Genomic DNA, 56,441 nt, shown 5'->3' on the forward strand with positions numbered 1-56,441 from the left:
GCGTCCGGCCGGGCCCGGCGCCGCCGCGGCGACGGAGCTGGCGCCGGCGCCCCGCAGCCAGGCGGCCTCGCTCGCGCTGATGATCGCGACCGGTATCGGCCTGCACAACTTCGCCGAGGGCCTGGCCATCGGCAACTCCGCCGCCAAGGGCGAACTCTCCCTCGCCGTGCTGCTCATCATCGGCTTCGGCCTGCACAACGCCACCGAGGGCTTCGGCATCGTCGCCCCGCTCGCCGCCGAGGGCGAACGCCCCTCCTGGGCCACGCTCTTCTGGCTCGGCCTGATCGGCGGCGGCCCCACCTTCCTCGGCACGCTCGTGGGCCAGCACCTGGTCAACGACACGCTGTCGATCGCGTTCCTGGGCCTGGCCGCCGGCTCCATCCTCTACGTCGTCATCGAACTGCTGGCGGTTGCCCGCAAGGCCGGTCTGAAGACGCTCACCACCTGGTGCGTCCTCCTCGGCCTGCTCCTCGGCTTCGCCACGGACGCCGTGGTCACCGCCGCCGGAGCCTGAGCCTCCGCGCGAGAGCAGACGCAGGCCGCTGCGGCTGAAGTACGCCGCGGCGGCTGGCCTGCTGCTCGGCGTAGCCCTGGCCCGGATCGTGCACGGGAGCCTGTCGCTGCTGACCGGGTCGGGCCGCGTACGCGGTAGCCTCGCACCGGTATCCCGCCCGTACGCGAAACCGGCCGCAGGCGTCACTCTCCGTCGATGACCGGCTGGATCTCGACCATGAAGGCCGCGTCCGCGGGACCGGCGCCTTCCTCGTCCTCCCAGACGATCACGCGCACGTGCTTCTGGACCGCGCCATGGCGGTCCCACTCGGACACCAGGTCGGTGACGACGAGGGCGGCGACGTACTCGGCGTCCTCTTTCGGATCATCGGTGGTGACGGTTCCCCGCCAACGCTCGGGATGGTCGCCGTAGGGGCGCCAGCCTTCGGAGCCGTGCGGTTCGTCCACCCGGTACACCCAGTCCGTCTCGGTGCTCATGAGCCGATCCTGTCACTTTCCCGGCGCTCGCCAGGCGGGGCGGGCTACGACTGGTCAGGGGGCGTGACCGAACCCGCTCGAGTGGATGACCCGCCCGTGGCGGCGGTGGCTCTCGGGCTCGCGGAGGAGCGCGACGAAGGCCGCGTCGTCGTTGAGGCGTCCGCGGGTATGGGCAAGCAGATCGCGTTGGATGTGGTGGAGCAGCGATTCGGGGCCGGCTTTGCTCCACTGGGCGGCCCGTGCCTCAAAGGGGTAGAAGCGGCCCTCGGCGTCGCGGGCCTCGATGACGCCGTCCGTATAGAGCAGGAGGGTGTCGCCGGGCTCGAAGGAAGCCACGTCGATGGTGTATGCCTCCGGTCCCGTCGCCGCGATCCCGAGTGGCGGCGCGGGGTGCAGGCTGGGGACGGTCAGGGTGTTACCGGGGCTGAGCAGTAGGGGAGGGGGGTGTCCGCAGCTGATCATCCGGATGCTGTGGTCGTCGTCGGGGAGTTCGAGGATCAGGGCGGTGGCAAAGCGTTCGCCGATCTCGGCGGCCGGCTCGAAGTCGGCCAGGTAGCGGGCCACGCTCTGCTCCAGCGTGGCGGCCAGATCGGGGAGAGTGGCGTGCCGATGGGCGGCCTCACGGAAGGCCCCGAGCAGGAGGGCGGCCTCGCCGATGGCGGACAGCCCCTTGCCGCGCACATCCCCGATCATGATGCGGACGCCGCCGGTGACATGGGTGGCCGCGTACAGGTCACCGCCGATCTGCGCCTCGTCCTCGGCGGCCAGATACAGGCAGGCGATCCGCACGGGGCCCATCCGCTCCGGCAGTGGCCACAGCAGGCCGTGCTGCGCCGCCTCCGCGACCGACCGCACCTGGGCCAGCTGGCGCTGGTGTCGCTCGCGCACCAGGCAGAAGAACACGATCAGCGCTGACAGCACAGCCAGGGCGAGGATCTGCACCAGCACGTTGCGCGAGAACAGCACGCCGAAATGCCAGCCGATGTATGCCTGCGCCCCCACGGTCAGGAACCCGATCAGCCCAGTCAGCCAGGGACCGGCGAACGAGGCGGTGATCGCGGGTGCGATGACCAGGAGCGGGCCGAGATGGACGTCCTCCGGGACCAATTGGTCCGCAATCGTGATCACCAGGATGAGCACGATCGGGATCAGCAACAGCGCATGGCTCGACTGCCGTGGCTGCCGCACACCAGCCAAGCCGCGCCCGGCATTCACGTCTTCCACATTGCCACCGTCGGGGACATCTGACGAACAGCAGCGGCTGTGGCCCCCGGCGAGAGGTGACCAAGGACAGCGGGAGGACCGCTGGTCAGCGGACTGTGCTCAAGCCCCTCGCGTGGAAAGCAGCCATCGTGGCCCTTCACAGCGGAACGCGTCTCGGCCCGATGCGCGCGTGGGGTCGGGTCAGGCCGGGCGGCCCAGGTCGTCGTGGATGCGGACGAGGAGTTCACGGGTTCGGGGGCCGTCGTGTTCGGCCAGCATGATCGCCTGCCACTGGCCGAGGTAGAGCGCACCATCGGTGATGGGGACGTGCAGTTCGGGGTGGGTAGCGATTACGGCGCGCAGGTGGGCGTGGCCGTTGTCCCGCTCGCCGTGCAGGGCCCGCTCCGCGGGGGTGCGGTCCTTGTCGTGGTTGTAGGGGTGGCGGCTGCTGTGCGGGAGGAGACGTTCGAGGGCCTGGCCGGTATCGGTCTCCAGGCCGACGTCGAGCTCGTTGACGAGCAGCCCGCAGGTGGTGTGCCCGCAATACACGTGCACTGTCCCCTCGGTCACGTCGGCCTCGGACACGAGCCGGTGCAATAGGCCGGTCAGGTCCACGGTGCTCTCGGGGCCGTTGGTGGTCACCTGTAGCCGGACCGTGAACATGAGGCGGCTGCCCGGAGGCATGTCCCGGCGGGCGGTTACGTTGATGCCGGAATGAGAAACGGTGGTCATGTAATCTCCAAAGCGACGGGTTCCGGTGTCTCCTCTATCCAGGGTGGATGCCGCCACGCGCACCGTCGCGAACAGCGACCCAGACAGGTGAACCACCGGGGGACCGCGGTCGGCCCGTCACCTCTAGTGACTATCCGGCTTTCATGACCCTGCTTGTTTGATCTCCTTGGGGCTGCTGTTCGCCGGGCATGCGGTGGCACCGGCGAGCGTGCGGAACCTCGCTCTGGTGAACGGCGGCGCCTCAGGCGCACTCGTTCGCAGGAGCCGTCTCCAACACCGTCCTGCTGGTCCCGGAGGGGAATGAACCCAGATTCATGACGGTGTCGCCGGTCTCCAGCCCCAGGTGGTCTGCATGCCGGGGGACAGCCCGGCGTACTCGGTCGACTCCAGGCACCGCTTAGCGTCATCGATCCCGGCGTCGTCCACGAGGCCGGTGCCCACCATGGCGGCGCGTGCCCGGTCCCAGGTCCCGGCCCAGAACCGGCTGATGGGGCTGCCGGGCACCAGGGGAGGGACATGGATCTCGGCGGCCACCGCCTCCAGCCCAGCGGCGACCATCAGCCAGGGACAGGTCGGCACCCAGGTGACATCGGTGCCTATCGTCTCCCGCAGACCGCGCCACATCGCCCGCATGGCGGTCGTGTACGGCGTCCGGGGCGCGTTCTCGGTCGTCAGGTCCACCGCATCGCTGAGCACGAGGACGCCTCCGGGTACGACCAGCGCGGCGAGCCGCTCGACCATCCGGGCGGGAGAGGGCAGGTGCATCAGCACGAACCGGGCGTGGACGAGGTCGAAGAGGCCGGGGGAGAAGCCGGGGGAGGTCGCATCGGCCTCGAGCGGGGTCAGTCCGGCGACGGGTTCCGCGGCGAGAAAACGGATGTCCCGATCGACCGCGACGACCTCGGTCACGCCCGCCTCGCGCAGCAGGAGCCGGGCCACCGTGCCCGTGCCCGCACCCACGTCCAGACTGCGCATCCCTGGTCCGGCGCCGAGCTGCCGCAGACGCGCGAACGTTGTGGCGTCGTAGACGAGTGCCCCGAGGTCGATCCGCTCCGCCTCCCCCTCGTCCTCGGGGCGGAACACACGTTCCCCGTAGAGTCCCGGCCCCGCCGATCCTCGCGGGACCCGGCCGCCGTCTTCCCGTGCCACTCCTCCATCTTGGCGGCGGAGAGCGGACCCTACACCTCGGAACCATGGCGCGGCCCGTTTTGGTGCGCGGAGCGGCAGCTCGGGTGGCAGGATCAGGGGGTGTCCGTCATCAGCAAGCTGCAGATCAAGCCCGGTCAGAGTGTCGCGGTACTGGGCAAGCCCAACGACGTCGACCTGGAGATCGAGGCCGCAGGTGACGCGGCTTCGGCCGATGCGGTGCTCGCTTTCGTAAGCACCTCCGGTGATCTTCTCGGTGCGGATGCGCAGGCAGCGCTTGCCGCAGCGCAGCGGGATGCCCTCGCTTGGGTGGCCTACCCGAAGGCCGGGAAACTCGGAACGGACCTGAACCGCGACACCCTGGCCGCCGCGCTTTCCGAGCGGGGCGTGCGGCCCGTGCGACAGGTCGCCATCGACGACACGTGGTCGGCTCTCCGGTTCCGACCCGGTGTCTGACCTCTGGCTGTGCGGCGCGCCGGAGGCGGCGGGACCCCGGCGGATTCGAGCTGGGGTGAGCCGGCCGGGCCCAGCCCGCTTCTCCCGGGGGCGTCGCAGGTCGGCCTGGAGGCGCCCTCGTACTGCCGGGGCCGGATAGGCGAACCAGCCGGCGAAGTGGGACCGTGACACCGACGCGGCGTACACACAGCGGCAGACGGGGTGCGGCGGCACCCTGGGCGCATCGGCCAGCGTCCAGGATCGGCCCAGGCGTAGGCCGCCGTCGGCGGCCGCGGTGGTCATCGCCCAGTCGGGCCGCTCGTATGCGCGCCGTCCTTTCAGCTGCCGTTGGCAATGTTCTCGGCGTCCTTGTCGGCTTTCGCGAGCGCCGCCAGGCAGTCGGCTGCGTCCTTCCGTGTCGTCGCGTCCGGGGCGTCCGGCGAGGTGCCGTCCATGGCGTACTGGGTGATCCGCGAGTTGGCGTCGCCGTTGTCCGACCGCCACTGCTCGATCAGTTCGGTCGGTTCGTTGTCGGCCGTGAAGTACGCGTCCGCCTTGCTGAAGGCGATCTGTTTCATGTCCAGGCCGACGACGGTCTTCCGGTACCAGGCCGTGAACTGCGGCCTACCGACCATGTTCTCGCCCTTGGTGAGGAAGTCGCGGAAGTCCTGGTCCTCCTTCTCCAGGATCGCCGATGCCTTCTTGCGGGCCTCGACCGTGGGCAGCTTCTTCGCCACCGCGCCATCCGCCCCCGGTCTGCGCGGGGATTGGGCGCTGGTGGCCTTCATGGGCCGCCTCAGCTGAGTCCGTCGGCGGCGGTCTTGTAGGCGGCGGCCTGCTTCGGGGTGAGGTCGTGCGAGACCCGAACGAGGACCGTGTCGTGGACGTAGTCGTACTCGGCGAGCGCGGGCATCGACTTCGTAACTGCCTGGATGTACTTCGCGCGGGATTGCGCGTCCGACGAGCTGGCGAACACCTCGACCGCACCTCCGCGTTCGACATCCCCCTGCTTGGTGCCTTCGACGTCGCTCGTCTTGATCCGGCTGTCCGTGAAGGTGACCTTCGACGTGTACTGCCCCGGCCTGCCGAGGAGGCGGTTCGGATCGTTCTCCGCTGTCACGGTGCCGGACAGCCTCGCGGCCTTGACCTGCCCGGAGAGCTTCGTGAACGCGTCGCGGGCGGTGAGCTTGCCGCTGGCCGCCGCCGCAGGCTTGGCCGGTTTCGCGGCGTTGTCCGTGGAGGTTGCCGACTTGCTGTTGCTGCAGGCGCTGAGGAGCAGGAGCGCGGCGGCGGCCGCGGCGGTGGTGATGGTGTGTCGCATGCTGGTGATGGTGGACGGTCGGCGGACGGAGGGAGGGTGATGTGGCGATTTCGTGACGATGTGTTCGAGGAGAATCGCGGTCAGTGGTGAACGTGCGGCGGTGACTTCCTTCGCGCGCCGGGCACGAACGACGTGGGACAGTGATCAAAGTGCGCATGCGGGAGGCCGCGGTCCGGTGAGTTCGGATCGCGGCCTCTCGAGCCCAACCCCCTGCTGATCAGCGCGGACGGCTGAGGAACGGGTACTCAGCGCAGGTCGACAACCGTGCGAAGCTTGCCGCTGGTCGGGGTGCGCTCGAAGGTTTCCCTTCGTACGTTCTGCACGGCGAGGGACAGCAAGCCCTCCTCCACGGCTGAGGCCACCTCCGGGACCTCGGTGGTGACCGCGGTGCGCGTGAGGTCTGGGTCGGGGGCGTACTGCTCGTCGAGCCGGACCGTCAACTCCTCCCGGTCGGTGCCGGGCGCCACCGACAGCTGTACCTCGCCGTGATACGAGAGCCGCTCCTCCAACGCCCTTACGATCCTCCGGTAGTTGACGAAGTACGTGCCCACGCGCACCACGTCGCCGTAGCGCCCGAGCAGTTCCAGGCGAGGCACGGTGCTGCCGCACGCGCATGTGCCCTCCACCGCACGTCCCAGATCACCGATCTCGTAGCGCTCCAGGCGCTGTCCGGCCCGGGCCCGGGAGGTGAACACCAGTCGTCCCGGTTCCCCCAAAGCCACCGGCCGGTCCTCCCGTGGATCCAGGATCTCCAGCGTGTGCAGGTCGGTCAGCACATGGTGGACCGAGCCGGTGGAGGACGCGCACTGGTAGCCAAGAGGTCCGAGGTCGGTGCTGCCGTAGGCCGCGGAACGGATCACCTCCACCCCGAAGTCGTCGGTGAGAACGCGGCGTTGTTCGGAGGTGAAGTGCTCGCCGCCGTAGAACACCTTGCGGATGCCGCCGTAGGCACGCAGCCGGCCGGCCTCGGCGTGCAGCAGCTGCCACAGGTAGGACGGCATGCCGAAGACGGTGTCGGCCCGGTGGGCCACCAGTGCCTCGGCGACCGTGGCGTGGTCGGGGCCTGCCGCGATCGGGAACTGGGTGGCGTTCAGTCGTTCCAGGATGGAGAAGAAGCTGATGAAGCTCCCGTACATGCCCCCGCTGTAGAAGAGGTTGGCCGCCCGGTCCCGTGCCGGGTCGAAGCCGGCCGCGAGCAGCCCGTCCGCCGCGGCGCGCATCTGGTTGTCGTAGTCGTCGCAGGTGAACACCGACAGCGCGGGTGCGCCCGTGGAGCCCCCGCTGCGGAAGTACAGGTGCGCGTGGCGCGGATCCAAGGTCGCGAGCGCGCTCTGCACGCCCTCCTTGCCCAGAAGCGGTGCGTCCGGCGCGGGCGGCAGTACGAGGGGTGCCGTCAGGTCGTCCAGACAGGGCACCGTACGGAGGTCCGTGTCCGCGGCGCGCACGCTCACCCTGCGGCTGTAGCGCTGCAACGCGTAGACGCCGTCGTGCGGTTCGCCTTCGTAGCTCTCCAGCATGGAGCCGACCGGGGTGACGCGGGTGACGCCCGCGGCGAACATCGCGCGGGAGAGCGCGGCCACCTCCGCACGGTCGCCGCCGATCGCGGCGGTCTGCAGGTAGCGGCGCATGGGCCGCAGGGTCGCGGTGATGGCGTGCCGGGGGAGCGGCTTGACCCAGACGCTGCGGTGCAGCGGGGAGGCGTCCAGTGCGGGGCGCGCGTCGGCCAGGACCCGCCAGGAGCCGTCCTCGGCGGCGAACACACGGGTGAGGCCCAGGTGTTGTTCGAGCCGGGCGAGCTGCTGCACCGTGGTGATCTCCGCCTGCTCGGCGGGATCCGGCGAAGGCGCCTCGCGCCCGTCGGACACCTTCGCCAGTCGTTCGGCGAACCGGCCGGCGAACGCGAAGAGTTCCTCGGTGTCCTCGGTGTCGAGGTACACCACCTGCGGGCTGGAACACGCCTGCTGCTCCAGTCGGCAGACGTCTTCGGCGAGCGCGTCGAGCACGCCGTCCTCGGACGCGGCCTGCCGGGTCAGGTAGGCGAAGGAGATCCGGTGGCCCCATTCGACCACCCGGCAACCGGGCTGGGCCAGTTCGCCCGCCGCGCGCACCGCGTCCTCGCCGCCCCACACCGCGATCGCGTCGGCGGGCCCGCAGAGCGCCTGAAGCCACTCGCGGCGCGCGGAGGAGAAACGCAGGGCGACGACGTGCTCGGCGATCAGCCCGGACGGGTCGGCCGCACCGAGCGCGGCGAGCACGTCGAGGGCGAGGGCCGAGTCGGAGCTGCTGGTCTTCAGTACGTTCAGGTTGCCCGCCAGCAGGCCCTCGACGACGCTCAGCGGTGCCACGGCCGCGGCGTTGCCCGGCGCGATGTGCACCAGCAGGCCGACGGGTGCCCAGGCCTCGTACACCGTCTCGCGGGCGTCCGGCCGGGTCAGCCGTTCCGGGCGCAGGCCGCCCAGCTCCCGCCGCAGCTTGCGCTCCAGCGCCTCGCGGGTGAGGGCGGTCGCCAGCTCGGCCAGCACGGCCGCGGCCTCGTCCGCGGGCAGCTGCCCGGCCAGCCGGCCGTACAGGGCGGAGGCGGGATCGGCCAGGTCACGGCTGACCGTGGCACAGGCGCCGAGCACCACGTCGGTGGGCAGGGGACGCGTGAGGACCTGCCCGGCCAGCTCGGGCAGAGCGGCGAGCCGCCGGCCGGCCTCGGCGTCGTCGACGAACTCGCCCTGCCAGAGGTGGAGTACGGGGTGGTCTACGGAGCTGGTCACGACATTCCCTTCATCAGTTCGGCGGCGGCGACCGCGCAGCTGCGGTTGCGGCTCACCCCGGCACGGCCGTGCACGGTGAACCAGTCGGTGGACAGCGGGCAGGGACACTCCTCGCCGGGGTGCAGCGACGCGAGGTCGCCCATCACCACGCTGTGCGCGGGCACCGAGGTGATGTAGGGGCTCACCAGGTGCAGGAAGCCACGCTCGCCGTACGGCAGCGGACGCAGCGTCCCGGTGGCACGGACGGCTGCTCGTGACCACACCGGCACGTGCAGCCGGTGATGGGCACACTCGACGTACGGCACACAGTGCTCGACGGAGCCGAACGTGTCGCGGACACGTTCCGCGGGAATCCCGAGGCGATCGCTGACCTCGCCGTAGAAGGCGTCCTTGCCGATCTGCCGGTCGGCGTGCCCCTTCCAGCCGCCGCCGAGCACCACCAGCGATCCCTCGGGCAGCCGCAGCGGCGGCAGCCCCATCGCCCGCATCCGCTCCAGGGTGAAGTACAAGAACGCGGGGAAGCCCAGGATGCGCACCGGTACGTCGTCCTCGGCGTAGCGCTGGAGCGCCGCGATGCAGCCGTTGACGTCGAACTCGTGGCCGCTGCCGGTGTGCCGCAGGGCGTGCGTGGTGTGCCGGGCCGGGGCGAAGTCGCACAGATAGTTGTCGGTGAACGACGTGCCCAGTTTCAGCGCCGGAGCCGGTTCGTAGCTGTACAGCAGGTAGTTCACCGGCTGTTCGGGGGTGATCCAGCCGTAGTGGTCGAAGATCCGGGCCACCATGCGCTGCGCCGAGCGGATGGTCCACTCGTCGAAGAACATCTGTGACTTCTGGCCCGTGGTGCCCGAGGAGGTCAGGTGCAGGAACACCTCGTCGCGCGGGATCGAGAGCACCTCATGACGCTTGAAGAAGGCGGCGGGCACCAGCGGGGTGCGTACGCCGTCGCCGACCGTGGGAGCCGGTGTCTCGGCCGGGTCCTCGAGCAGGGCGGCGAAGAAGGGGGAGCGGCGGGCGTGCCAGGCGTTGGCCTCCGCCATGGCGGCGGCGAACAGCCCGTCGGTGCCGGGGCCGTCGGCGTACGGCTCCGCCAGGTCGCACAGGCGCTGCACCTGGCCGAGCACCGCCGGGTCGGGAACCTCGACGGGAGCGAGATGGGGTTTCATCGGGACACCTCGTGAAGGGGCAGGTAAGTGGTGGTCCAGGCACTCAGATAGGCACCGAGGTACGGCTGGAGCAGCGGGCTGACGGCGGTCGTACGGAAGTCGATCTGACGGCTGGTGCGCGAGAGCACGACGTAGTCGTGGAGCCGGTCGTGGACGCGGCGCATCGCGGGGTAGACCGCACTCGGTACGAATCCCGAGGCGAGGAACACCTCCAGCGCCTCGGCGTCGGCCAGCGGCAGCAGCGCCTCGACATAGTCGGCGCCGGCCCGCGTGACCGACGCGATCAGCGCCTCCAGGGTGCCCGCCACCGCGGACGGACGGGGATGGACCGCGACCAGCGCGCAGCTGGCCGCGACGGGATCGAGGTCGGCATACGCCTCGAAGCGGCCGTCGGCGGCCACCAGGACCGCGTTGGGCGTGTGCAGCGGGAAGAAACGGTCGTCGGGCGCGGGGAACAGCTCCAGGAAGCGCCGCCGCACGAAGGCCGGGGCCGCGATCAGCTCGATCGGCTCGGCGCCGGCGGCGGCCGCCGTCCCGCGGCAGGGGGCAGGCCGAGTATGGGTGTAGTCGATGCCGACGCCGCGGGAGGCGGCGGACAGCAACGCCGACAGCCGCTCGGGCACGCTCGCCACGGGCTCACGGCGCTCCAGCACACCGTCGGCGTAGCGGGCGAACAGCGCGAGGGTCTCGCAGCCCTCGACCTCGACGGCGTTCGGCAGCAGGCCGAGCGGCCGGAATCCGTTGCGTACGACGACCTGCTGCGGACCTTCGGTGACCAGGCGGACGGTGGCGTACACCGAGTCCAGCAGGCCCGTGGCGAAGGCTTCGTCGCAGACCGCTCCGGTGAGCCGGGAAGCCAGACCGCCGCCGCGGTGGCCGGGGTGCACCGCGAGGCCGACCAGTTTGCCGATGTGGCCGCCCGGTTCGGTCAGCACGACAGCGGAACCCACCAGGTCGCCCGTGTGGGTGCGAGCGGTGAGCCAGTGCGCGGTGCCGTCGGTGATCAGCCGGCGCATGACCACCGGGTCGCTGCCGAGCGGCACCGGGTAGCCGTGCCCGTACACCTCGAAGTACAACTGCCGCAGCTCGGCGATGTCCTGGACGGACGCGGGGGAGAGCACGGCGTTCACGAGGCTTCTCCCGCCGGTACCGGCGTCGCCGTTTCCGGGCTGCGCGGCCCGGCGGTGTTCGCGCGGCTGCCGAGCCACCACAGGGCCACCGCGACCGGCACGAGTCCCGTGCCCTGCGCCAGGCACAGCGTCCGGGCGGTCAGCTGGTCGCCCAGTGCGCCGAACACGAGCGAGGACAGCGGGAACGTGGCGCCCAGCACTGCCTGCATGACCGCGAAAAAGGCCGGTTTGTCGTCGGCGGGCACCATCCGCTGGCACAGCGCCACGAACCGTACGCCGATCACACCGAGGCACCAGCCGGTGACGGCCATCGAGACGACCGCCACCGCGTGGTCGGCGAACAGCCCGGGCAGACCGAAGGCCGTGGCCATCACCATCAGGCACAAGCTGCTGACGGATACCGGACGGCCGGGCAGGCGCCCGCCGGTGAACGACCCCAGCAGGGTGCCCGCACCGAGGGCCGTCTCCAGCGAGGCGACGGTCGAGCCGGTCGCGTGCAGCACCTCCCGGGTGTACAGCGGCATCACGACGTAGACGGCGGTGGTGAAGATGTTGGCGGCGGCGAAGCAGACCAGCACACGGCGGATGAACGGCAGACCGGCCAGTACCCGGCGCAGGGTGCGCCGCTCGGGGTCCGGGCCGTTTCCGGCTCCACGGTGTGGAAAGCGCGTGGAGCCGATCAGCAGGGCGGCGAGCAGGTACGCGGCGCCGCAGGCGGCCGTGACACCGGCCAGTGCGCCCGCATCGACGACGAGGGGGCCGAGCAGTCCGCCGCACAGTCCGGCGACGGACTGGGTGGACAGTTCGAAGCCGGTGGCCGACTCGATGTCGGCGTCCTCGACGAGTTCCGGCACCGAGGTGGTCAGACAGGGGTCGAAGACGGCCTGACAGCCGGCCAGCACCAGCCCCACCGCATAGACGGCGGCCATGGGCAGGGCCCCGGCGCAGGCCAGGACAGCCGCCGTCACGGCCACCACGCCCGCCACCATCGCCGCGCTCGCCAGCACCCTGCGGGGTGCGTGCCGTGCGACGATGCGGGCGATCACCGGGGCGAGAGCCACCGCGGGCACGGTGCTCACCATGAGGAACACGCCGGAGTCGAGCCCGCGGTGCTCGCCGCCCGCGAACCCGACGAGCCACCAGACCGCGCCGACCTGGAACATGCGGCTCGCGGCCTGGGTGAGCAGCTGACCGGCCCAGACCCGGCCGAAGGACGGATTGCGCAGGACGAGCGGCAGGCGCCGTGCGCGCGCCGGCGCCGCGCTCACGTGTGCGGCCGTTCGTCGACGACCCGGATGAGCTTGCCCGAGCGGGAGTTCACCGCGAGATCCTGGTGCCGCACCCATTCGACGCCGATCGGGTTCACAAACCCGGAGGTGGTCGCGCTCGCGTAGAAGGGCCGCTCGGTGAGGACCGCCGCTACGACGGACTCCCCAAGGGCGGCAGGCGCCTTCCCGGGATCTGCGACCGCGAGCCGCAGCACCAGGCCGTCCCGGCCGGCCCGCCGCCGCACCACGAGCTGCACACCGGTCACCTCGCCGTGGGTGTCGGCGGCTGTGACGACGTCATGGACGTCCTCGGTGTAGAGAGAGACGGGGCCGACCCGCACGCCCTCCTCGGCGCGCCCGAGGATACGGAAGACACCCGCGTCCCGGTCCACCCACTCGGCCCGGTCGCCCGCCGGATAGCGCAGCACGGGCATGAGTCGTCTGCGGAGATCGGTGACGACCAGCCGCCCCGGCACGCCATGGCCGCCAACGGGTTCGTCGCTCTCGTCACAGAGGATCTCGACCACCGTCTGCGGTGTGAACGCGCGGTGCACGCGCGGATCCCCGCCGGGTACGGCCTCGCCGAGGAGGCCCGCGTCGACGCTCGCATATCCCAGGGAGCGAGGCTCGCCGTTCGGGAACGCCTGCCGGAGCAGCGGGAGTTGGTCTGCGAAGAGGCATTCCCCGCCGAAGAAGAGAAGCTCCACGTCCGGAAGGGCCCGGCCTGCGTCGGCGAGGCGTTCGGCGAGCGAGCACAGGGTGGTCGGGGTACCGGCGACGACCTGGACCCGGAACTCCTCCAAGGTCGCCGCAGTGGATTCCCAGGGTGTCGCGCCGCCGATGGGCAGACGGACGTTGGCCACGGGGGAGCGGTGCAAGGAGTCGAGGACGAAGCTGAAGCTCGCGTAGAGGTCGCCCGCGTAGAAGAGATCGGCTACCCGGTGACCGGGCCGCAGCCCGGCATGGACGAGCCCGGCGCCGAACGCGGTGGTGAATTCACGCCATTCGGTGCGGGTGTAGTAGGAGAACTTCGGCGAGCCCGTGGTTCCGCCGCTGCGGAATACGACCCCTTCGTTCAGGGGAGCGGTCAACAGCCGGTTGTTCCGGGGCGAGTTGGCCCGCCAGAAATCGGCCTGGGGTACCACCGGGAGATCTGTGAGACGCGTCACGTGATCGGCCAGGTGAGCGTAGAGCTCGCGGTAGAAAGGCGAGTTGTGCCGGGCGAAACGTATGAGTTCCGCAATTGGTTGAACGGGCATCAATTCCTGCTCGAAGGCGTGGACCGCCGGCACGGGAAAGGCCGACGGGGTGCGAAGGGATGGGCCCATGACGTGGACTTTGTTCGCGGAAGGTGTGAGAGAGGGGGGCGCCCGTGAAGGGCGGGTGCCCGGAGGTGAGTTTATCTCACCATTCGGAACGGGATTGCGCCAACTGGCCACCCGTGGCAAGGGCATTGGTGCGCATGGACGAGTCGTGGAGGCCTTTGGTTCCCGGGGGGCCGGAGACGGTGGTCACATCCATCTGTCGCCTATAACCGCTTTTTGAGGGTGGTTCAAGGAAGCCTTATGGAAATCCGGCCACCGGCAATCCGCACCATGGCGTGAATGCGACTCCATCTGATCTAAAGAATGGGAAAAATAAGGGTCCGCCGGCGGCCCGCATGGCGGGTTCGGCGCGGCGGACGCGCCCGGCGCTCGGCTGCCGGGCCACGACGACGTCGTACGCCACCCGTGCAGCGGTCCCCGGGCCGGCCGGGATTGCCTGTCGAAGAAGTGTTATCCGGGGCGCGTCGAGAGGTCTCCCAGGTATCGGACACAATCGTGCGGTCTCGAGGACAGGAAGCATGGGTATGAGCACGCAGGACGCGATGGAGACGGCGGCGCTGGTCACGGCCGCCCGAGAGGGCGACACACAGGCACAGGACGCCTTGGTCGGCGCGCACCTCACCCTGGTCTACAACATCGTGGGCCGGGCTCTGAACGGCTCGGTGGACGTCGACGACGTGGTGCAGGAGACCATGCTGCGGGCCCTGGACGGGCTGGGCGGACTGCGTACTCCCGAGCGTTTCCGGTCGTGGCTGGTGGCCATCGCGATGAATCAGGTCCGGGAGCACCGGCAGAATCGTCTCTCCGCCCCCGGCGGGGTGGAGGAGGCAGAGGATCTGGCCGATCCGGGTGCCGACTTCGTCGATCTGACCGTCGTCCAGCTCCAGCTCACCGGGCAGCGCCTGGAGACCGCCCGGGCGACACGCTGGCTGGAGCCCGACGACCAGGAACTGCTGTCCCTGTGGTGGCTGGAGTGCGCCGGCGAGCTCACGCGGGCGGAGGTGGCCGCGGCTCTGGACCTCTCGCCGCAGCACACAGCGGTCCGGGTCCAGCGGATGAAAGCGCAGCTGGAGGCGGCCCGCGTGGTGGTACGAGCGCTCGACGCACGGCCGCTGTGCGAGGAGCTGCGGACCGTGCTGGCTTCCTGGGACGGCAGGCCCTCGGCTCTGTGGCGCAAGCGAATAGCCCGGCACGCTCGCGGCTGCACGCGCTGCAGTGGGTTGTGGAGCGGACTGATGCCCGCGGAAGGGCTGCTGGCCGGTCTGGCACTGATCGCTGCGTCACCCGCGCTGCTCGCCTTGGTCTCTTCTGGTCCGGCAAGGCTTGCGCCGGCCGGCGCGGTCGCACCGCTCGACAGCCCCGGGGCCGGCACGGGATCGGGCTCGGGAACCGGACGGCGTGGCGCACAGGGCCGGACCGGCTCGCGCAGCCAGTCCCGTCGGCGTCGGCGCATGCGCCGACGGGCCGTCGGTGGCGCTGTCGTCGCGGCCTGCGTGGCGGGCGGCGGCCTGTATTACTTCGGTACCGACTCCGGCACCAGTGCCGACCGCGTGAACGCCGAGCGAAGTGCGGCCATCCCCGTCCTGGACCGCTCCACACCCGGCGCCGCGGACGGATCGCCGTCGTCCTCGCCTTCCGCGTCACCGTCCCCGTCCGCGACCAAGCCGAAAAAGGCGAGCACCGCGAAGCCGGCGAGTCCTACCGCGAAGATCACACCCTCAGCCCCGAAACCCACCCGCAAGACTCCTGCCCCGGCACACACAACGCAGCCTCAGCCGGATCCGAGCGGCGTCGTCGGCCAGGTGGTCGCGCTGGTGAACAAGGAACGGTCGGCCGCCGGCTGCGGTCCGCTCACCGAGGACCCGCAACTGCAGAAGGCGGCCCAGGGCCACTCCGACGACATGGCCGCACGCCACTTCTTCGACCACACCAACCCGGACGGTGCGGATCCCGGGCAGCGCATCACCGCCGCCGGCTACCGCTGGTCCACCTACGGCGAGAACATCGCCCAGGGCCAGCAGACCGCCGCAGCTGTCATGGAGTCCTGGATGAACAGCCCCGGCCACCGGGCGAACATCCTCAACTGCTCCTTCAAGGACATCGGCGTGGGCGTCCACAAGGGCGCGGGCGGTCCGTGGTGGACACAGGACTTCGGCGCCAAGATGTGACACATCGCCGATGCGGCCTCGGCACAGCCGGAGCGGCAGGCTCGGTGGCGGTGGCGGTGGCGGTGGCGGTGGCCGGTGGCGGTGGCGTGGGCCGGTCGTAAGGCGCGTAAGGCGGGGGCGCGTTCGTCCGAGGCCGCCGGCCGAATTCGCGCCGGGGCACGGGTTCCGTCCCAGCCAAAGAGCCCGCCGGGGGTGTGCCACCCTGGGCGGCCTCGGCCAGGTCGCCACTGCCGATGGCGCGTCCCGTACCGCTGCAGGTGATACGGCCACCCGACACGCGACCGCGCCCGGACCGCAGGTCGGCGCCCGTACTGCGCACGTCCCGGTGTCCTGCTGCAGGTGCGGGTCAGCCGGTGCCGAGGGCCGTGAGGAGACGGGCGCAACGGGCTGTCATCTCGGCCGCGGTCTGGTCCGGGTGATCGGACCACCAGCGCATCACGGCTGTCACGGCGTACTGCCAGACGTGGTTGAGGAGTTGATGGTCCAGCGGGTCGTCGTGCCCGGCATGGGTGAGGAGCCCGGTCGCGCCCGCGGCGCCCATGGTGGCGAGCCGCCCGCGGTAGTGGTTCACGGCGTCGCGCAGCTCACCGGCCGGCGGCAGCGCGGGATCGTAGAGGACGGACCATGCGTGCCGGCAACCTTCGACCGCGGTGAAGATCGCCGAGAGGGTGTCCAGTGCGTGACCGGTCGTTCCGCTGCGGGAGCGGGCTGCGGCCACGGCCTCCACCAGGAGCCCGCCCACCCGGTGCACGCAGGCGAGGTACAAGCCGTCCTTGGACTCGAAGTAGCTGTAGATCAGAGGCTTGGAGATGCCCGCGCGCCGTGCGACGGCGGCGACGGAGACACCCGCGTAGCCGTGTTCGCCGAACTCCTCCACGGCCACGTCGATGATCTGCCCCTCCCGGTCGGCACGAGAGACGCCCTTGGTTCCGGCCTTGCCCATGACCGCACTCTAGTCCACCATGTGACCGCTCGGTAATTTACCCATGGGTCAATTCGAGGAGTCGAGGTCGTGACACGGTCCTGGTGGGGATGGGGAAACGTCGAGGACGCCGTGCGCGGCGCCGAACTCGAGACGCTTCTGACGCGTGTGCGGGCGCTGATGCCGGGCGAGCTGACCGATCACGAGCCACCGGACGTCTCCTCGCTCGACCTGCCCAGGCCCCGCGTCACCCCGCCGGCCTCGCTCGCCGGCCTGTGCTCGGCGGAACCGGAGGACCGGGCCGCGCACGCGCACGGCAAGGCGTTCCGGGACGTGGTGCGCAACCTGCACGGGGATCTGCGCCGTGTGCCGGACCTCGTCGCCCGGCCCGCCGAGGAGCGTGACGTGATCGATCTCCTCGACTGGTGCAGCAGCGAGGGCATCGCCATGGTGCCGTACGGCGGTGGCAGTTCGGTCGTCGGTGGCGTCGAGCCGCGGTGCGACGGTCACCCCGCCGTGGTCACCGTCGATCTCGGGCGCATGAACCGGGTCCTGGAGATCGACCGGACGAGTCGTGCCGCGCGGATCCAGGCCGGTGCCCTGGGCCCGCACCTGGAGAACCAGCTTCGCCCCGACCGGCTGACGCTGCGTCATTTCCCGCAGTCCTTCGAGTTCTCCACGCTGGGCGGCTGGCTCGCCACCCGCGCCGGCGGCCACTACGCGACGCTGTACACGCACATCGACGATCTGGTCGAGTCGATGCGGGTGGTGACCGGGGCCGGAGTGAGCGCGTCGCTGCGGCTGCCGGGCTCCGGCGCCGGACCGTCACCGGACCGGCTCTTCCTGGGCAGCGAGGGATCCCTGGGCATCATCACCGAGGCCTGGATGCGCCTTCAGCAGCGCCCCCGTTGGCGCGCCAGGGCATCCGTGCGGTTCGGTCACTTCACGGCGGCGGTGGCAGCGACCCGGGCGATCGCGCAGAGCGGGCTCAACCCGGCGAACTGCCGTCTCCTCGACGCGGCCGAGGCGCTGATGAACGCCGGCGTGAGCGTCGGCGGCGGTCTGCTCGTCCTCGCCTTCGAGTCGGCGGACCATCCCGTCCGTCTCGACCTGGAGCGGGCTGTGGAACTGTGCCGTGACCACGGTGGAGAGCCTGCCGTCGACACCGCCGAGGAGCCTGACGGGGACTTGGCGGGAGCCTCGGAGAGGGCCTCCACCGGTGACACCGCCGCGGAGACCTGGCGCTCGTCGTTTCTGCGGATGCCTTACCAGCGCGACGCCCTGGCCCGGCACTCGATGATCGTCGAGACGTTCGAGACGGCATGCACCTGGGACCGCTTCGAGGTCCTCCACCGGACGGTCACCGAGGCAGCCCGGCAGGCCATCCACGAGGTCACCGGAACAGGAGTGGTGACCTGCCGATTCACCCACGTCTACCCCGACGGGCCGGCGCCGTACTTCGGCGTGTACGCGCCGGGCCGCTGGGGCAGCACCGTGGCCCAGTGGGACCACATCAAGGACGCCGTGTCCGAGGCGATCCACGCCTGCGGCGGTACGATCACCCACCACCACGCGGTCGGGCGCGACCACCGGCCCTGGTACGACCGCCAGCGCCCTGCCCCATTCGCCGTAGCACTGACAGCCGCCAAGGCCGCGCTGGACCCGGCCGGCATTCTCAATCCCGGTGTCCTTCTTCCTGCGTCCTGACCCCGGCCACTCCTCGGAATCCCGGGTCTGCACGGCCAGAGCGACGGCCGGGCGTGGCTCTTGCAGCGGGACGGCGCCGAGGGCAGCTTCCCCATGGGTGACCATGTGGCAGTGACAGGGCGGGTACGGCGTCCTGCGGCGGGGTCCTACGCCCTGCGGCGGGCGTCCTGCGGAGGGCGGCGGGCGCGGCGGCGCCAGGCCGCCGTGCCGCGCGGTCCGGGTCACGTCTCACACAGCGGCGCATAGGCAGCCGCGTCCAGGCCGAACGTCCAGGCGACTCCCTGGCGCGCCGTACGGGTGGCCGGCGGTACACGCAGCCAGTAGGTGCGATGCGAACCGTCCGGCTCGGGTGTGGAGTTGAGCACCTCGACCATCACCACGGGCTCGTCCCCGACGAGGTCGATCCGCCACAGCGTGCCGGTCTCGTCCCGGTGCACCGGGCGGGCACCCGAGTCGGCCAGATAGCGGTCGTAGCCGTAGAACTCCAGCATCACCCGCCGCAGTTCGGCGTTCTCCTGCGACCGGATCCGCTCCGGCGTGAGCGTGCGCAACTCCTCGACGAAGGACGCCTGGACGGGCATGCCGCGCCACGCGTGGAGGGCGAATCCGTCGGGGAAGGCCAGGGCCGGTCCGTCGCCGCGATCGAGCCGGCCGGCCTCGTCCCGGTGAAGCTCCGAAGGCCGCTCGCAGACGACGGCCACCTTCTCGAACGGCCACCACCAGCCCGCGCTGCGGCACACCTCGGCGAGCCCGTCGAGCGGGCCCTCCCGGGCGGGGAACGCCGCGAGCCATGGCGCGTCATGCTGCCCCAGGACGGCATCCAGCAGGACGAGCCGCACCTCCGCGCCCCCGCCGAGCTCGTCCAGCACGCCTGTCCTGATCCGGTCGACGAGCGCCTGGGTGAGATCCCACAGCCGCCCACCGGTGGCCGCCCAGCGCGCGGCCCATCCCGCGGCACCCAGTTCCCCGTGCAGCCGTCGTCGCTCAGCCGCCCACGGCGCACTGCGCACCACCTCGCGCACACTTCTGCCCTTGTCCTGCAGGGCCCGCACCAGCCCGACGCCCTCGCGAGGGGACCTCGCCCACACCACACGCTCCGGCTCGGGCAGCCCCGCCAGCCGGTAGGCCAGACGGACCCCGGCCTCGGCCCTGTACCGGTCGGCCGGAGCCGTCGAGGCGGCCCGCGCCCGCCACTCGGCCACCGCGTCCCTCTCCGTGCCCGCACGCGTCATCGCCGGCGTCTCCAGCTCGGTCACCGTCCGCTCCCCCTGCCTCAGTCCGCCACGATCCGCACCGACCCCGGCACGTACTCCCGTTGCCGGATCACGCGGTACCACCCCGCGGGCAGCGCTATCGCCGCATGCTCCTCATGAACGACCCTGCCGCCCTTGGGAAGATGGAGCAGCATCGGCCCGAACGGCCCCGTCTCACGCACCAGATCGCCCGGTCCCACGACGGCGTGCGCGTGGCCCGTGACCTCGCCCAGCGCCAGAACCAGCCGGCCCCGCCCGTCCCTCCGCTCGCGCGGCGCGAGCGCCACATGCACCGGGATCGCTTCCCCGGCCACTGGCACGAGCAGGACGTCTCCCTGCCGATACATGACTGCTCCCTTCCCCCACGGTGCGAGCCGCACCGCCTCCGTGACAACGACAGTAGGGCCCGCCACTGACAACACCCCCGAAGCCGCCCCCAGGCCCGCGCTGTCAGTGCCTGTTGGTAGAACTGCCGACATCAGCACACGTTCGATTCCAGCTCCGGGAGCAGCCGCATGACCATCGGTGACCACCTGCAGTCCTTCCACGGGCTGCCCGTGTATCCCTTTCCCGGTCCGGGCGCGAAGCAGGACCTGCCCGAACCGGAGGGGTTCGCCTGGCGCATCACCGCCGATGTCTACGACGCCGAGGAGGAGTGGACGGCTGCGTTCGCCCGTTTCCTGGACGTCGTCGACACCTCGCGTGTGCGCGCTGTGATCGTCGGCGCCTGGGGAGAGGCGTACGAATCCGACTCGGCCCCCGTCATCGAGGCGCTGCTGGCCGCACGGGACCGCCTCCCCGCCCTGCGCGCGGTCTTCCTGGGCGACATGGTCATGGAGGAGAGCGAGATCTCCTGGATCCAGCAGACCGACGTCACCCCGCTCCTGGCAGGATTCCCCGAGCTGGTGGAGTTCGGCGTGCGCGGCGGATCGGAGCTGGAGTTCCCCGCCGTACGCCACACGGGTCTGCGCCGCCTGACGATGGAGGCCGGCGGACTGCCCGCACAGGTGGTACGCGGCGTGGGAGCGAGCGACCTGCCCGCGCTGGAGCACCTCGACCTGTGGCTGGGCACGCCCGACTACGGCGGCGACTGCGAGGTGACGGACCTCGAACCCCTCCTGTCCGGGGCCCGTCTGCCCCGCCTGCGCCATCTCGCCCTGCGCAACAGCGAGATGCAGGACGCCGTCGCCGCGGCCCTCGCCTCCGCTCCGGTGGTGGCCCGCCTGGAGACGCTGGACCTCTCCATGGGAGTCCTGACCGACGAGGGCGCGGCAGCCCTTCTCGGCGGCCAGCCCCTCACCCACCTCAAGAAGCTCGACCTGCACCACCACTACATCAGCGAGCCCTTCCTGGACCGCATCCGCCAGACCTTGGAACCGGCCGGCGTCGAGCTGGACCTCGACCGCGACGACGCCGAGGAGGACACGGACGGCGACGGAAGCGTGTGGCGCTATGTGGCCGTGGGTGAGTGAGTGACCCCGCACCAGGCAGAACCCAGCGCGCTGCGGACCGGCGCCGCGCGCTTCGCGGTGGTCGGAAATCCCGAGAACCGGCGCGTCGCGTTCTTCGACCGCGCCGTGCGCGCGGCCGGGCTGCCCGCCCCGCGCGTCCTCCCCTGGGCGGACGTACTGCGCGGGGACGGCGGCGAGTTCGAGCCGGACGAGATCGTCCGGCTCGACTCCCCGGGCGAGAACGCGGAGGTCGACCGGATGCTGCGCGGCTCCCAGGACCCGACCCGGGTGGAGGGTTCGGCCCGCTGGTACGCGACGCTGATGTCGGTGGTGCGGACCCTGCGCGGCGGCATCCGTCTGGACGACCCGGACGAGCTCGCCGTGCTGTTCGACAAGCGTCGATGCCACGCCGTGCTGTCCGCGGCGGGGGTGCCGGTTCCGGCCTCACCCACCTCCGGCGCCGACGCGCCGCCGGTCCACGGCTGGGACGACGTCCGGGGCCTGATGAGGGAGCACCGGATGCCGCGACTGTTCGTGAAGCTCGCCCACGGCTCGTCCGCTTCCGGCGTGCTCGCCGTCGAGTCGGCCGGCGGCGGCCGGATCCGGGCCACCACCTCCGTCGAACTCTCCCCGGACGGGCGCCTGTTCAACTCCCTCCGCGTCCGCCGCTACGACGACGAACGCCAGATCGCGACCGTCGTCGACGCCTTGGCGCCCGACGGCCTGCACCTGGAGCGCTGGCTGCCCAAGGCCTCGCAACACGGGCGCGCCGCCGACCTGCGGGTCGTCGTCGTGGCCGGGAGAGCCACCCACGCCGTGGTGCGCACGAGCACCTTTCCGCTGACCAACCTTCACCTCGGGGGCCGCCGCGGAGACCTCGAGGCCGTCCGCGCGGCCGTGGAGACAGCGGGAGCCCGCTGGTCGGACGTCCTCGACGTGTGCGAACGGGCCGCGGCCTGCTTCCCGCGCACCCTGTGCGTCGGCGTGGACCTGCTGCCCGCGATCGGCTGGCGCCGCGTGGCCGTCGGCGAGGTCAACGCCTTCGGTGACCTGCTGCCCCGCCTCACCGGTCTGCCCGGCAGCGGCGCCGAGCGCCAAGACACCTACGCGGCGCAGGTCGCGGCCGTCCTGGCCCGGCATGCCCCCACGCACCACCCGCAAGAGAACGGAACGGGAACCACCCATGCCATCGCCTGACCCGACGCGTCCCCACCCGCCTGCGGGCCCGGCCGGGGAGCCGGACATGAACCGGATCGTCGGCAGCCACGACCTCCTGCTCGTCACCCTGGACACCCTGCGTCACGACGTGGCCGCCGAACTCGCGGCGGAGGGCCGCATCCCCCAGCTGGCCCGCCACCTGCCCGGCGGCCGCTGGGAGGAGCGGCACGCCCCGGGCAGCTTCACCTACGCCTCGCACCAGGCCATCTTCGCCGGATTCCTGCCGACGCCGGCGGCTCCCGGCCCGCACCCGCGTCTGTTCGCCGCGCGCTTCGCCGGCAGCGAGACCACCGCGAACGGCACCTATGTGTACGACACCCCCGACCTCGTCTCCGGCCTCGCCAAAGCCGGGTACCACACCGTGTGCATCGGGGGAGTGGGCTTCTTCAACAAGCAGGGTCCCCTCGGCTCGGTCCTGCCGGGGATGTTCCACGAGTCCCACTGGCGGCCGGAGTTCGGCGTGACGTCCCCCACCTCCTTCGAGTCACAGGTGACGTGCGCCGAGCAGGTCGTACGCCGGCTCCCCGCCGACCAGCGTCTCTTCCTCTTCGTCAACGTGTCGGCGCTGCACCAGCCGAACTGGTTCCACCTGGCCGGCGCGACCCGCGAGGCCGGCGACACCCGCGCGAGCCACGCCGCGGCGCTCGCATACGTGGACCGGCACATCGGCCGACTGTTCGCCGCCGTGAGCAGCCGCCGCCGCTGCTTCGCCATCGTCTGTTCCGACCACGGCACCGCCTACGGCGACGGCGGATACACCGGACACCGCCTCGGTCACGAGTCCGTGTGGACCGTGCCCTACGCGCACTTCTTCCTCGACCCCGGCCCTGCTCCCCGCACCGGCCCGGACGATGAGGGCACGACCGCCGGGGCCGCCCGATGACGCTCGCATCCCCACGCCCCGACATCCGCAGCCCGTACCAGAGCTACGTCTACGCCTATCCCCACAAAACGGCCTACCGTCGCCTGCCCGACCGCCCCCTGCTCAGCGCGTTGTGGGCACGGGAGCCCAAGGACGCGCTCTCCCTCTACCTGCACATACCCTTCTGCGAGGTGCGCTGCGGCTTCTGCAACCTGTTCACCCGGATCGGCGCGCCGGACGGCCTGACCACCGCCTACCTGGACGCCCTGGAACGCCAGGCGACGACCGTCCGCGCGGCCCTCGGCGAGGCGGCCGGCCTCCGTTTCGCGACGGCCGCGTTCGGCGGCGGCACCCCCACCTTCCTGACCGCCCTTGAACTCGAGCGCCTCTGCGACATAGCCGAGCACCGCATGGGTGCCGACCTGGGCGCGATCCCGCTCTCCGTCGAGGCGTCACCCGCCACGGCCACCACCGACCGCCTCGCGGTCCTCGTCGAGCGCGGCACCACCCGGCTCAGCCTCGGCATCCAGAGCTTCGTCGACACCGAAGCCCGCGCCGCCGTACGACCGCAACGCCGCGCGGACGTGGAGGCCGCCCTCGCCCGGATCCGGGACACGGCCCTGCCGGTACTCAACATCGACCTGATCTACGGCATCGACGGCCAGACGGACGCCACCTGGCTCCACTCGCTGGACGCCGCCCTCTCATGGCGCCCCGAGGAGCTCTACCTCTACCCCCTCTACGTGCGCCCTCTCACCGGCCTCGACCGTCACCGCAGCGGACCGGACCCCGCCTGGGACGAACAGCGGCTGCGCCTGTACCGGCTGGGCCGCGACCACCTTCTCGCCCACGGCTACGTGCAGCACTCGATGCGCATGTTCCGCCGCGCCGACGCCCCGCCCCAGGGCGCGGACGACTACGCCTGCCAGACCGACGGCATGATCGGCCTCGGCTGTGGTGCCCGCTCGTACACCGCCGACCTGCACTACTCCTTCGACTACGCCGTGGGCATGCACGAGATCCGCGCCATCATCGACGACTATGTGTCCCGCCCCGCCGCCGACTTCGCCCACGCCGAATACGGCCGGCGCATGACGGCCGACGAGGCGCGCCGCCGTCATCTCCTGCAGTCCCTGCTGCAGGCGGGGGGCCTGGCCATCGGCGACTACCGGACGCGCTTCGGCAGCGACCCCCGCGACGACTTCGGGACCGAGCTGGGTCGCCTCGCCGACCGGGGCTGGCTGGAGCGGGAAAGCGGCGCGCAGCGGCTCCTGCTGACACCCGAAGGGCTCGCGCACTCCGACGCGATAGGCCCAGAGCTGTTCTCCCCGGCCGTGCGGGCCGCGATGGCCGCGTACGCACGCAAGTAGGCGGCCCGCATGGACCTGACCATCCTCTACCGCGGACCGCTCGCCTCCTGCGACTACGACTGCCCGTACTGCCCGTTCGCCAAGCGACGTGACAGCACGGCCCAACTCCGCGCCGACCGTGCGGCCTTGCACCGCTTCACGGAGTGGGCCGCCGCGCAGACCGGCGATCGGCTGTCGGTGCTGTTCACCCCCTGGGGCGAGGGGCTGGTTCGCTCCTGGTACCGGCGGACCCTGGTGGACCTGTCGCGGCTGCCGCACGTCCGCCGCGTCGCGATCCAGACCAACCTCAGCTGCCGCACGGACTGGCTGGCCGACGCCGACCTGGACACCCTGGCCCTGTGGTGCACGTACCACCCGGGGCAGACCCCGTACGACCGTTTCCTCGCGAAGTGCCGTGACCTCGCGGAACGGGGCGCCCGGTACAGCGTCGGTATCGTCGGTCTGCCCGAACACCTGGACCTGGCCCGCAGGCTGCGCACCGACCTGCCCGAACAGGTCTACCTCTGGGTGAACGCGGCCGAGGGCCATACCTACGACGATGCGGACGCGGCCCTGTGGACGGACCTGGACCCGCTGTTCGCCTACAGCCGTCATCCGCACTCCAGCGCCGGACTGCCCTGCCGCACTGGCGAGTCGGTCATCTCGGTCGACGGCGAAGGCACCGTCCGGCGCTGCCACTTCGTACGCACCGAGCTCGGCAACCTCTACGACGGCTCCTACCGGACGGCGCTCCGCCCGCGCCCGTGCCCCCTGGCCGCGTGCGACTGCCACATCGGCTACGTCCACCTCGAAACCCTCCCGCTGTACGACGTGTTCGCGGGCGGTGTCCTGGAACGCATCCCTGCGGGGCAAGGCGCCGCCCTCCTCGGACCGACTGGAAGCACCAGAGGTGAGGGACGGTCGCCTTGGCTTCGGACCTGACGGGTCAGAAGCTGAGGAGGCTGCTCTGCGAGATCGCGTTGTTCATTTCGCAGGAGTTCGCAAAGGTGTGTTTCCAGGAGGTGCGAATTCCCTGCCAGACGCCGTCGGCCGTGAGCGTCACCGGGGACCAGAGCCTCATGCAGGCCTGGCCGGGCGTCTGGGACAGCAGGGAGTCGAGCCGGCCGTCGGCACCGCGCAGCTCCGCGCAGGCCGCGGCGGGAGCGGGGTGCGTGCCGCTGGCACCGGGCGCACAGCTCAGCGTGACGGCGCGAGCTGCGGTGTCGGCCGAGCCGCCGGGGTAGGACACGGTAAGGACGAGCGCCGAGGGCGCGTAGAGGCTGGCGGGCGCCGCGGTGGCCGTGACCGAGGCCGTGGCGAGCGTCGCGCCGGTCAGGCTGACGGCGGCCGCGGCGATGGTGGCGAAGCGCAGGATGCGCATGTGAGCTCCTTCATGAGGGTTGGTGGCCGTGTGGGCCGGGAGCAGCTTCGCCTGAGCAACGGGGCAAGGCCAGTTGGCGGAACGTGTTTGAGACGTGCCCGACATGTGTGCGTAATGTGAACGGCATGTGTGCAGGTTGACGGTGTGATGGGGCGGCTGAAATCCCTCATTCACTCAATGCCGGGGTGAATCTCGCTAGTCCTGGGTGGGGGAACGGCCTGGTCAGGGTGATCGCGGCACCGCACAGAATGGCCGGAAGTCAGAGCCTCCCCCTGCTATACCGGCCACACCAACTGATCTTGACCTGTTACCTCGTCCGAGTGACTGCGGGCTGTTCCGATCCAGACTTGTCCGTAGTGCGCAAGTCTTGTACCGGTTCGACTATGCGAGTACCGGCGCCGAAGAGCGAGGAGGAGCTGGCCGAGTGCGAGACCGGCCGCCCGCTGAGCCGGGCAGCGCCTCGCTGTACGCCGCGGTGACCGACACAGGCGGCTGCGCGAGTCGCCCAGGGAGCTTACGGCGCCAGGTGACCGTGGCCCGGCCCGGCATTTCACGTGCCGGGCCGGGCCACCGTTCAGAAGTCCCAGCTCTGGCTGGGCGCTCCGTTGCAGCTCCAACTCACCAGGAGCTGGCCCGCCTCAGGCCGGCCGCCCAGGATGTCGAGGCACTTTCCGTTCATCCGGCTGCGGATCTCGCTGCCGTTGCGGAACCACCTCTGGTTGATGCCGCCGTCGCAGTCCCACATGCTCACCGAGCCCAGGTCACCCGGATTGAAGGCGTAGATCTCCAGGCACTTTCCGTTCATGTTGGAACGGATCTGCTCACCGTCCCAGAACCACTGCTGGTTGGTGTTACCGGTACAGTCCCACGTCACGGTGGAGGCGCCGTTCTCCTGGTGGAACGCGAAGATGTCGGCGCACCGTCCGTTCAGGTTGGACCTCAGCAGGGGTGCCGCGGCGTATGCCGGCGGCCCCGTCAGGGCACCGCCGACAGTGAGCCCGATGGCCGCCAGCAGCGGCATCAATCGCTTCACGGTTTTCATGTTTTCTCTCCCTCGAGCCAGTGCGCGGTTGCGCTGGCCCATGCCTACCTGCCGAGGGTTGTCCGGCGCCGGGACGTGCACGCCGGACATCAACAACCGGACAACGACCACGCATTGCGGCTGCGGAGAGGCTCCGGAAAGGAAGGCCATGCCACGCACCGAACGCCCGCTTGACCTGGACACCGGTCCGCTGACACGGTTCGCCGCCGACCTTCGGAAGCTGCGCGAGGCGGCGGGACGACCGCCCTATCGGGCACTGGCCCAAAGGGCACACTATTCGTCCACGACGCTGTCGGACGCCGCAGCCGGGCGCACGTTTCCGAGCCTGAACGTCACGCTCGCGTATGTCGAGGCGTGCCAGGGTGACCGCCGCGCATGGGAAGCCCGGTGGCACGCGGTCGCCGCCGAGATCGCCGCGAGCGGGCAGGGCGACGAGCCCGGGGAAACCAGCCGGCAGAACACACCGTACGCCGGGCTGTCGGCGTTCCAACCGGAAGACGCCGACCGCTTCTTCGGGCGCGAGCGGCTGACCGGCGAGGTGCTCGCGAGGGTGCGTGACCGCCGGTTCCTGGCGGTCTTCGGGCCGTCCGGATCGGGGAAATCCTCGCTGCTACGGGCCGGGCTCGTCGCCCGCGTGCGGGCATCGGGGTGGCCGGTGATGCTCTTCACGCCGGGCCCCCACCCCGTGGAGGAGTGCGCGATCCGCCTGGCCGCGGTGACGGGAGAGGCCCCCGGCGCGCTGATGACCGAGCTGCGCGACGATCCCGCGGCGCTGCATCTGCGGATCCGGCAGGCCATGATCGACCGCGCGCCGGACATCGACACGCTGATCGTGGCCGACCAGTTCGAGGAGGTCTTCACCCTCTGCCGGGACCGGGACGAACGAGACGCGTTCATCGCCATGCTGATCGCCGCCACCACCGCGACGGCCGGCCGGACGCGGGTGGTACTCGGCGTGCGCGCCGATTTCTACGGCCACTGCGTCCAGGACCCCCAGCTGGTCGAGGCGATGCGCGACGCGCAGTTCGCGGTCGGTCCGATGAGCAGCCAGGAGCTGCGTGAGGCCATCACCCTGCCGGCCAAGCTCGCCGGCTGCACGGTGACCGGCCCGCTGCTGGCGGCCGTGGTCGCGGACGCGACCGGTCAACCAGGTGCGTTGCCACTGGTCTCACACGCGATGGTGGAGACCTGGCGCCGCCGCAGCGGGAGCCGCCTGACCCTGGACGGGTACCTGGCGGCCGGCGGAATCCAGCACGCTCTCGCGCAGACGGCCGAGGCCGCCTACCGGGAGTTGTCGCCGGTGCAGCAGAACCTCGCCAGATCGCTGTTCCTCCGGCTGACCGCGCTGGGCGACGGTACGGAGGACACCAGGCGCCGGATCACCAGGGACGAGCTGGACCCGGGCCCCGACACCGCCTTCGTGCTCGAATCCCTTGCCCGGCAACGGCTGGTGACGCTGGACGAGGAGTGCGTCGAGATCACGCACGAGGCGATCATCCGATGCTGGCCGAGGCTGCGCGGCTGGCTCACCGAAGACCGGGACCGGCTGCTCCTGCACCGGCAGCTCACCGACGCGACCGCCGGCTGGGAGGCGCAGGACCGCGACCCGCACGCCCTGTACCGGGGTGCCCGGCTCGCCGCGGCACTGGACCTGGCCGCTGCGGACGGCAGCCGGCTCACGTCCAGGGAACGGTGCTTCCTCGACGCGAGCAGGGACGTGCAGGCCAGCGAGATGGCGGCGGTCAGACGCCGGACGGTCCGCCTGCGGCAGCTGGTCATGCTTCTCACCGTGCTGGTGGTCATCGCGGTCACCGCGGGTGTGCTGGCCGCCGGCTCGCGCAATTCGGCCATCCACCAGCGCAACGTGGCCATCGCGCGGAAGGCCGCCGCGGACGCGGCCGAGGTGCGCAAGCAGAACCCCGCCCTCGCCGCGCAGCTGAACCTGGCCGCATACCGGCTGGCAGCCACAGACGACGTCCGCGATCAGCTGATGAGCGCGTTCGCGACGCCGTACACGAGCCAGCTCACCGGCCACACCTCCGACGTGGTCTCGATCTCCTTCGCCCCGCAGAGCACGGTCCTGGCCACCGCGAGTTGGGACCGCACCGTCCGGCTGTGGGACATCGGGGACGCCCACCACCCCGTCCAGTTGGCGGTCCTGGGCCAGCACTGGCGGCTGCTGGCGGTCGCCTTCGGTCCGGGCGGCCGCGTCCTGGCGGCGGCGAGCGAACGATCGGTGCGGCTGTGGGACGTGACGAACCGGCGAGCGCCCATCGAGCTCAGCACCCTGCCGGAGCAGCAGGCCGCGCCGACGTGGGTGGCGTTCCCGCACCGCGGCGACGTCATCGCCACCGGCCACACGGACGGTGCGACACGGCTGTGGAACGTGAAAGATCCCCGGCATCCGGGGCTGCTGACCACCCTTCCCGGCCACAGCGGCGTGGTCACCTCGGCGGCGTTCAGCCCGGACGGCCACACACTGGCGACCACCGGCGACACCACCGCCAGGCTGTGGGACGTCACCGACCCCGCGCATCCGCGCCGCCTCGACGTGCTGCACGGACACACCGACACGGTGACCTCGGTGGCGTTCAGCCCTGACGGCCGGACCGTGGCGACCGGCAGCTGGGATCACACCGCACGGATCTGGCACATCGGCGGCGACCCGCGGCCACGGCCACTGGCCGTCCTGGTCGGCCATCCCGCGATCGTCTGGTCGGTGGCGTTCAGTCCGGACGGCCGGACACTCGTCTCGGTCGGCGGGTCCAGACTGTTCTGGGACGTCACCGACCCGGCACACCCGAAGCGTTTCAGCGCGCTTCCCGGCGGGGCCTACCAAGCCGCGTTCAGCCCGGACAGCCGCATGCTCGCCAACTCCGACCGGCTGCTGGACCTGCGGGACCTGTCGCTGGGAACCCACGACGACGTTGTCACTTCCCTGGCGTTCGCCCCTGGCGGCCGGCTGCTCGCCAGCGCCAGCTGGGACGGCACCGCACGGCTGTGGCAGGTCACCGGCGGCCGGGCCCTGTGGCCGCTGGCGATCCTGCGCGGGCACACCAAGTTCGTCCGGTCCGTGGCGTTCAGCCCGGACGGGCGCACCCTCGTCACCGCCAGCGAGGACACCACCGTCCGCATCTGGGACGTGACCGATCCACGCAGACCGCGGCCCACGTCGATCCTCACCCCCCGCGCCGGCGAGGTCGGCGGGGCCGGCTTCGGCCCAGGCGGCCACGTGCTGGCCGTGTGGGCGCAACAGGCGGCTGGACTGTGGGACCTGACCGACCCCGGCCATCCCCGGCCGCTGAGCCGGATCGCCGAGGGCGGGCCGAACGTCACGATGGCGTCGTTCCGGCCGGACGGGCGCACGCTGGTGACGAGCACGGGAGAGTCCGGCTCGCTGCGGTTCTGGGACATCAGCGAGCCGCGCAGCCCCCGGGAACTCCCGTCCCCATTCCGATCCGACGCGCTGACCAATGGCGTGTTCAGCCCCGACAACCGGAGCCTGGCTGCCGTCCATCGGACGGACAAGACGATCTGGCTGATCGATGTCAGCGACATCGGTCGCCCGGTGAAGGCGACGCAGCTACGGGCGTCCGGCTCCTGGCTCTACGCGCTCGCCTTCTCCGCGGACGGCCGCCGCCTGGCAGCCGGCGCCGCGGACGGCAACCTCCTGCTGTGGGACGTGAGTGGTGCGGCTGCGCCCACCGTTCTCACCGGCCACCCGAGTCCGGTACCGGCCGTGGTGTTCGGCCCGCACGGCAACACGCTGGCCACCGGCGGCAACGACTTCACGATCCGGCTGTGGGATACCGGCCTGGACAGGGTTGCCGCCCGCATTTGCGCAGGCGCGTACCCGCGGATCACCAGGGCCGAATGGGCACGGTACTTCGCGGCGGTCCGCTTCCGCCCACCCTGCCCCTCCACATGACATCCGCCACCACCCTTTGCAGGCAGCACGGGTGGGCGGTGGTGTCAGCTGGGGCGAGGGGTAGCGGTTGCCGTGATCTCGGGTGCGGTCCAGCTGGCCAGGACCTGTAGGGCCTGGGCGGTTTCGGAACCCGGTTCGACGTTGTAGACGCACAGGGTCTGTTCCACGTCGCCGGGGACCTGGAAGGACTCGTAGGAGAAGTGCAGGTCTCCGACGAGGGGGTGGCGGTAGTGCTTGGCGCCGTGGGTGCGGCGCAGCACGCGGTGGTCGTTCCACCAGGTGGTGAACTCAGGGCACCCAAGGGTGAGTTCGCCGACGAGGTCGGCCAACTGCCGGTCGTGGGGGTAGCGGCCTGCTTCGAGCCGGAGGATGGCCACTGTCTCCGCGGCAATCCGTTCCCAGTCGCCCACGTGCTCGCGGGCCTGGGGGTCCAGGAGGTAGTAGCGGGCCAGGTTTCGGCGGGTGGCGGGCAGGGCGTCGAAGTCGGCGAGGACCGCCCTGGCGAGCCGGTTGGAGACCAGCACGTCGGTGCGCCGGCCCAGGATGAAGGCCGGCACCTGGTTGAGGGTCTCCAGCATCAGGTGCAGGCCCGGCCGGACCCGCTGGGCCCGGGCCGACCCACGGCGTACGGTCTGGGCGCCGGACCGCAGAAGGTCGGTGAAGTGTTCGCGCTCGGTCTCGTCCAGCCGCAGCGCGCGGGCGATCGCTTCCACGACCTCGGTCGAGGGGTTGCGCGCCCGCCCCTGCTCCAGACGCGTGTAGTACTCGGTGCTGACACCGGCCAGGCGGGCCACCTCGTCCCGGCGCAGGCCGGGTACGCGGCGGACACGCCCGCCGGAGGGCAGTCCGGCCTCTTCCGGAGCGATTCCCGCGCGCCGTGAGCGCAGGAAGCCGGAGATTTCCTGGGTGCGGTCCATGGATCCAGTGTGAGCACGTCAGCGGTGCCGTGCCAGCTCCAAGGTGGCCCTGCTGGTACCTGTTTGGGCAGGGCCAGTTATGGCGTCCTGAGGGGCCGGCGCGGGTGGTGTGCTGGATGTGCGGCCGGCAGAGGCCGACCGCGATCCCACCCTCGCTCACCCCTTGGAAGGTCCCACCATGTCCACGAACACCACGTCCCAGCCCCTCGCCGGTCGCGTCGCCGTCGTCACCGGCGCCTCCAGCGGCATCGGTGAGGCGTCCGCCGAGCAACTGGCGTCCCTGGGTGCCCGCGTCGTCGTCCTGGCGCGGCGTGCCGACCGGTTGGCGGACCTGGTCGCCCGCATCGAGAAGAACGGCGGCAGCGCGGTGGCGATCGCCGCTGACGTGATCGACGCCGCCGCTCTGCAGGACGCCGCCGACCGGGTGGAGGCCGAGTTCGGCGGTGCCGACCTGCTCCTGAACAACGCCGGCGTCATGCTTCCCGCTCCGATTGAGGAGCTGGCGACGGACCAGTGGAGGCACCAGATCGACCTGAACATCACCGGTCTGATGAACGCGATCGGCGCTTTCACCCCGCAGCTGGTCAGGGCCGCTGCCGAACGCGGTGTGGCCGACCTGATCAACACCTCCTCGATCGCGGCGCAGAACATCTTCCCGAACTTCGCCGTCTACTCCGGCACGAAGGCCTACGTCACCCACCTCTCCCGGCACCTGCGGGCCGAGCTGGGCGCGAAGAACGTCCGTGTTTCGGCTATCGAGCCGGGCGTCGTCGGCACCGAGTTGCAGAGCCACGTCACTGATCAGGGTGCCCGGGACTGGCTGGCCGGCTCCAAGGAGACCATGGAGTGGCTCACGGCACAGGACATCGCGGAGACCATCGGTTTCATCGCCACGCTGCCGCCGCGGGTGAACCTCCAGCAGGTCACCATCATGCCCACCGGCCAGGCCAGTTGACCGGCGGTTCACCGGCGTGGGCTCGCCCGCCGGGGCGGGCCCACACACCCGGGGGAACCGCGGCGATCGCCTCGGCCGCAGGGTGGAAGCAGCGCCGTACGTTCCCCGGCTTCTGGCACCGCGACATCGGCATGAGCATCGGCAGGCTGGTACCTCCGGCTTCCCCGAGGAGGCTGCGGCCGGAGTGCTTCCAGCCGGGCAGCCTGGCATGGTCGGCCCCTGGAAAACGGTTCGACGGCTTCGCGGAGCCCTGGCACAGTGGCGCACCATGGATGACCCCGAGCTCGTGAGCGCTGCGGACGTGCGGCTGATGCAGGGCCTGGCACAGCGGGTTACTGCTCTCCGTCCGGACTTGGTCAACAGCGACGCGTCGTACGGAGAGTTGGCCTGGATTTGGGGCAAAGGGCACGCAAGCGACGGCGCGAGCTGGCTGCGTCGGCTGTGGCTTTCCGGTGATGAGCTGGTCGCGTGGGGCTGGGCCCAACTGCCGCACCAGGTGAGGCGGAGCGACGGGTCGGTGAAGGACGTCACCAGCGCCTATCTGGCGTATCAGGTCCATCCCGACCACGGCGACCTGCTGGACGAGGTGATCGACTGGTACGACGGTGTGACGGTCGGCATCGAGCGCACCGTGATGCCGAGCGCCGCCGATGAGTTCGCCGTGAAGCGATGGGTGGCGCACGGCTATGAGACCGATCCGGCCTCGCTCGGCGACACCGGCTCCTGGACTCAACTCAATCAGCGGGACCTCGATGACCTGGAACGGCCGGTGCTGCCGGACGGATTCCGATTCCGCACCGCCGACGAGGCCGGGCCGCAGGCCGCGGTCCAGGCTCATGTGGACGCCTGGGCGCCGTCACCCTATACAGCCGAGGCCTACGAGGGCGTCCGGCGGACACCGCCGTACCGCGCCGACCTGCACGTCCTGGTGGAGGCGCCGGACGGAACGATGGCCGCATCGACGATCATGTGGCTCGACGAGGTGAACAAGACCGCCGAATTCGAGCCGGTGGGAACGCATCCGGACTACCGGCGGCTCGGGCTGGGCAGGGCCATGCTGCTGCACGGGATGCATCTGGCACGGGAAGCCGGGGCCAATCACATGACGGTCGCCTGTCTGGGTGCGCCAGGGCATCCCGCGGCGCGCGGGCTGTACTACAGCGTCGGGTTCCAGGAGTTCACACGAGACGCGCCGCTCATCAAGCCCGGGGGCTAGCGCTGTTTCCGGAAACCTCCACCGGGTTGCCATTCAGATGACCGAGACCCCGTTCGCGTGGCCCGTTCGACGGCGCGTCACCAAGCTGACCGTCCACCTGGCAGATATCGAACTCCCGGCCTCCGTACGGTCAAGGGCGAGTGCGTCGACGGCCGGCAGCCACCGGCCGGGCATGGCGACCGGACACCCGAAGTCCTCGCCGCTGTCGGTCATTTCAACGCTGCCCACGCGCGAGGACGCTATCGGCCGTGCTCACCCAGGCGGAGCTACGCAGACGGCAACTGCTTACTCTTCGCAGTCCTGTTTGAGTGACGGGGCGATCTTGTTAGGGTCTGGCGGTGTTCTCCCTACGTGAGCCCGTCTTCTTCACCCGCCTGCGCGAGGCGGGCCGAGTCCTTGTCGCTGGTGCGGGCGGGGGCTTCGACGTCTATGCCGGGCTGCCCTTGGCCCTCGCGCTGCGGTCGGCCGGTGTCGAGGTCCACCTGGCCAGCTTGTCATTTTCCGACCTCTACGGCCTCGACCTGGACTCCTGGGTCGAGGAAGACGTCGCCGCCGTACGCCCCGACACACCGCTGCGCGGCGACTACTTCCCCGAGCGCTCTCTTGCCCGCTGGCTTCACGACCAGGAACTGCCCGACACCGTCTATGCCTTCCCCCTCACAGGTGTCCAGCCCCTGCGTGCCGCCTATCGAGCACTGCTGGAGCACCTGGGCGGAGTGGACGCGGTCGTGCTGGTCGACGGCGGGACCGACATCCTGATGCGTGGGGACGAACACGGGCTCGGCACTCCGGAGGAGGACATGGCCAGCCTGGCGGCCGTCGCCGGGCTGGACGAGGTCCAGCATCGGCTCGTGGCCTGTGTGGGCTTCGGAGTGGATGCCTACCACGGTGTGAACCATTCCTTGGTGCTGGAGAACCTGGCAGGCCTGGACCGCGCCGGAGGCTATCTGGGCGCTTTCTCGCTTCCCCGTGAAAGTGTTGAGGGTGCCGCCTACCTCGATGCGGTGGCCCACGCCCAGAACTGCCACGCGAGTCATCCGAGCATCGTGCACGGGTCCGTCGCTGCGGCCGTGCAGGGGGAGTTCGGCGACGTGAGGTTCACCGAGCGCACCCGTGGCAGCGAACTGTTCGTGAACCCCCTGATGGCGCTGTATTTCTGCGTCGACCTGCCGGTCCTGGCGCGCGCGAACCTGTACCTCGATCGGCTGGAAGGCACGGTCTTGATGCGTCAGATCAGCTCGGTCATCTCCGGCTTCCGTGAGCAGTTGCCCCGGCAGCGACCGCCCCGGGCCTTCCCGCACTGAGCCGGTAGGCAACCCGGCAGCGGCCATCTGGTCCGCCACCGCACCTTCGCCCAGGCCACGCTGCGCGAGGCGCTCGGCTGGGACGAACGCCGCTACGCGACCGTCGAGCGGGCCGTCATCGAGGCCCTGAACACGTGTGGTGTCGAACGCCACCCGGCCACGCAACGCTCGCCTGACTCCCAGCCAGAGCCGGCTCGGTAGCCCCGCCGCCTAGCGGAGAACCCATGGCCGAGGCATGGGTTCTCCGGCGTCCGGGGCGGCCCGGCTCAGCCGAGCTTGGCCGACATGTCGTACTGCTTGTAGATGTCCGCGGCGTTGTCCTTGGTGATCCTGGTGGTCTGCAGGGTCTGCTTCTTGCTGACGGTCGTTCCGTGCACGATGGCCTCGGCGGTGGCCGCCGCCTGCTGGGCGCCGGTCGGGTAGATGAACGTGGTGTACATCTGGCCGAGCTGTACGGCGCGGATGCCCCCGGTCGGGATGGCCAGGCCGTCGATGCCGACGAACTTGATGCCGTCGGCCTTGCTGGCACCGCGGGCCGCGAGGACGGCGCCGAGGGCCATGTCGTCGTTCTCACCGTAGACGACGTCGATCTTCTTGTCCTGGGCGAGCCACCGCTGCGTGATCGTGGTGGCATTGGCCTTCAGCCACTTCGCCTCCTGGTGGTAGACGATGTTGATGTGGTGTCCGGCGATGGCGTCTCTGAAGCCCTTGTCGCGGTCGATCTGCGGCTGGTCGGACAGGGTCCCCTGCAGCTCGGCCACATTGCCGCCGTGGGGCAGGGCCTGCACCGCCGCCTTACCGGCAAGCTTGCCGATCTTGTAGTTGTCGCCGCCGATGAAGGACGTGTAGCAGTCGGTGTTCACGGTGCGGTCCAGCACGATGACCGGGATGTGCGCGGTGCAGGCCTGCTGCACCGCGGCGGTCAGCGGAGCCGGCTCGTTGGGCGAGAGGATCAGGACGTCGACCTTCTGCTGGATGAAGTTCTGCACCTGGCTCACCTGGGTGGCGCTGTCCTGGTGCGCGTCGGTGATGGGCAGCAGCTTGAGGTCCGGGTACTTCTTGACGAAGTACTCGAGCTGAGCGTTGAGCTGGGCACGGTAGGGCTCGGCGTTGTTGGACTGGGAGTAGCCGACCACGAACGTCTTCTTGCCGCTGCCCGAGCCTGCGGCAGCGGTCTTCGGCGCGTGGGCGGCGCAGGAGGTGAGGGCGGCGACGGTGGCGACCGCGCCGGCGATGGCCATAAAGGTACGACGGCTCCGGGATGCAGCGGATACAGCGGACACAGTGGACTCCTCGCGTGGGTCAGGGTGAAGGGGGATGCGGGGGACGGGGGAGGTCAGGCGCGGGCGTGGGCGCGCAGGCGGCGCAGCGGCTCGGTGAGGGGCTGGAGAAAACCCGGGCGCTGCAGCACGACGGCCACGACGACGATCAGGCCCTTGATGATCATCTGCATGTTGTCGCTGATCGCGTTGAGCCCGAGGATGTTGTCGAGCAGGGTGAGGATCAGCGCGCCGACGGCGGTGCCGGTGATGGTGCCCTTGCCGCCGGCCAGGCTGGTGCCGCCGATGACGGCAGCGGCGATGGCGTCCAGCTCGTAGGAGGTGCCGGCCAGCGGGTCGGCCGAGGCGCTGTAGGCGGCGTCGATCGGACCGGCGAAGCCGGCCAGCAGGCCGCAGAGCGTGAAGACGGTGATGATCACCAGGCTGACGTTGACGCCGGAGAGCCGGGCGGCGGTGGGGTTGCCGCCCACGGCGTACACATGCCGTCCGAACCGGGTCCTGGAGAGCAGCAGTTGCACCACGACGCAGACCGCCACGAACGCGATCACCGGATAGCCGATGCCCGCGATCAGCGTGTGACCCGGAGTGCCCAGTGCGGCGAACGCGGCGGCCTTGGGCGTGAGGTGGCCATGGGGGTCCACCAACTGCACGCCGACGGCCACGTTGTTGCTCATCTGCCGGTCGATGCCGCGCACCACCGAGAGCATGGCCAGGGTCATCACGAAGGACTGGATGCGCAGCCAGGTGGTGCCGATTCCGTTGAGGAAGCCGAAGAACGCGCCCACCAGCGCGCACAGCGGGACGATCACCCAGGGCGACAGGCCGTGGTGGACCAGCAGCATGGCCGCCGTCATGGAACCGATGCCGAGCACCGAACCCACCGACAGATCGATGCCCGCGGTGAGGATGACCAGGGTGACGCCGACCGCGAGGATGCCGCGTGAGGCGAAGGCGGTGACGGCGTTGGTGAGGTTGTCCTGGTTCCAGAAGATCTGGCCCTTGGTGACGATGCCGACGGCGACCACCAAAAGCAGGCCGATGTAGCTCTGCAGTGAGCCGAGTGCCGGCAGGGCCTGGGACAGGCGCTCGCGCAGCGTCCGCGGGCGCTCACCGGTGCCGGCGGCGGTGTCCCGGGCCGGTGGGAGTGTCTTGCTCATTTCTCTGCCTCGTTCCCGTTCGCCGGTGGTCCGGCCACTACGTTCTGCCGTGCCATCGCCGCGGTGAGGATGGCCTCCTGGGTCGCGGCCGGCCCGTGGGCCGGGTCGCGGTGGAACTCGCCGGTCAGCCGCCCCTCGCACAGGACGATGATCCGGTCGCACATGCCGATCAGCTCCGGAAGCTCGGAGGAGACGGCGATGATCGCGGTGCCCTGGGCCGCGAGGGCGTCCATCAGGGCGTGGATCTCCGCCTTGGCCCCGACGTCGATGCCCCGCGTCGGCTCGTCGAGCAGCAGCACCGAGGGCTCGGTGAGCAGGCACTTGGCCAGCACCACCTTCTGCTGGTTGCCGCCGGAGAGGGTGCCGACGACGGCGTCCAGGCTGTGCGTCTTGGTGCGCAGCTCCGCGACCTTGCCGGCCGCGGCGGCCTTCTCCCGGCGGGCGTCCACGGTGCGCCACGGCCTGAGGTAGCGGTCGAGGGCGGCCAGGGTGGTGTTGAACCGCACCGTGTTCCCGATCACCAGGCTCTGTGCCTTGCGGTCCTCGGCGACCAGCGCGATGCCCCGGCGGATCGCCGTACGGGGCGTGTGCGGGGCGTAAGAGCGGTCGTTCAGCGCGATCTCGCCCCGGGTGCGGTCGCCGGCCCCGAAGAGGGCCTCCAGCACCTCGCTGCGCCCGGCACCCATCAGTCCGGCGACGCCGAGGATCTCCCCGGCCCGCACCTCGAAGTCCACCGAGTGCAGCGGCGTACGGGTGCTGGTGGGTGTCGGAGTCGTGGTCAGGCCCTTCACGCGCAGCCGCACGGCGCCGTCGGACCGCTGCTCGGCCGCCCTGGGGAACAGCTCCCCGAGCGGTCGTCCGACCATCAGGCGCACCAGCTCGGCGCGGTCGGTGCCGGCGATCGGGCGGCGGCCCGCGAACGTGCCGTCGCGCAGCACGGTCGCCGAGTCGGCGATCTCCTCCAGCTCCTCCAGCCGGTGGGAGATGTAGATCAGCCCGACGCCGCGGGCCGCCAGTCGGCGGATGACGGAGAACAGCCGCTCCACCTCCGCCTCGGCGAGCGCGGACGTCGGCTCGTCCAGCACCAGGATCCGCAGGGTGCCGTTCAGCGCCTTGGCCACCTCGACGAGCTGCTGCTCGGCGATGCGGCAGTCGCGGACCAGTCGCCCCGGGGGGGAGGGTGAGACCTAGGTCGGCGAGCAGCTCCGCGGTACGGCCGTGCATCGCCGTGCGGTCCAACGTGCCGCGTACGGTGCGCAGTTCGCGGCCGAGGAAGACGTTGTCGGACACGGACAGCTCGGGCACCAGGTTGAGCTCCTGGTGGATCATCGCGATGCCGTGCTGCTGGGCGTGCTTCGGTGAGTGGATCCGCACCGGCTCGCCGTCGATCTCGATGGTGCCCTGGTAGTCGGCGTGCACCCCGGCGAGGATGTTCATCAGCGTCGACTTTCCGGCGCCGTTCTCGCCGAGCAGCGCGACCACCTCGCCGGGGTGGACGGTCAGTTCGACGTCGCTGAGTGCCCGGACACCCGGGAACTCCTTGCTGATGCCCCGCATTCGCAGCAGGGCAGGTGGTGCGCCGCTCATGCGGCGCCGTCCGCGTTCATCCGCGTCATGGCGGACCTCCCATGGTGCACAGGTGACGTAGTCGGGAATGGATTTCGGGCACCCCGGCGGCAGACCGGGGACGCATGTGTGAGAGCAGGACCGGGACGGCCGACGAGTCCGTCAGGAGTCCGCGGGGCGTTCCGTCAGGAATCCGCGGGGTGTTCCGTCAGGGAGTCCGCGGGGCGCCGGGCCGCCGGTTCGTGCGCCGCCTCGCGGATCGCCCGCCCGTACCCCCGCTCCCCGGAGCGCCGGGCGGAGCCGACGGAACGCGTCGTGGACCGCACGGGCCTGAGGGGCGGCGCCGCCACGGTCACACGCGTACCGGCCGGCGACCACACCGGGACCGCGAGCTCGATGCCGCTGACCTGCTCGGGCGCGATGGCGTGCCCGGCGGTGCCCCGGTGGGCCCGGCGGACCCGGGGGACGGCGTTCCGGCCGTCGGAGAGGGGCAGCAGGCCGTTGCGTGCCATGGGGTGGCCTCCGGTGATACAGGAAGATCGACGAGGGAAATCGATTTCAGCAGATCGCGTGCCACACTCTTCCGTTAGAAGCGTGACGGTTCGGGAAGGGCTGCTTTGCAGCGGCACTGAGCCCGGCGGATCCTTGAAATCCTTTTCAAGGGGAACGTAGGGTTTGGCCTCCGAGGGTGTCAAGAGCCCTGTACGGGTCGGGCAAGAGGTCGGAGGACCATGACGACGATCAATGACGTGGCCCAGGCGGCCGGGGTCTCCCCGGCCACGGTCTCCCGGGTCCTGAACGGGGGCCGCGTCACGGCCGAGCGCGCCGAACGGGTCCGGCGCGCGGCAGTCGAACTGGGCTTCGCACCCAACCGGGTCGCCCGCTCACTGCGGACGCAGCGCAGCAGCCTCATCGGACTGATCATCCCGGACATCGAGAACCCGTTCTTCACGGCACTGGCCCGCGGCGTCGAGGACGCCGCCCAGCAGACCAGCTTCTCGGTGGTGCTGTGCAACACCGACGGGAACGTCGACAGGGAAAGGCGCTATCTGGACATCGTGGTCGCCGAACGGATGGCGGGCGTCATCGTGGCCGCCGCGTCCCGCAGCCGCACCGACCTGTCCGCCCTGCAGAGCCGAGGCATACCGGCGGTCGCGGTGGACCGCCGCCCCCGCGGGGCTGGAGTCGACGCCGTGCTGGTCGACAACGAGGCGGGCAGCGCGGCGGCCACGGCCCACCTGCTGGCCTGCGGCTACCGGCGGATCGCCTGCATCACCGGGCCGCCGGGCGCCTCCACCGCCGAGGAACGGCTCGCCGGCTACCGCAGGGCGCTGCACAAGTTCCTCGACGGCGACCCGGGTGCTCCGGCCGAGGACATGGACCTGCTGCGCGACTACACCCGGCACGCCGACTTCAAGGTCGAGGGCGGGCGCAGGGCCATGGCCGATCTGCTCAGGTTGCCGCAGCGGCCGGACGCGGTCTTCGCGGCCAACAACCTGATGGCCGTCGGGGCGCTGCAGGCGGTGCGCGAGGCGGGCCTGGAACCACCGGAGATCGGCCTGCTGTCGTTCGGCGAGGTGCCCTGGGCGCCGCTGGCGCAGCCCGGCCTGACCACGGTTCAGGTGCCCTCGTACGACTTGGGGTGGATCGCGGCCGGCCTGCTGCTGGACCGGATCGCCGGGACGGACCGGCCGCTGCGTACCGTGGTGCTGCGCAGCTCCCTGCAGATCAGGCGGACCACCGCGGGGCCGGCAACCGGCGGCTCCCCGGCGACGCGCCGACGCCGGTGAGGCGACCGGTGACAGGGGGGGTGCGAGCCGAGGGGGCGTTGAGTGGCGAGTCGCAGGTGGATCGCGGGCAGATGCCGCGCACCCCGGCTGCGGCACGAGCGACGGGCGTATTGCTGCCCCAGCCCGGTCCGGGGCGATGTGCCGCATTCGAGGTCCGCCGGTAAGTGAACGCCCGCAGTCGCAGTCTGCCTGAGCAACGGGCCGGCTTCATCGTGCTCGACCGCAATCCCGGCGACGGCGGCGATGGTGGTGGCCGCACCCGTCAGCGTGGTGCCGAGAACCGTCCCTGGCCGGAGAGCACCAGGCCATGGGCGGCCTCAGGGCAGTTGGCCACCCGGCATGGCACGACCGCCGCCTCCTGAGAGGCGGCGGCCTTGATGCTGTTTCACTGCCGAGGGTCGGCTATGTGTGAAGCCCGCCCCAACGTCAGTTCCAGATGCCGCTGATGTCGGAGGCGTTGGCCGCGGCCCCGGCGTGGGTCGTCAGCCCGGCCAGGTCCTCAAGGGTGCGCAGCGTGTCGTAGTGGTTGTAGTGCGTCGAGGTGGAGCTGCCCGGCGCGACGTGCGCACCGTAGAACACGGTGGCGATGTGGTTGCTGTGTGAGCTGTCGTCCTCGTCGAAGGTGACGGCCAGGATGCTGTTGTGCGTCTGGGCCCAGGTGGCATACGCGCTGAGGTTGTTCTTCAGCCACGTGTCGCCCGTCGAGATGGAGCAGTCGTGCATGTCGTTGCACAGGTTCGGGACGACGAACGACTCCTTCGGCAGGGTCGTGTAGTCCGTCGGGAACTGCGTGAACGTGTGCGCCGTGTTCAGCGGAACATTGCTGAAGGCGAACCACGGGTTGTGCTTCCGGGCGTACTTGGTGGCGGAGTTGGTGCACACCGTGGAGCCCTGGGAGGGCAGGCCCTCGTTGTAGCTGCCCCACGTCTTTCCGGCGGCGAGGAGCTCGGAGCCGAGGTTCGCGGCACTGCTGAACTGCGGGGTGTAGCAGTTGTCGTTGGTGATGCCCTGGTTGTTCCCGGAGAACAGGTCCAGGTAATTCGGCTGGCTGGGGTGGGTGATGGCGAACGAGTTGGTGAGGTTGCCGCCGCCGGCCTTCAGGGTGTTGTTCAGGTACGGGGCACTAGTGCTGCCGATGACCTGCTCGTAGGAGTGGTTCTCGAACACCACCACGACCACGTGGTCGGGGGTGGGAAGAGCGGCGGCCTGCGCCGCCGGGGCGGCGACCCACACCCCGACCAGGGCGGCGGGGAGAGCGGTGACCAGGGGCAGCGCCCGGCGCGAGCGCTTGATGCGGGACAACAAGGACACGGTGGACCTCCTGTGGGAGCGGTGAGGACAGTGGGGGGTTGTCTACTGCTCAGGCGGTCGTCTTTGCTCGGGCAGGCAGGAGAGTATGGGGCCGCGCCCGGGGTCTTCAGGTGACGGGCAATGAAAACCGGTCAAACAGCCGTTGGCTGCCGGGGACTCATCCATCACCTGTGTTCACCTTCCGGAGGGTTGCACCGGCCACCCGGGCCCCGAGCCGGAACCGGGAGCCGAACTGGCAGAGCCAGCGAGACCGGGTAGTGGAGCGCCTGGCAGAAGCCTGCGAGCTGCTGTGGGTGGGACCAGGTCGTGCGAAAGAACGGCACAACCGCCTTCAAGCCACCTCGTGGGAACGTCCCCCAGCGCGGCACAGGCCGGGTCAGATACCGAACGCATCGGCGTAGTGAACGGTTCCGCTGGGGAGAGGATGGGCGGCGTCGAGGCTGAGTGCCATCAAGGCGTCGTCAGGGACGTCGATGGTCAGGCCGATGCCATGGGCAGAGGCCCGGGTGAACCCGAACCGGGGGTAGTAGGTCGGATGCCCGAGGACGACCACATAGTGCTCGCCCAGCGACCTCGCAGCGGCCTGACCCGTGCGGACGGCCGCCCTGCCCGCACCGGTGCGCTGCTGCTCCGGACGGACGGCGCAAGGGCTCAGGCAAAGGGCCGGCAGGCTGCCAATGCGGCAGCGGGTCAGAAGGGCGTGGCCCACGGGGTTACCTGCCTCGTCCGCCTCGACCTCGTAGCGTGTCGCTGCCGAAGCTCGCACGACAAAGTCCCTGGCCGGGTCAGCCAAGCGTCCAGCGGATCATCCAGGCTTCGTTCTGGATGGAGATGACACCCTCACATTCGAAGACGAATGCGTCGGTGAAGTCCTCCGAGTGGTCGGGCTCGGTGGTCCATCGCTCGAGCAGCCTCTCCAGTTCCTCGGCGGTGCGCGTGAACTCCAGCTGCTGGTACGCGTACCGCTGGGCGACGGCGTGGGCTGTCACGGCGATCGAGACCGAGGCGACGACGGCCACCCAGGCCGCCATCCACTCCACCGAGAACGCTCCGGCAGCAGCCGCCAGCAGGCCACCGAAACAGCCCAGCACCAGTTCAGTCTGTTCCACGAAGCGCACCTTGCGGTCCATGGCTTCCGCCTTCGGCCGGTAGTACTCCGTGATCTGCCGCCGCAGGCGATGCTCGACATAGCTGTCGATGTCCGTCACCGCCGGCACCGTACGCCGTCGGGCATCGACGCCACTGGTGTAGTGCACAAGGTTCACGGCGTCCGATCGGTAGCGTCGGCTGCGCTCTGCCAGCAGTGCCGACGCCGACGCTGCGCCCCGGTAGGCGCCGACTCCGGCCAGATAGCCGTACACCTCGGTCTTGAGTGCCTCGGACACCGCCCGAAGCCTCGTCCAATCGCTCAGCCGCTGCGGACCCCCGCGCAGCGCGGCCACGGGAGCCGTGCCGGCCGCTGCCGCGGCAGCGAACGCGAGGGACTTGCCCACCCATGAGTTCCAGCCCATGGTCTGGGACGCCGCCGTGCCCAAGGCCGCCGCTGCGATGGCCAGGGTCAGCGCCAGGACGCGGGCCCGCGTCACCGACGCCTTGAGCCGGTCCGCACTCTGTGACCAGATGCTCTGCTGGTCCCACACTGCCGATACCACCGAATCCCGCGAGGTCTGTGTCACGGTGCGATTCTGGCGGCCTGTCGGCACCCGCGCCAAGGAGTACTTGCCTTCCGTCAACGGGCATGCCTGGGCGGCACGTTCGGTAGATTCCCCTCGTCGGTGATTTCCGCCGCCTGGACGTGACGCACGGAAACGCTCCGTGGGACTGGGGGAGGCATGACGGAGGAACGTGGGCCTCTACCCGAAGGCCGGCCGAACCCGCCCGGTGCCCCGGATCCGACCGGCCCGGCGGCGTCTCGGCCCACCGGCCGTCGGCCTCCTCGGCCACAGGCCGAACTGCGTCAGTCGCCGGCCAAGGGACGACTGTTGCAGCTGGTCGGCACGCAGATGCTTGCCCTGGGGACCGCCTGCGGTGCCATCTCCTACCGCTCCCTGCGCACGGGAAAGTTCGATCAGGGTTGGCTCGCCCTCGCCGTGGAACTGACCCTGATGACCACGCTGTTGGCCGGTGGACGGTGGGCGCTTCGGCAGGGCCGTCGGCACCGGGCGCCGGTCCTCCCGGGGCTCGGGGGCCTGCCCCAGGACACGCCGCTCGTGCTGCTGTTGCGCTCCTTCGTCGATGACGAAGGGCTCGCATCGATCCAGCACGGCTCGGTGAGGGACGGTCCGTGGCACGCGGCAACCGAGACCGAGGAGCAGCAACTGGGCCAAGCGGTCGAGCCGTTCGGGAAGATGATCGCGCTCGGCCGGCCCAGCGACCGCCTGCCTCAGGTAGGAGCGGCACGCCATTACTCCTCGGACGAGGAATGGCAGGCGCAGGTGCTCGCCGGATTGGACCGGGCGGTCCTCGTCCTTCTGGTCTGCGGCCCGGGACGCAGTCTGCGGTGGGAGGTCGAGCAGGTGGTGGCGCGCTGCCGTCCTGAGCGCCTGGTGCTACTCGGCGTCCGCAACGCCGTGCAGTACGAATCATTCAGGCTCGCCATGCAGGACGTCTTTCCCAAGGGGCTGCCTCCCACTTCGGAGGGCAGCGAGAGCTGGAAGAACCGCTTGGACGGGCCGGAGGCCTATGTCCGCGAAGCCGTCTGGTTCGACGCCGACTGGACTCCACATCTGGCTCCCCTGGGCAGCGACGAAGACCCGGAAATCGACGCCTTCCGGTTGATCAGTGCCCGTGCCTGGGTCAGGACCGCTTTCCCGCTGGCCATCCGGACCGTCTACCGCCGAGCCGGCGTCAACCCGCCGGGCCTGCCTCCTGGCCGACTGCCCCGTCCTTGGGCGGTGAAGGCCGCAGTCCCTCTGATCGCGCTGGCCTGGGCAGCCCTTCTCACCACCGGACGGCACCCAAGGGGCAGTGAGGTTCTGACCGTGCTGCTCTTCATGGCCCTTCCCATTGCCGCCCTGCTCTACGGAACCTGGCGCGGTGGGATGTTCACCAGCAAGACTCTTGCGCTGCTGTGTGGACTGGGTCCCCTGGTGTTTGCGGTGATGTCTCTGTTCGTGACATTGGCGCTCCATGTCTCGTTCGGGGTCGATCAGCCCTCAGCGCGTATCCCGATCGGGATCGCCCTGGTGACCGGAGCCCTTCTCCTGAGTCGCCAGGACGTGCACGACTGGCAGGCCTCCCGTGCCTACCGGGTCCCCCCGCGATCGGAGACTCATGGCGGCGGCCCCGCGACCTGAGCCGGACACCGGTCGAGCGACGCGGTATCCGGTGCGCGAAGCTGCGGCTTCAGGGTCGAACGGACAGCGGTACTGCGACGACTCGTCACCCCACCCGTTCCGGCTCGAGCCCCGCGCATACTCGGCATCGATGAGTTCGTGTTCCGCAAGGGAGCGAATGGGCCGCCACGGGACTTGCCCCTCACCGCTATTGCCCGCGCCTGCGACTCGGCACGGCGCTACCGCAACATAGACCTTGAGAGCCTCCTGGCCTCGCTCGGGACCGCGACCGTCGGCCCGCCGATTCTCGGTAACCCGGCTCTGACCTGGCGCTTTCAGGAGAAGTGCCTAGGCTGTGGAGCTCTGCTGGACACCGCCGGAGGGGGATTTCGTGAGTGAGGACCGCACCAAATGCGACGCCACCCACATTCAGGTGCTGGAGAGGCGGGGAGCCATCCGGATCTCTGACCCCAGCCGCAAACTGACCGCGTCCGCAGCGCCGCAGGCGTAACCCCGCCACCGATGGCGCCGCCGCGTACCTCGCTGTCCGCCGACCTCACCACCGAAAACGACTACCCGAGAGGACCCGACACCTGATGTCCATATGGCCTTCGATCGTTGCCGTACTCGGTACCCTCGCCGGTGCCCTGACGGCCGGACTCCTCCAGCACCGTTCGGCACGCACCGCACGCGCCGAGGAGCGCGCCGACAGCCACCGCCAGGACCAGCTCGGTGCCGTCACCGACTTCGCGGCCGCCCTCGACGCGCACCGCTCGGCGATGTTCCATCGGGAGCGTCTGGCCCTGACCGAGGCAGGCACCGAGCACCAGCTGGAAGCCCAGACGAGATCCCACGACACCCGGGCGGCAATCACCGCGCCCCACATCCGCCTCCAGGTCCTGGTCCCTGAGCTGGCCGGCCCCGCCCAGCAGGCCGCAGATGCCACGTACGCGCTGCGTAAGGCCACCGACCGGACCGAGCTGGACGCCCGACGGCATGCGGCCAAGGAAGCATCCGTCGCCTTCATCGCCGCAGCCGCCACGCTGCTGAGCCCCAACAACCGCTGACCGAGGGCGACCACTGCCAGCGTCCTGGCCGCCCGGTCGTGCCGGTCCTATACGCCCTTCAACACCCGCGCGCTCCCGAAAGCCGCAAACAACCGTTGTTGGAGATGACCTACGTAGCCAGGATCTTGCGGCGGAGCTGGTCACCGCCGGGCCCTGCTCTCCCCGGCTGGCTCGAAATGCGGTCAGGTCTCCGGCAGCACGAGCCAGATCTCGGAGAGGGAGAGGCCGTGCTCGCGACTCACCGCCCCGCAGGGGCAGCCCAATGTGGCCCGACGCCAATCGCAGGTCACGGTCCACGGGCCGTCCTTGCCTGCGCACTCTGGGCAGCCGACCGTTTCGGCTGCCCATACCCCTCTGGCGGGTCTGGTGTGGCGACGGAATCTACCTACGTATCGGGCCTGCCAAGGCTCAACGGGCGGTGTGCGCGGGACAGTCCCGGGCGTGCTCGTCGCGACGAGGGCGGTGAACAGTGCGGTCAGGTCGGGGAGCAGGGCTTCGCCCGCCTCGGTTGGCGGCGCCGCGCCTTCCGTTGTCCCCGGCACCGTTCCATACCTCGGGGCCGCGGCCGCAATGGGGGGATTCGGGGCAGCGTGCCAGGGCAGCAGGGCGCGGGCGACGGCGGCCAGGAGTGCGGCGACAGGCGGGCTGACAGCACCGGCGTCGAGGTGGTGGACGGTAGTCCGCACAATGCGTTGAAGCCGTCTGTCCCGGTCCCTCGCCTGGGCCCGCGCCGCTGTGCCCCGCCGGGCCGGGAGCGGGGCGGTGAGGCGGGCCAGGACGGCCGCCGCAGCCTCGGCGTCCGCCGAGGACAGACGCCACCCGCCCGCGGGAAGGAGCTGCCGGGCTCGCCCCGACTCCACGGTGAGAGCGCGGGTCAACAGGGGGCTCGACGCCGCAACCGGCCCTCCGTGCGCGTCTGCCATTGCATCCACCCTCTCACTCACACTGAGCACGAAGGGCGTACTCGACGTCGGCCGGATCAGTCTTGCCCACCCGGCGATTCTTGCAGGTCGCGACCATTCCGATTCTTGCAACCTACGGGATTTCGACGCACGGAGCCCGGCGTGAACCCGCTGCGCTCCTTCTCAGCCAGGGACCGCAGTGGTATCGAGGGTGAGGCGGACGGCCTGATCGTGGAGGGCGGCGGTGCTGATGACCGCCACCGTCTCCTCCCCGATCTCGGCGAGGGCGGCGACGTAGTCGCCGCACGTGAACCGCTGCGCCTCGACCGGCGCTCCGTCCACGAGCAGCTGGCTTGTTCCGACAGCCAGTACGTCGGGCGGCCAGATCGGTCCGTCGGGCGACGAGTCGTAGAGGATCTCACCCAGGAGCGCATCGGGCTCCAGGGTTGAGAACACACGGATGTGCTCGGGCAGGCGCCGCTGGGTGGTGACCTGCACCAGCAAGGTGTGCTCCTCGTAATATCCGAGGTCGATACGCTGGAGGAGACCGTCGACCGACCCCTGGCCCACCATGCGGCGCCAGCCGGGCTCGGGCCGCGCGAGAACAGCCACCGGGCGGCCGAACTCCCGTAGGGCCTCCAGCCAGATGCGATCGACGGGACGGCCGGGCTGGGCGGAGCTGTGGAACATGATGCCCCCTCTGGAGAACGGACCGGTTTCCGGAGTCGGTCGAGAACCTGCTCCGGACAGTGTCGGGCTCATCGCCGGTGTGGTGGCGTGATCGCGGAGCGGTAGCGGTTGTGGAGCTTGCTCAGGAGTCCGTCGGGAACCCCCGCCCGCCGAAACCGCGCGCCCGTGTGTGGACGTGGCCTTCGAGAGGGAACGCGGGCGGTGCTGCAGGCAGGAGTGTGGTCAATTCGTACCGGCACTTTTGCGCGACGCGGCAGGACGCGGTGTTGTCCACCTGGTGCAGGAGTTCAAGGCGCTCCAGCCCCTCTCCTTCGAAGGTGGTGATGGCCCATTGCGTCAGTGCTCGCAGCGCCCTGGGGGCCACTCCCCGGCCGCGCGCGTGCGCCGCGGTCCAGTAGCCGACCTCGGCCGACGGGGCACCGGGAGCGGGACGCTTGAGGACCACGTGGCCCACCAACGTTCCGTCCCGACCCGGGGTTTCGGACTCCACCACGGCGAATCCGAAGCGAGTGCCTGCCTGCCATCCCCGCTGCTGATCCCGCACCCACCGCCCGGCGCTAGCCTCGTCGTCCACGGCCGCGCGGGTCCAGCGGCGCAGAGCACCGTCCCGGAACAGCTCCACCAGGTCGGCAGCGTCCGTCAGGCTCCACTGACGCAGAAGGAGAGCGGGAGCCGAGGGCGTGGCGGCTGCCTCCAGCCGGGCGACGATCTTGTCCATGGACGGAGCGTAGGCGGTGGCTACGGCGGTGACAGGAGCTGGTCCGCCGCGTTCTCCGGTGTGGCGGTGAAGGTGTTGTGTCATCGTGCCGACCGTGTACGCAACGCCGTGACGGACCAGTCGAGCGCCGGTGTCAGAGGTTGCGGGTCGGGCCAGCCGTTGATGACTGCGAGCAGGCGGAAGTACCGGTCGCGGCTCGGATCGTTCGCGGCGTCCAGACGCGGCAGTAGCCACCGGTGCGGCTCGGCGTCGTCCGTGCGGCCGAGGGCGCGGGCACAGCCCGCGGTCAGCTCCCTGACGACCGGATCGGCCTGCGGCGATTCCGGGGCGATCCCCGAATCGACGGCTGCCGTGGCGAGGTCTCGGACGATGGCTACGACATCAGGGCGCGGCGGCGCGGATCCGCGCTCGGGGAGGTTGGCCGCGTGACTTTCGGCCGCGCGCCGCACATGGTCGCGGAAGCCCGGGTCCAACGTCAGTTCCGCCAACTCCACCCATGCCTCGACCTGCTCGTCTGTCGCGTTGTCCGGTAGCTCGGGTGTCATGGAGCGTCTGGCCGCAGCGTGGCCGGGACCACCTTCGAGCCCTTCGAAGACCGTGTCGAGGAAGCCATCGACCAGCCGTCGGCGTGCGCCTTGGGACAGTTGGGCCAACTGATGCATACGTTCCATCTCCTCAGGGGTGGGTCTGCGCCTGGCCGCAGCCAGCAGTACGGCCCGCTGCAGCCGCAGGGTGGCGATCTGCACCTCAAGCGCGGCCGCGTGCTGCTCGGCGACCTCACCGAGCGTCAGCTCTCGCTCCACGACCTGTCGGACAACGTCGAGACCGAGTCCGAGTTCACGCAGCGTACGCACCAGGGTCAGTCGGGCGACGGCGTCGGGACCGAAGCGGCGATAGCCGGCGGCGGTGCGGTCGGCCGGCACCACGATGCCGCGATCGGAGTAGAAACGGATGGTCTTGACCGTCAGCCCGGTGCGTCGAGCCAGTTCACCGATCGAGTAGAGGATGGTGCCGTCCATGACCTCATCTTCCTGTCTCCCCCCACTGGAGACTCAAGCCCGCTCTGCGAGCAGTTGACCAAGGGGGAGCCAGTGGGGAGGGGAGGAACATCTGGTTGGCGTGTCTGTGACGGGGGTTGAGCGTTCGGTCCAGGTGTGGGGACGTCGCCTGGATCGTGTCGGATGAGCCGTGGGACCGCCATCCGGGTGCCCCTCACCGGCCCGCGGCGACCGCGCACCCGGCCGGACAAGGTCCGTGCCGACAAGGCCTACGGCTCCCGCGCGAACCGCGGCTCCCCGCGCCGTCGTGGCATCGGCTGCACGAACCCTGAGAGAGCCGACCAAGTCCGCAACCGCAAGTAGTTCGGTTCCCGAGGCGGTCGCCCGCGACGTTCGACAAGACCGACTACCGACCTACCGACGCGCCACGCCGAGGAGTGCGGCCCTGGAGGTGCGGCGGCAACCGCTGACGCGGGATCTTGGCGCCTGGCCCACGTGGATGACATCGCCGTACGAGTCACTGGACTTGTACGCCCCGATGGTGAGGACCGGCATTCCTCGTATGGGCCGGGCGGACAACCCCCGTGCACCAGGCCAGGTCGGCTTGGGGCACGGGGGCGCGGGGCGCGGGGCCGGGGAGGCGGCTCAGTTGACGCGGCGCGGGCGCCGCGTGCGGCGGACGCCGAAGCAGGCGCCGAGCAAGGCGGCGACGACCGTGGCGGCGGCGCCCGCGGTGACGGCTGCCCCGGCGGTCGCCGCGGGCGCGGCGGACGTGTGCGGGGGTGCGGCTGTACCGCCGTAACCGCCGCCCTCGCCTGCCCGGTCGTAGGCGGACCCGGGGAGCTTGTCGCCGTATTTCGCGTGTACCAGGCGCTGGTAGGCGGGCAAGGTCACGCCGCCCTTCCCCACGGCGCGCCGCGCGTCGGGGTCGAGCGGCCGCACACGGCCGTCGCGCACCACGTACCAGGCGTCGATCTGCGGTTCCCGGAAAACGGTTCCGAGGCCGTGCGCCTCGCTGACGTAGTCGGTCTCGTCACCGCCGGTTGCGATGTTGACGACCTTCCACCCCTTCGCCGTCCGTACGGTCCACACCGAGGCGACCTGGCCGTCCGCGGAGACAGCCTTGCTCGCGACGAACTTCGGGTCGGCGACAGGGGCGCCCGGACGTCCGGCGACGAACCCCGGATCGAGGAGGTAGACGGTTACCGACGGCCCGACCAGGTGCGGCCGGGCCGAGCTCGGTGTGATCGCGTCATCGCGGGAGAAGAAGCGCGAGAGGGTGAGGACGGTGGCCGGGGTTGACGCCGCCTTGCGCGCCTGAGCGGTGTCGGCGGCGGTGAAGGGCGCGGGGAAGTCGCCGCCGGCCGCCGCGTGGGCGGTGGCGGGCGCGAGTGCGCCGAAGGCCGCGGTGGCGGCGAACACCACGGCCACCGCGCTTGTGCGGACGAGCTTGCGACCGGCGGGTGCGTGCTGGTTGGGCGTGCGGCGCTCGGGTGACGTGGGGGTTGGCAACATGGGGGCCGGTGACGTGCCACTCGATGACGGCTGGGTCGGTGTGGTCTGGGTCGGCGTGGTCTGGGTCGGTGTGGGCTGGATCGGTGACGTGCGGATCGGGGTCATGGGGTCACGCTCCGATCCGGTAGAGCGAGTGGGTCCACGTGAACGAGTTGTTGCTCACGTAGTAGTCGTAATCCCCCCAGTTGTAGCGGTAGTTGGAGGGCCACGGGTCGCCCCAATAGACTTGGTTGTCGGAGGTGTCGTAGCCGTACAGCACATGCATGTGCCCGCCCCCGGAGCTCCACTCGATGCGTGTTTCGATGGGGCGGTTGGCGTTGATCTCGTTCTGCACGGTGCTGTAGCGCAGATAACCGCTCACATACGTACCGGGGTTGATGCCCATCCAGTCGAGGGCGTTCTGCACGTCGTCCAACGCCGCCTGCCAGTTGCCGCAGGTGCTGCCCTGGGGCCGGTTGAAAGCGGCGTCACAGAACTGGTTCTGGGTGTAGTCGCGCCCGAACCACGACGCGATGGTGTTGCCGCTCGCCGCCCAGCACCAGTTGCTGTTCTGCTGCGCCTGCATGGTGATGTTGAGGCGCTTGGCGCCGGTAACGGCGGGGCGAGCGGCGGCCCGAGGAGCCGCGTGCGGGGTGGAATGGGGAGCGGCGTGAGCAGTGGCCGATGGCACGAGGACGGACGTCAGGACGGCGACGGCCGCGAGGACCGACGACGCCAGCCGTCTACGGCCCCGGGTGGTAATGGACATGGCGTTCCTCCCAGTCAGGGTGGGGGTGGAGGAGCGCGTCCGGACGCTGCGACAGCAGGATCGATCTCTTGTCGGGTCCCGGTCAATGAAGTTATCCACAGGGCTGGCGGCGAAGTGAACTCCACCCGTACGGTTGTGAATGCCACAGCAGGTACCAGCAGGTGGCAGCAAGTAGGTAACGCCTCGTTCCAGGACGGGGAAGTGAACGTTCACAGGTAATCGATCAGGGGGGTGGGGGGAGGGGAGGGGCCCCATGGCAGCACACAGGACCGATCGCCGTGCCACCACCCCGCGCCCCGGTGACCCGCCCCTCGGCCCACCCCTCGGCCCGTCCCGCCGCCCCACCCCCGAGGCCGAGCTCGCCGAAGCGCTGCGCACCGGCCCGTTCTCGGCCGCGCTCCGGGCTGCGCTTGCCGCACGCGGGCTGGCTCTGCACCGCGTCCAGCACCGGCTCGCCCAGCGCGGCATACGCGTCGGTGTGACCAGCCTCAGCTACTGGCAGCGCGGTGTGCGGCGTCCCGAGCGTCCCGAGTCGCTTCGTGCCGTCACCGCGCTTGAGGAGGTCCTGGAGCTTCCCCCGCACGCCCTCACCCGCCTGCTAGGTCCGCGTGCCACCAGCGACCATCCCCCGGCCCGCCCGTATCGGACCCTCCTCGAACCCGCCGCCGCGCTCGAATCGCTGCTGGCCAGTCTGGAGGCACCGGCGGACGGGGGCCTGCACACCGTGATCCACTACGAGCACGTTCACATCGGTGCCCATCGAGAGCTCGCCGCCCGCGACTCGCACCACGTCGTACGGGCCCACCGCGACGGCGTCGACCGCTATCTCGCCATCTACCACGGCGACCCGGGCTGCGACACGGAACGGGTACGGGTCCGCGGTCTCGGCAACTGCCGGGTCGGGCGGATCCGGCGCCACGGCGCATCGGGGGTGATCGTCGTCGAGCTGCTCTTCGACGGGCGGTTGAGAGCGGGGGAGACCGCCGTCCTGGGGTACCGCTTCGAGGACGGAACCGGCGCGCCCAGCCATGAGTACGTTCGCGGCTTCACCTACGGCGGCGGCCAGTATGTCCTCCAGGTCGGCTTCGACCGTGCCGCCCTGCCCGTCCACTGCCGCCGCTTCACCCGTCCCACGGCGACCGCCCCTCGCGAGGCGGTCGCCGATCTGACACTGAACGCCCATGGCTCGGTTCACCTCGTGGAGCAGCAGATCCGGCCGGGCGTCCTCGGCGTCACATGGGAGTGGGACTAGGTCGTATCTTCAAAAGCGGTATGTCGCGTGCTGTTGCCGGTCATGGGCTGGTCGCGGTGGCGTGTCGCAGGAGGCGTACGAATGAGACTGCCTCTCCGGCCCTGGAGACTTGGCCCTTACAAGCCGTCATTGGTGGCACGGGCGTGGGTTCCGCCCACACGACCGATGAGTTCCGCCTCGCCGCGTCGTCTGCACATTGGGAACGTACGTCCCCCTTCCGCGCCTGCGGGAGGCCGAGTTGAGATGACTAGGAGCGTGCACACCGTGGAGCAGGAGAACGTGAGCGCCACCCTGACTGTCGCCGTGCCCGCCGCGAGGGTGTTCGCGGTGCTGGCGGACCCGACGACCCATTCTGCGATCGATGGCACCGGCTGGGTTCAGGAATCTGTCGACCGGGCGCCGCTGACGGAGGTGGGGCAGATTTTCCGGATGGCCATGTACCACGCCAACCATCCAAACGGTGACTACCAGGTGGCCAACAAGGTCCAGGTGCTCGACCCGCCGCGCGCCATTGCCTGGCTGACGGGGCAGGAGAAGGACGACGGCCACGTGGAGTTGGGCGGCTGGATCTGGCGTTACGACCTTGCGCCTGTCGGTCCGTCCGAGACTGAGGTCACGCTCACCTACGACTGGTCGGCGGTGCCGCAGTTCATCCGGGATCGCGGCATCCAGTTCCCGCCGTTCGGCCCCGAGCATCTCACCGACTCGCTGCACCACCTGGCCGAGCTTGTCTCCGAAAGGTGATGTCGTCGACCATGATGACCATCAGTACCGGCGCCTTCGGTTGCAGACGCCACTGATTGGTGCCCGCCTTGATGTGACCGACTCCCAGTGGGCGGTGCTCGAATCGCTGCTGCCGGTCGGGTCGGGGCCGGGCCGGCCGCCGGTTCACCCACGGCGGCCTTTGGCCGACGGGGTGCGCTGGTGCGTTAGGGCGCGTGCACCCCGGTGGGACGTGCCCGACGCAGTCGAAAGCGCCATCGACAAGCTCAAGGCGCACCGGGCCGTAGCCACCCGGTTCGACAAGCGCGGGCTACATCTTCCTCGGCACCGGCACCGGCACCACCACAGCCCTGATCATCTGGCTCCGCTCATGATCGCCCGGACACGCCCTGGGAGGGGCCCAGCGACAGGCAGTCGTCCGTGCCCCACTCCCCGCCAGTCACCTCGCGGGCGACACGGCACCACTCGGCCTGTCCGCCAGGCAGCGGCCAGGCCCAGGTGGGTCTGGCCGCTGTGTGCAGTTCCTCGAGGTGGCGGACCAGTGCCGAACCCGCGATCGCGGCGCCGTCGGGGACGGCGGTGCCGTGGCGGGCGCGGAGCTCGGCGAAGCGGGCCAGCTCGGCCTCGTAGCGCTCCACCTCCCGCTCCGTGCCCGCGGCCACCTCGTCGTCCGGTGCGGTGCGGTGCAGGTGCAGCAGCGGGGGCGCGGTCGACTCGGTGATCGCGGCGGCGAGTCGGGCATGCCCGTCCAGGATCACATGGCAGTCCAGGCCGCTGACCCACCACAGCAGAACAGGCGGGAGGGTGCCGTCACGGACCTGCTTGCGGTACGCCTTGACTCGCCCGTCGCGGTGGTCGGGCATCGGGCGCAGCGGGAGGATCTCCCACGAACCGGAGTGGACGAACCAGTCGATGTACCCGTCAGGATGGCCCTCGCTGATCATCTCGCCCCAGTACTCGGATTCCGGCCGACGGCCGTGGTTCCAGCGCAGGAGCGGGCTCTCGCGCGACAGCAGCCACCGCCCGTCGTGCAGCGGACTGCCCGGTGAACCGGCCAGGCACTCCGCGAAGCGGTACGCCCAGCGATCGAGCCGCCCAGCCAGATCCCGACCGGCCGCGGCCCGCGAAGGCGGGATGACGGAGCGGTAGGCATCGGTGCGCCAGAAATCGACCCCGCCGTGGTCGCCGTCGACGGCGGCGAGGAGCACGGGCCGCGTCTCCTGGGTGAGGAGGAGCCGCCTCTCGGCGCTGAACAGACACAGCCCCGGGCGGCGCCGGGACCTCACCTCCAGGGACAGGCCCGTCCAGGTGTCATCGTCCCGGACGATATCCGTGCGTCGCATGCTGAGCATTCTGCAAAGTGCCTTCGACTCGAAGTTCAGGCCCGGCTGTGTGTTCTTCCAGCGCGCTGCGGGGCTGTCCATCCCGGGCGGCTGAGGCTTCGGCGTCGGCAGCGCGGGGTCTGCCTGGCCGTCACCGTACCCTTCCGCGGTGCTTGTGCCCGGTGCTATGCCGGGCAGAGGCCGGGCACGACGCTGCGGGCCCGGGCGGCACGCTTCAGGCCGGCTCGCCCCGCCACGCCCCGTCCCGGCGGGCCCAGCGCACCGCCGGGGCCACCGCCAGGCCTGCCGCCGCGAACAGCACGCCCAGCACCGCCCAGCCCGCCGAGCCATGGGCGATCGCGGTGACGGTGACCAAGGCCGGACCGGCCATCATGCCCGCCGACGTGCCGGCGCCGAAGACGCCCTGGTAGACGCCGTGGGCTCGGGCGTCGGCCAGTTCGTAGCCCAGCGTCCAGCCGCCGGCCGCCGACAACACCTCGGCGAGAACCTGCACCACCGCGCCCGCGGTCAGCGCTGCCACCGCCCACACCGGGGAGAGCCCGGCCGACAGCGCGTACACCGCGCATGACGCGGCCAGCAGCAGTCCCGACCAGCCCATCGCCCGTACAGCAGAAGGCACTTGGGTGGCACGGCGCGCCACCGGCACCTGGAACAGCGCCACCAGCACACAGTTGACAACCATCAGGAAGGCCGCCGTCCAGCGGGGTGCGTCGGTGCGCTCCACGATCCACAGCGGCAACCCCACCTCAGACAGCGAAAACTGGACCACCAGCACCCCGTTGAGGATCGTCACGGCCAGGAACGGTATGTCTCGCACGGCCCGCCAGCGTTCCGTGGCCGGCGCGGAGGTGTCCAACGCAGGCAGCTCGGTCGCGTGCGGCGCCAGCGGCAGCCGCGGCAGCAGCAGCGCCGGACCCGCGAAAGTCGCCGCGTTGACGAGAATCACCGTCATGTACGC

50 protein-coding genes and 1 pseudogene (1 of these 51 running past the window's edge) are annotated in these 56,441 nt (G+C 70.6%); 19 read left to right on the forward strand and 32 right to left on the reverse strand.

The window, feature by feature from the left end; all coding sequences use genetic code 11:
* Positions 1 to 514: ZIP family metal transporter (locus tag ACWC0C_RS39475; RefSeq protein WP_450869307.1), on the forward strand; the 514-nt coding region annotated here is incomplete at its 5' end.
* Positions 515 to 696: 182 nt separating this feature from the next.
* Here ACWC0C_RS39475 and ACWC0C_RS39480 read toward each other — a convergent pair.
* The 4 genes from ACWC0C_RS39480 to ACWC0C_RS39495 all read right to left on the reverse strand — a co-directional run bounded on the left by ACWC0C_RS39480 (position 697) and on the right by ACWC0C_RS39495 (position 4,074).
* Positions 697 to 990, reverse strand: coding sequence for a hypothetical protein (locus ACWC0C_RS39480; protein ID WP_449194332.1), 294 nt, complete (start codon positions 988 to 990; stop codon positions 697 to 699).
* Positions 991 to 1,044: 54 nt separating this feature from the next.
* Positions 1,045 to 2,205 carry a PP2C family protein-serine/threonine phosphatase gene (locus ACWC0C_RS39485; protein ID WP_449194331.1) on the reverse strand — a complete coding sequence of 387 codons (1,161 nt, stop codon included), beginning with the start codon at positions 2,203 to 2,205 and terminating at the stop codon, positions 1,045 to 1,047.
* Between the two features lie 189 nt (positions 2,206 to 2,394).
* Positions 2,395 to 2,925 carry a secondary thiamine-phosphate synthase enzyme YjbQ gene (locus tag ACWC0C_RS39490; RefSeq protein WP_450869309.1) on the reverse strand — a complete coding sequence of 177 codons (531 nt, stop codon included), beginning with the start codon at positions 2,923 to 2,925 and terminating at the stop codon, positions 2,395 to 2,397.
* Between the two features lie 312 nt (positions 2,926 to 3,237).
* Positions 3,238 to 4,074, reverse strand: coding sequence for a class I SAM-dependent methyltransferase (locus ACWC0C_RS39495; RefSeq protein ID WP_450869311.1), 837 nt, complete (start codon positions 4,072 to 4,074; stop codon positions 3,238 to 3,240).
* 99 nt (positions 4,075 to 4,173) lie between these two features.
* On the opposite strand from ACWC0C_RS39495, the gene ACWC0C_RS39500 reads away from it, so the two are divergent.
* Positions 4,174 to 4,527 (forward strand): hypothetical protein, encoded by a 354-nt coding sequence (locus ACWC0C_RS39500; RefSeq protein ID WP_449194328.1) that lies wholly within the window; start codon positions 4,174 to 4,176, stop codon positions 4,525 to 4,527.
* 317 nt (positions 4,528 to 4,844) lie between these two features.
* Here the strand turns inward: ACWC0C_RS39500 and ACWC0C_RS39505 are convergent, their stop codons facing one another.
* From ACWC0C_RS39505 to ACWC0C_RS39535, 7 genes are all read right to left on the reverse strand, one after another.
* Complete coding sequence (locus tag ACWC0C_RS39505; RefSeq protein ID WP_450869313.1) at positions 4,845 to 5,294, reverse strand: hypothetical protein; 450 nt, start codon at positions 5,292 to 5,294, stop codon at positions 4,845 to 4,847.
* Positions 5,295 to 5,302: 8 nt separating this feature from the next.
* Positions 5,303 to 5,827 (reverse strand): hypothetical protein, encoded by a 525-nt coding sequence (locus ACWC0C_RS39510; RefSeq protein WP_450869315.1) that lies wholly within the window; start codon positions 5,825 to 5,827, stop codon positions 5,303 to 5,305.
* Positions 5,828 to 6,072: 245 nt separating this feature from the next.
* The gene (locus ACWC0C_RS39515; protein WP_450869317.1) at positions 6,073 to 8,589 is read right to left on the reverse strand and encodes an acyl-CoA reductase; all 2,517 of its coding nucleotides are present in this window, start codon (positions 8,587 to 8,589) and stop codon (positions 6,073 to 6,075) included.
* Positions 8,586 to 9,752, reverse strand: a complete 1,167-nt coding sequence (locus ACWC0C_RS39520; RefSeq protein ID WP_450869319.1) for a LuxE/PaaK family acyltransferase — start codon at positions 9,750 to 9,752, stop codon at positions 8,586 to 8,588. Before ACWC0C_RS39520 ends, ACWC0C_RS39515 begins: the two co-directional genes overlap by 4 nt.
* Complete coding sequence (locus ACWC0C_RS39525) at positions 9,749 to 10,882, reverse strand: GNAT family N-acetyltransferase (RefSeq protein ID WP_449194323.1); 1,134 nt, start codon at positions 10,880 to 10,882, stop codon at positions 9,749 to 9,751. The genes ACWC0C_RS39520 and ACWC0C_RS39525 overlap by 4 nt, the downstream gene beginning before the upstream one ends.
* Positions 10,879 to 12,150, reverse strand: a complete 1,272-nt coding sequence (locus tag ACWC0C_RS39530; RefSeq protein WP_450869321.1) for an MFS transporter — start codon at positions 12,148 to 12,150, stop codon at positions 10,879 to 10,881. Before ACWC0C_RS39530 ends, ACWC0C_RS39525 begins: the two co-directional genes overlap by 4 nt.
* Positions 12,147 to 13,409: a phenylacetate--CoA ligase family protein gene (locus ACWC0C_RS39535; RefSeq protein ID WP_450869406.1), complete on the reverse strand. Its 1,263-nt coding sequence runs from the start codon at positions 13,407 to 13,409 to the stop codon at positions 12,147 to 12,149. Before ACWC0C_RS39535 ends, ACWC0C_RS39530 begins: the two co-directional genes overlap by 4 nt.
* A gap of 590 nt (positions 13,410 to 13,999) precedes the next feature.
* Between ACWC0C_RS39535 and ACWC0C_RS39540 the strand changes: the two genes are divergently transcribed.
* Positions 14,000 to 15,643 carry a sigma-70 family RNA polymerase sigma factor gene (locus ACWC0C_RS39540; RefSeq protein WP_450869323.1) on the forward strand — a complete coding sequence of 548 codons (1,644 nt, stop codon included), beginning with the start codon at positions 14,000 to 14,002 and terminating at the stop codon, positions 15,641 to 15,643.
* 346 nt (positions 15,644 to 15,989) lie between these two features.
* Here ACWC0C_RS39540 and ACWC0C_RS39545 read toward each other — a convergent pair whose 3' ends face one another.
* The gene (locus ACWC0C_RS39545) at positions 15,990 to 16,586 is read right to left on the reverse strand and encodes a TetR/AcrR family transcriptional regulator (protein ID WP_450869325.1); all 597 of its coding nucleotides are present in this window, start codon (positions 16,584 to 16,586) and stop codon (positions 15,990 to 15,992) included.
* A 69-nt stretch (positions 16,587 to 16,655) separates the two neighbouring features.
* On the opposite strand from ACWC0C_RS39545, the gene ACWC0C_RS39550 reads away from it, so the two are divergent.
* The gene (locus ACWC0C_RS39550) at positions 16,656 to 18,272 is read left to right on the forward strand and encodes an FAD-binding oxidoreductase (protein WP_450869327.1); all 1,617 of its coding nucleotides are present in this window, start codon (positions 16,656 to 16,658) and stop codon (positions 18,270 to 18,272) included.
* A 221-nt stretch (positions 18,273 to 18,493) separates the two neighbouring features.
* Here ACWC0C_RS39550 and ACWC0C_RS39555 read toward each other — a convergent pair whose 3' ends face one another.
* Entirely contained in the window at positions 18,494 to 19,504 is a 1,011-nt protein-coding gene (locus tag ACWC0C_RS39555) for a DUF6745 domain-containing protein (protein ID WP_450869407.1), read from the reverse strand.
* Positions 19,505 to 19,545: 41 nt separating this feature from the next.
* On the reverse strand, positions 19,546 to 19,872 hold the full coding sequence (locus tag ACWC0C_RS39560) for a hypothetical protein (protein ID WP_450869329.1): 327 nt from the start codon (positions 19,870 to 19,872) through the stop codon (positions 19,546 to 19,548).
* Between the two features lie 168 nt (positions 19,873 to 20,040).
* Between ACWC0C_RS39560 and ACWC0C_RS39565 the strand changes: the two genes are divergently transcribed.
* The 5 genes from ACWC0C_RS39565 to ACWC0C_RS39585 are packed head-to-tail and all read left to right on the forward strand — an operon-like array spanning position 20,041 to position 25,347.
* A complete protein-coding gene (locus ACWC0C_RS39565) occupies positions 20,041 to 20,997 on the forward strand; it encodes an STM4015 family protein (protein ID WP_450869331.1) in 957 nt (318 codons plus the stop codon).
* On the forward strand, positions 20,998 to 22,173 hold the full coding sequence (locus ACWC0C_RS39570) for an STM4014 family protein (protein ID WP_450869333.1): 1,176 nt from the start codon (positions 20,998 to 21,000) through the stop codon (positions 22,171 to 22,173).
* 46 nt (positions 22,174 to 22,219) lie between these two features.
* Positions 22,220 to 23,077 carry an STM4013/SEN3800 family hydrolase gene (locus ACWC0C_RS39575; protein WP_450869335.1) on the forward strand — a complete coding sequence of 286 codons (858 nt, stop codon included), beginning with the start codon at positions 22,220 to 22,222 and terminating at the stop codon, positions 23,075 to 23,077.
* Complete coding sequence (locus tag ACWC0C_RS39580; protein ID WP_450869337.1) at positions 23,074 to 24,426, forward strand: STM4012 family radical SAM protein; 1,353 nt, start codon at positions 23,074 to 23,076, stop codon at positions 24,424 to 24,426. Before ACWC0C_RS39575 ends, ACWC0C_RS39580 begins: the two co-directional genes overlap by 4 nt.
* A 9-nt stretch (positions 24,427 to 24,435) precedes the next feature.
* Positions 24,436 to 25,347: an STM4011 family radical SAM protein gene (locus tag ACWC0C_RS39585; RefSeq protein ID WP_450869339.1), complete on the forward strand. Its 912-nt coding sequence runs from the start codon at positions 24,436 to 24,438 to the stop codon at positions 25,345 to 25,347.
* Between the two features lie 4 nt (positions 25,348 to 25,351).
* Here the strand turns inward: ACWC0C_RS39585 and ACWC0C_RS39590 are convergent, their stop codons facing one another.
* The gene (locus ACWC0C_RS39590; RefSeq protein ID WP_449194312.1) at positions 25,352 to 25,786 is read right to left on the reverse strand and encodes a subtilase-type protease inhibitor; all 435 of its coding nucleotides are present in this window, start codon (positions 25,784 to 25,786) and stop codon (positions 25,352 to 25,354) included.
* 574 nt (positions 25,787 to 26,360) lie between these two features.
* Positions 26,361 to 26,828: an RICIN domain-containing protein gene (locus ACWC0C_RS39595; RefSeq protein WP_450869341.1), complete on the reverse strand. Its 468-nt coding sequence runs from the start codon at positions 26,826 to 26,828 to the stop codon at positions 26,361 to 26,363.
* Between the two features lie 148 nt (positions 26,829 to 26,976).
* On the opposite strand from ACWC0C_RS39595, the gene ACWC0C_RS39600 reads away from it, so the two are divergent.
* Positions 26,977 to 30,756: an nSTAND1 domain-containing NTPase gene (locus ACWC0C_RS39600; RefSeq protein WP_450869343.1), complete on the forward strand. Its 3,780-nt coding sequence runs from the start codon at positions 26,977 to 26,979 to the stop codon at positions 30,754 to 30,756.
* A gap of 44 nt (positions 30,757 to 30,800) precedes the next feature.
* Here ACWC0C_RS39600 and ACWC0C_RS39605 read toward each other — a convergent pair whose 3' ends face one another.
* Complete coding sequence (locus ACWC0C_RS39605; protein ID WP_450869345.1) at positions 30,801 to 31,673, reverse strand: helix-turn-helix domain-containing protein; 873 nt, start codon at positions 31,671 to 31,673, stop codon at positions 30,801 to 30,803.
* 178 nt (positions 31,674 to 31,851) lie between these two features.
* Between ACWC0C_RS39605 and ACWC0C_RS39610 the strand changes: the two genes are divergently transcribed.
* The 3 genes from ACWC0C_RS39610 to ACWC0C_RS39620 all read left to right on the forward strand — a co-directional run bounded on the left by ACWC0C_RS39610 (position 31,852) and on the right by ACWC0C_RS39620 (position 35,148).
* The gene (locus tag ACWC0C_RS39610) at positions 31,852 to 32,628 is read left to right on the forward strand and encodes an SDR family oxidoreductase (RefSeq protein ID WP_450869347.1); all 777 of its coding nucleotides are present in this window, start codon (positions 31,852 to 31,854) and stop codon (positions 32,626 to 32,628) included.
* A gap of 208 nt (positions 32,629 to 32,836) precedes the next feature.
* Positions 32,837 to 33,844, forward strand: a complete 1,008-nt coding sequence (locus ACWC0C_RS39615) for a GNAT family N-acetyltransferase (RefSeq protein WP_450869349.1) — start codon at positions 32,837 to 32,839, stop codon at positions 33,842 to 33,844.
* A 338-nt stretch (positions 33,845 to 34,182) separates the two neighbouring features.
* Positions 34,183 to 35,148 carry a DUF1152 domain-containing protein gene (locus ACWC0C_RS39620; RefSeq protein ID WP_449194306.1) on the forward strand — a complete coding sequence of 322 codons (966 nt, stop codon included), beginning with the start codon at positions 34,183 to 34,185 and terminating at the stop codon, positions 35,146 to 35,148.
* A gap of 266 nt (positions 35,149 to 35,414) precedes the next feature.
* Here ACWC0C_RS39620 and ACWC0C_RS39625 read toward each other — a convergent pair whose 3' ends face one another.
* The 5 genes and pseudogenes from ACWC0C_RS39625 to ACWC0C_RS39645 all read right to left on the reverse strand — a co-directional run bounded on the left by ACWC0C_RS39625 (position 35,415) and on the right by ACWC0C_RS39645 (position 39,663).
* Positions 35,415 to 36,389 (reverse strand): substrate-binding domain-containing protein, encoded by a 975-nt coding sequence (locus tag ACWC0C_RS39625; protein WP_450869351.1) that lies wholly within the window; start codon positions 36,387 to 36,389, stop codon positions 35,415 to 35,417.
* 95 nt (positions 36,390 to 36,484) lie between these two features.
* A complete protein-coding gene (locus ACWC0C_RS39630; protein ID WP_450869408.1) occupies positions 36,485 to 37,585 on the reverse strand; it encodes an ABC transporter permease in 1,101 nt (366 codons plus the stop codon).
* Entirely contained in the window at positions 37,582 to 38,706 is a 1,125-nt protein-coding gene (locus ACWC0C_RS39635) for a sugar ABC transporter ATP-binding protein (RefSeq protein ID WP_450869352.1), read from the reverse strand. The genes ACWC0C_RS39630 and ACWC0C_RS39635 overlap by 4 nt, the downstream gene beginning before the upstream one ends.
* A 121-nt stretch (positions 38,707 to 38,827) precedes the next feature.
* Positions 38,828 to 39,172, reverse strand: a pseudogene (locus ACWC0C_RS39640) (ATP-binding cassette domain-containing protein); the annotation flags it as partial.
* Positions 39,173 to 39,336: 164 nt separating this feature from the next.
* Positions 39,337 to 39,663 carry a hypothetical protein gene (locus ACWC0C_RS39645; protein WP_450869354.1) on the reverse strand — a complete coding sequence of 109 codons (327 nt, stop codon included), beginning with the start codon at positions 39,661 to 39,663 and terminating at the stop codon, positions 39,337 to 39,339.
* Between the two features lie 219 nt (positions 39,664 to 39,882).
* Between ACWC0C_RS39645 and ACWC0C_RS39650 the strand changes: the two genes are divergently transcribed.
* On the forward strand, positions 39,883 to 40,941 hold the full coding sequence (locus tag ACWC0C_RS39650; protein WP_450869356.1) for a LacI family DNA-binding transcriptional regulator: 1,059 nt from the start codon (positions 39,883 to 39,885) through the stop codon (positions 40,939 to 40,941).
* A gap of 426 nt (positions 40,942 to 41,367) precedes the next feature.
* Here the strand turns inward: ACWC0C_RS39650 and ACWC0C_RS39655 are convergent, their stop codons facing one another.
* The 3 genes from ACWC0C_RS39655 to ACWC0C_RS39665 all read right to left on the reverse strand — a co-directional run bounded on the left by ACWC0C_RS39655 (position 41,368) and on the right by ACWC0C_RS39665 (position 43,928).
* Positions 41,368 to 42,252, reverse strand: a complete 885-nt coding sequence (locus ACWC0C_RS39655) for an alkaline phosphatase family protein (RefSeq protein WP_449194300.1) — start codon at positions 42,250 to 42,252, stop codon at positions 41,368 to 41,370.
* A gap of 376 nt (positions 42,253 to 42,628) precedes the next feature.
* Complete coding sequence (locus ACWC0C_RS39660; RefSeq protein ID WP_450869409.1) at positions 42,629 to 43,018, reverse strand: GNAT family N-acetyltransferase; 390 nt, start codon at positions 43,016 to 43,018, stop codon at positions 42,629 to 42,631.
* Between the two features lie 19 nt (positions 43,019 to 43,037).
* Positions 43,038 to 43,928, reverse strand: a complete 891-nt coding sequence (locus tag ACWC0C_RS39665) for a DUF4231 domain-containing protein (RefSeq protein ID WP_450869358.1) — start codon at positions 43,926 to 43,928, stop codon at positions 43,038 to 43,040.
* Positions 43,929 to 44,234: 306 nt separating this feature from the next.
* On the opposite strand from ACWC0C_RS39665, the gene ACWC0C_RS39670 reads away from it, so the two are divergent.
* Positions 44,235 to 45,548 carry a hypothetical protein gene (locus ACWC0C_RS39670; RefSeq protein WP_450869360.1) on the forward strand — a complete coding sequence of 438 codons (1,314 nt, stop codon included), beginning with the start codon at positions 44,235 to 44,237 and terminating at the stop codon, positions 45,546 to 45,548.
* A gap of 575 nt (positions 45,549 to 46,123) precedes the next feature.
* Positions 46,124 to 46,594 (forward strand): hypothetical protein, encoded by a 471-nt coding sequence (locus ACWC0C_RS39675; protein WP_450869362.1) that lies wholly within the window; start codon positions 46,124 to 46,126, stop codon positions 46,592 to 46,594.
* A 1,085-nt stretch (positions 46,595 to 47,679) separates the two neighbouring features.
* Here the strand turns inward: ACWC0C_RS39675 and ACWC0C_RS39680 are convergent.
* The 3 genes from ACWC0C_RS39680 to ACWC0C_RS39690 form a co-directional block, all read right to left on the reverse strand.
* Positions 47,680 to 48,186, reverse strand: coding sequence for a hypothetical protein (locus ACWC0C_RS39680; RefSeq protein ID WP_450869364.1), 507 nt, complete (start codon positions 48,184 to 48,186; stop codon positions 47,680 to 47,682).
* Between the two features lie 121 nt (positions 48,187 to 48,307).
* A complete protein-coding gene (locus tag ACWC0C_RS39685) occupies positions 48,308 to 48,904 on the reverse strand; it encodes a GNAT family N-acetyltransferase (RefSeq protein WP_450869366.1) in 597 nt (198 codons plus the stop codon).
* Between the two features lie 80 nt (positions 48,905 to 48,984).
* On the reverse strand, positions 48,985 to 49,923 hold the full coding sequence (locus ACWC0C_RS39690) for a MerR family transcriptional regulator (RefSeq protein ID WP_450869368.1): 939 nt from the start codon (positions 49,921 to 49,923) through the stop codon (positions 48,985 to 48,987).
* A gap of 162 nt (positions 49,924 to 50,085) precedes the next feature.
* On the opposite strand from ACWC0C_RS39690, the gene ACWC0C_RS39695 reads away from it, so the two are divergent.
* Positions 50,086 to 50,265 (forward strand): hypothetical protein, encoded by a 180-nt coding sequence (locus tag ACWC0C_RS39695; protein ID WP_450869370.1) that lies wholly within the window; start codon positions 50,086 to 50,088, stop codon positions 50,263 to 50,265.
* A 282-nt stretch (positions 50,266 to 50,547) separates the two neighbouring features.
* Here ACWC0C_RS39695 and ACWC0C_RS39700 read toward each other — a convergent pair whose 3' ends face one another.
* A complete protein-coding gene (locus ACWC0C_RS39700) occupies positions 50,548 to 51,417 on the reverse strand; it encodes a hypothetical protein (RefSeq protein ID WP_450869372.1) in 870 nt (289 codons plus the stop codon).
* 109 nt (positions 51,418 to 51,526) lie between these two features.
* Positions 51,527 to 52,165 carry a papain-like cysteine protease family protein gene (locus ACWC0C_RS39705; protein ID WP_450869374.1) on the reverse strand — a complete coding sequence of 213 codons (639 nt, stop codon included), beginning with the start codon at positions 52,163 to 52,165 and terminating at the stop codon, positions 51,527 to 51,529.
* A gap of 253 nt (positions 52,166 to 52,418) precedes the next feature.
* Here ACWC0C_RS39705 and ACWC0C_RS39710 point away from each other — a divergent pair, with 253 nt between their 5' ends.
* Together ACWC0C_RS39710 and ACWC0C_RS39715 are read left to right on the forward strand one after the other, a co-directional pair.
* On the forward strand, positions 52,419 to 53,417 hold the full coding sequence (locus ACWC0C_RS39710) for a hypothetical protein (protein ID WP_450869376.1): 999 nt from the start codon (positions 52,419 to 52,421) through the stop codon (positions 53,415 to 53,417).
* Between the two features lie 264 nt (positions 53,418 to 53,681).
* Positions 53,682 to 54,161 (forward strand): polyketide cyclase, encoded by a 480-nt coding sequence (locus tag ACWC0C_RS39715; RefSeq protein WP_450869377.1) that lies wholly within the window; start codon positions 53,682 to 53,684, stop codon positions 54,159 to 54,161.
* Between the two features lie 347 nt (positions 54,162 to 54,508).
* Here ACWC0C_RS39715 and ACWC0C_RS39720 read toward each other — a convergent pair whose 3' ends face one another.
* Positions 54,509 to 55,483 carry a hypothetical protein gene (locus ACWC0C_RS39720; RefSeq protein WP_450869379.1) on the reverse strand — a complete coding sequence of 325 codons (975 nt, stop codon included), beginning with the start codon at positions 55,481 to 55,483 and terminating at the stop codon, positions 54,509 to 54,511.
* A gap of 214 nt (positions 55,484 to 55,697) precedes the next feature.
* Positions 55,698 to 56,441: the 3' portion of an MFS transporter gene (locus tag ACWC0C_RS39725; RefSeq protein ID WP_450869381.1), read on the reverse strand. Its footprint extends 561 nt past the window's final position; the window shows 744 of its 1,305 coding nt (coding positions 562-1,305); the start codon falls outside the window, past its right edge; it ends in the stop codon at positions 55,698 to 55,700.

It is taken from the genome of Streptomyces sp. NPDC001709 (genome assembly GCF_053596375.1).

What these genes read in the sequence shown, in the direction of transcription:
- ACWC0C_RS39540 (WP_450869323.1), top strand. Translation starts at nt 14,000, where the DNA reads ATGAGCACGCAGGACGCGATGGAGACGGCGGCGCTGGTCACGGCCGCC.
- ACWC0C_RS39610 (WP_450869347.1), top strand. Translation starts at nt 31,852, where the DNA reads ATGTCCACGAACACCACGTCCCAGCCCCTCGCCGGTCGCGTCGCCGTC.
- ACWC0C_RS39720 (WP_450869379.1), bottom strand. Translation starts at nt 55,483, where the DNA reads ATGCGACGCACGGATATCGTCCGGGACGATGACACCTGGACGGGCCTG.
- ACWC0C_RS39685 (WP_450869366.1), bottom strand. Translation starts at nt 48,904, where the DNA reads ATGGACAAGATCGTCGCCCGGCTGGAGGCAGCCGCCACGCCCTCGGCT.
- ACWC0C_RS39615 (WP_450869349.1), top strand. Translation starts at nt 32,837, where the DNA reads ATGGTCGGCCCCTGGAAAACGGTTCGACGGCTTCGCGGAGCCCTGGCA.
- ACWC0C_RS39630 (WP_450869408.1), bottom strand. Translation starts at nt 37,585, where the DNA reads ATGAGCAAGACACTCCCACCGGCCCGGGACACCGCCGCCGGCACCGGT.
- ACWC0C_RS39580 (WP_450869337.1), top strand. Translation starts at nt 23,074, where the DNA reads ATGACGCTCGCATCCCCACGCCCCGACATCCGCAGCCCGTACCAGAGC.
- ACWC0C_RS39555 (WP_450869407.1), bottom strand. Translation starts at nt 19,504, where the DNA reads ATGACGCGTGCGGGCACGGAGAGGGACGCGGTGGCCGAGTGGCGGGCG.
- ACWC0C_RS39695 (WP_450869370.1), top strand. Translation starts at nt 50,086, where the DNA reads ATGAGCCGTGGGACCGCCATCCGGGTGCCCCTCACCGGCCCGCGGCGA.
- ACWC0C_RS39585 (WP_450869339.1), top strand. Translation starts at nt 24,436, where the DNA reads ATGGACCTGACCATCCTCTACCGCGGACCGCTCGCCTCCTGCGACTAC.
- ACWC0C_RS39705 (WP_450869374.1), bottom strand. Translation starts at nt 52,165, where the DNA reads ATGTCCATTACCACCCGGGGCCGTAGACGGCTGGCGTCGTCGGTCCTC.
- ACWC0C_RS39675 (WP_450869362.1), top strand. Translation starts at nt 46,124, where the DNA reads ATGTCCATATGGCCTTCGATCGTTGCCGTACTCGGTACCCTCGCCGGT.
- ACWC0C_RS39595 (WP_450869341.1), bottom strand. Translation starts at nt 26,828, where the DNA reads ATGAAAACCGTGAAGCGATTGATGCCGCTGCTGGCGGCCATCGGGCTC.
- ACWC0C_RS39710 (WP_450869376.1), top strand. Translation starts at nt 52,419, where the DNA reads ATGGCAGCACACAGGACCGATCGCCGTGCCACCACCCCGCGCCCCGGT.
- ACWC0C_RS39605 (WP_450869345.1), bottom strand. Translation starts at nt 31,673, where the DNA reads ATGGACCGCACCCAGGAAATCTCCGGCTTCCTGCGCTCACGGCGCGCG.
- ACWC0C_RS39600 (WP_450869343.1), top strand. Translation starts at nt 26,977, where the DNA reads ATGCCACGCACCGAACGCCCGCTTGACCTGGACACCGGTCCGCTGACA.
- ACWC0C_RS39680 (WP_450869364.1), bottom strand. Translation starts at nt 48,186, where the DNA reads ATGTTCCACAGCTCCGCCCAGCCCGGCCGTCCCGTCGATCGCATCTGG.
- ACWC0C_RS39575 (WP_450869335.1), top strand. Translation starts at nt 22,220, where the DNA reads ATGAACCGGATCGTCGGCAGCCACGACCTCCTGCTCGTCACCCTGGAC.
- ACWC0C_RS39520 (WP_450869319.1), bottom strand. Translation starts at nt 9,752, where the DNA reads ATGAAACCCCATCTCGCTCCCGTCGAGGTTCCCGACCCGGCGGTGCTC.
- ACWC0C_RS39645 (WP_450869354.1), bottom strand. Translation starts at nt 39,663, where the DNA reads ATGGCACGCAACGGCCTGCTGCCCCTCTCCGACGGCCGGAACGCCGTC.
- ACWC0C_RS39505 (WP_450869313.1), bottom strand. Translation starts at nt 5,294, where the DNA reads ATGAAGGCCACCAGCGCCCAATCCCCGCGCAGACCGGGGGCGGATGGC.
- ACWC0C_RS39690 (WP_450869368.1), bottom strand. Translation starts at nt 49,923, where the DNA reads ATGGACGGCACCATCCTCTACTCGATCGGTGAACTGGCTCGACGCACC.
- ACWC0C_RS39590 (WP_449194312.1), bottom strand. Translation starts at nt 25,786, where the DNA reads ATGCGCATCCTGCGCTTCGCCACCATCGCCGCGGCCGCCGTCAGCCTG.
- ACWC0C_RS39650 (WP_450869356.1), top strand. Translation starts at nt 39,883, where the DNA reads ATGACGACGATCAATGACGTGGCCCAGGCGGCCGGGGTCTCCCCGGCC.
- ACWC0C_RS39490 (WP_450869309.1), bottom strand. Translation starts at nt 2,925, where the DNA reads ATGACCACCGTTTCTCATTCCGGCATCAACGTAACCGCCCGCCGGGAC.
- ACWC0C_RS39545 (WP_450869325.1), bottom strand. Translation starts at nt 16,586, where the DNA reads ATGGGCAAGGCCGGAACCAAGGGCGTCTCTCGTGCCGACCGGGAGGGG.
- ACWC0C_RS39510 (WP_450869315.1), bottom strand. Translation starts at nt 5,827, where the DNA reads ATGCGACACACCATCACCACCGCCGCGGCCGCCGCCGCGCTCCTGCTC.
- ACWC0C_RS39625 (WP_450869351.1), bottom strand. Translation starts at nt 36,389, where the DNA reads ATGGCCATCGCCGGCGCGGTCGCCACCGTCGCCGCCCTCACCTCCTGC.
- ACWC0C_RS39700 (WP_450869372.1), bottom strand. Translation starts at nt 51,417, where the DNA reads ATGTTGCCAACCCCCACGTCACCCGAGCGCCGCACGCCCAACCAGCAC.
- ACWC0C_RS39560 (WP_450869329.1), bottom strand. Translation starts at nt 19,872, where the DNA reads ATGTATCGGCAGGGAGACGTCCTGCTCGTGCCAGTGGCCGGGGAAGCG.
- ACWC0C_RS39565 (WP_450869331.1), top strand. Translation starts at nt 20,041, where the DNA reads ATGACCATCGGTGACCACCTGCAGTCCTTCCACGGGCTGCCCGTGTAT.
- ACWC0C_RS39535 (WP_450869406.1), bottom strand. Translation starts at nt 13,409, where the DNA reads ATGCCCGTTCAACCAATTGCGGAACTCATACGTTTCGCCCGGCACAAC.
- ACWC0C_RS39480 (WP_449194332.1), bottom strand. Translation starts at nt 990, where the DNA reads ATGAGCACCGAGACGGACTGGGTGTACCGGGTGGACGAACCGCACGGC.